Source organism: Methylobacterium brachiatum, from assembly GCF_900113845.1.
In the GTDB taxonomy this organism is placed as follows: Bacteria; Pseudomonadota; Alphaproteobacteria; order Rhizobiales; family Beijerinckiaceae; genus Methylobacterium; species Methylobacterium brachiatum.
In genome coordinates, this window is the sequence record NZ_FOQW01000003.1 from 1 (window position 1) to 54,961 (window position 54,961).

The 54,961-nt window shown below is 70.1% G+C and carries 53 protein-coding genes and 1 pseudogene; 25 read left to right on the top strand and 29 right to left on the bottom strand.

Translation table 11 applies throughout. The features are described from left to right. The 4 genes from BMZ47_RS02190 to BMZ47_RS02205 all read left to right on the top strand — a co-directional run. On the top strand, positions 1-663 hold a 663-nt coding region (locus BMZ47_RS02190), incomplete at its 5' end, for a DNA translocase FtsK (RefSeq protein WP_139220903.1). A 132-nt stretch (positions 664-795) separates the two neighbouring features. Further along, positions 796-1,713, top strand: coding sequence for a LolA family protein (locus tag BMZ47_RS02195; RefSeq protein WP_091858141.1), 918 nt, complete (start codon positions 796-798; stop codon positions 1,711-1,713). A 68-nt stretch (positions 1,714-1,781) separates the two neighbouring features. Beyond that, a complete protein-coding gene (xth, locus tag BMZ47_RS02200; protein ID WP_091858144.1) occupies positions 1,782-2,591 on the top strand; it encodes an exodeoxyribonuclease III in 810 nt (269 codons plus the stop codon). 260 nt (positions 2,592-2,851) lie between these two features. After that, complete coding sequence (locus BMZ47_RS02205; RefSeq protein WP_091858147.1) at positions 2,852-3,730, top strand: SDR family oxidoreductase; 879 nt, start codon at positions 2,852-2,854, stop codon at positions 3,728-3,730. 10 nt (positions 3,731-3,740) lie between these two features. Here BMZ47_RS02205 and BMZ47_RS02210 read toward each other — a convergent pair whose 3' ends face one another. From BMZ47_RS02210 to BMZ47_RS02230, 4 genes are all read right to left on the bottom strand, one after another. After that, the gene (locus BMZ47_RS02210; RefSeq protein ID WP_091858151.1) at positions 3,741-4,232 is read right to left on the bottom strand and encodes a cache domain-containing protein; all 492 of its coding nucleotides are present in this window, start codon (positions 4,230-4,232) and stop codon (positions 3,741-3,743) included. Positions 4,233-4,287: 55 nt separating this feature from the next. Continuing rightward, positions 4,288-4,854 (bottom strand): hypothetical protein, encoded by a 567-nt coding sequence (locus tag BMZ47_RS27725; RefSeq protein WP_139220904.1) that lies wholly within the window; start codon positions 4,852-4,854, stop codon positions 4,288-4,290. Positions 4,855-5,558: 704 nt separating this feature from the next. Then, complete coding sequence (gene ssb / locus BMZ47_RS02225; protein WP_091858160.1) at positions 5,559-6,128, bottom strand: single-stranded DNA-binding protein; 570 nt, start codon at positions 6,126-6,128, stop codon at positions 5,559-5,561. Between the two features lie 167 nt (positions 6,129-6,295). Further along, positions 6,296-7,312 (bottom strand): NADPH-dependent curcumin/dihydrocurcumin reductase, encoded by a 1,017-nt coding sequence (locus tag BMZ47_RS02230; protein ID WP_091858164.1) that lies wholly within the window; start codon positions 7,310-7,312, stop codon positions 6,296-6,298. A gap of 109 nt (positions 7,313-7,421) precedes the next feature. Between BMZ47_RS02230 and BMZ47_RS02235 the strand changes: the two genes are divergently transcribed. Together BMZ47_RS02235 and BMZ47_RS28370 are read left to right on the top strand one after the other, a co-directional pair. Continuing rightward, positions 7,422-7,820: a DUF4174 domain-containing protein gene (locus BMZ47_RS02235; RefSeq protein ID WP_091858167.1), complete on the top strand. Its 399-nt coding sequence runs from the start codon at positions 7,422-7,424 to the stop codon at positions 7,818-7,820. Positions 7,821-7,967: 147 nt separating this feature from the next. Then, positions 7,968-8,144, top strand: a complete 177-nt coding sequence (locus BMZ47_RS28370) for a hypothetical protein (RefSeq protein WP_007569379.1) — start codon at positions 7,968-7,970, stop codon at positions 8,142-8,144. A gap of 11 nt (positions 8,145-8,155) precedes the next feature. Here the strand turns inward: BMZ47_RS28370 and BMZ47_RS02240 are convergent, their stop codons facing one another. The 3 genes from BMZ47_RS02240 to BMZ47_RS02250 all read right to left on the bottom strand — a co-directional run bounded on the left by BMZ47_RS02240 (position 8,156) and on the right by BMZ47_RS02250 (position 10,041). Beyond that, positions 8,156-8,533 (bottom strand): hypothetical protein, encoded by a 378-nt coding sequence (locus tag BMZ47_RS02240; protein ID WP_091858171.1) that lies wholly within the window; start codon positions 8,531-8,533, stop codon positions 8,156-8,158. Positions 8,534-8,674: 141 nt separating this feature from the next. After that, complete coding sequence (locus BMZ47_RS02245) at positions 8,675-9,049, bottom strand: hypothetical protein (protein WP_208601005.1); 375 nt, start codon at positions 9,047-9,049, stop codon at positions 8,675-8,677. Positions 9,050-9,102: 53 nt separating this feature from the next. After that, complete coding sequence (locus BMZ47_RS02250) at positions 9,103-10,041, bottom strand: protein-methionine-sulfoxide reductase heme-binding subunit MsrQ (RefSeq protein WP_091858175.1); 939 nt, start codon at positions 10,039-10,041, stop codon at positions 9,103-9,105. Positions 10,042-10,248: 207 nt separating this feature from the next. Here BMZ47_RS02250 and BMZ47_RS02255 point away from each other — a divergent pair, with 207 nt between their 5' ends. From BMZ47_RS02255 to BMZ47_RS02265, 3 genes and pseudogenes are all read left to right on the top strand, one after another. Next, positions 10,249-11,259 carry an aldo/keto reductase gene (locus BMZ47_RS02255; RefSeq protein ID WP_091858178.1) on the top strand — a complete coding sequence of 337 codons (1,011 nt, stop codon included), beginning with the start codon at positions 10,249-10,251 and terminating at the stop codon, positions 11,257-11,259. Positions 11,260-11,343: 84 nt separating this feature from the next. Next, positions 11,344-11,637 (top strand): type II toxin-antitoxin system RelB/DinJ family antitoxin, encoded by a 294-nt coding sequence (locus tag BMZ47_RS02260; RefSeq protein ID WP_007559710.1) that lies wholly within the window; start codon positions 11,344-11,346, stop codon positions 11,635-11,637. A gap of 67 nt (positions 11,638-11,704) precedes the next feature. Beyond that, a pseudogene (locus tag BMZ47_RS02265) lies at positions 11,705-12,004 on the top strand (type II toxin-antitoxin system YafQ family toxin). 65 nt (positions 12,005-12,069) lie between these two features. Here the strand turns inward: BMZ47_RS02265 and BMZ47_RS02270 are convergent. Then, complete coding sequence (locus tag BMZ47_RS02270) at positions 12,070-13,491, bottom strand: DUF2254 family protein (RefSeq protein ID WP_091858184.1); 1,422 nt, start codon at positions 13,489-13,491, stop codon at positions 12,070-12,072. Between the two features lie 930 nt (positions 13,492-14,421). Here BMZ47_RS02270 and rimP point away from each other — a divergent pair. From rimP to BMZ47_RS02315, 8 genes are all read left to right on the top strand, one after another. Further along, positions 14,422-15,201: a ribosome maturation factor RimP gene (gene rimP, locus BMZ47_RS02280; RefSeq protein WP_007559697.1), complete on the top strand. Its 780-nt coding sequence runs from the start codon at positions 14,422-14,424 to the stop codon at positions 15,199-15,201. A 71-nt stretch (positions 15,202-15,272) separates the two neighbouring features. Continuing rightward, entirely contained in the window at positions 15,273-16,910 is a 1,638-nt protein-coding gene (gene nusA, locus BMZ47_RS02285; protein ID WP_091858187.1) for a transcription termination factor NusA, read from the top strand. Positions 16,911-16,935: 25 nt separating this feature from the next. Continuing rightward, complete coding sequence (locus BMZ47_RS02290) at positions 16,936-17,670, top strand: RNA-binding protein (protein WP_007559693.1); 735 nt, start codon at positions 16,936-16,938, stop codon at positions 17,668-17,670. Positions 17,671-17,749: 79 nt separating this feature from the next. Further along, positions 17,750-20,695, top strand: a complete 2,946-nt coding sequence (infB, locus tag BMZ47_RS02295) for a translation initiation factor IF-2 (RefSeq protein WP_091858190.1) — start codon at positions 17,750-17,752, stop codon at positions 20,693-20,695. A 121-nt stretch (positions 20,696-20,816) separates the two neighbouring features. Next, positions 20,817-21,260 (top strand): 30S ribosome-binding factor RbfA, encoded by a 444-nt coding sequence (gene rbfA / locus BMZ47_RS02300; protein ID WP_007559690.1) that lies wholly within the window; start codon positions 20,817-20,819, stop codon positions 21,258-21,260. A gap of 54 nt (positions 21,261-21,314) precedes the next feature. Further along, positions 21,315-22,343, top strand: a complete 1,029-nt coding sequence (truB, locus tag BMZ47_RS02305; RefSeq protein WP_091858193.1) for a tRNA pseudouridine(55) synthase TruB — start codon at positions 21,315-21,317, stop codon at positions 22,341-22,343. Positions 22,344-22,822: 479 nt separating this feature from the next. Next, positions 22,823-24,217 carry a dihydrolipoyl dehydrogenase gene (locus BMZ47_RS02310; RefSeq protein ID WP_091858196.1) on the top strand — a complete coding sequence of 465 codons (1,395 nt, stop codon included), beginning with the start codon at positions 22,823-22,825 and terminating at the stop codon, positions 24,215-24,217. Between the two features lie 109 nt (positions 24,218-24,326). Further along, positions 24,327-26,942 carry a histidine kinase dimerization/phosphoacceptor domain -containing protein gene (locus BMZ47_RS02315; RefSeq protein ID WP_091858198.1) on the top strand — a complete coding sequence of 872 codons (2,616 nt, stop codon included), beginning with the start codon at positions 24,327-24,329 and terminating at the stop codon, positions 26,940-26,942. A 117-nt stretch (positions 26,943-27,059) separates the two neighbouring features. On the opposite strand, the gene gmk is transcribed toward BMZ47_RS02315, so the two are convergent. From gmk to BMZ47_RS02360, 9 genes are all read right to left on the bottom strand, one after another. Further along, complete coding sequence (gene gmk, locus BMZ47_RS02320) at positions 27,060-27,725, bottom strand: guanylate kinase (protein WP_007559675.1); 666 nt, start codon at positions 27,723-27,725, stop codon at positions 27,060-27,062. 43 nt (positions 27,726-27,768) lie between these two features. Then, on the bottom strand, positions 27,769-28,647 hold the full coding sequence (locus BMZ47_RS02325) for a YicC/YloC family endoribonuclease (protein ID WP_007559674.1): 879 nt from the start codon (positions 28,645-28,647) through the stop codon (positions 27,769-27,771). A gap of 317 nt (positions 28,648-28,964) precedes the next feature. Next, positions 28,965-29,528 (bottom strand): type II toxin-antitoxin system VapC family toxin, encoded by a 564-nt coding sequence (locus BMZ47_RS02330; protein ID WP_244536718.1) that lies wholly within the window; start codon positions 29,526-29,528, stop codon positions 28,965-28,967. Between the two features lie 3 nt (positions 29,529-29,531). Further along, on the bottom strand, positions 29,532-29,930 hold the full coding sequence (locus BMZ47_RS02335) for a hypothetical protein (protein ID WP_244536719.1): 399 nt from the start codon (positions 29,928-29,930) through the stop codon (positions 29,532-29,534). Positions 29,931-30,056: 126 nt separating this feature from the next. Further along, positions 30,057-31,472: an endolytic transglycosylase MltG gene (gene mltG, locus BMZ47_RS02340; RefSeq protein ID WP_091858201.1), complete on the bottom strand. Its 1,416-nt coding sequence runs from the start codon at positions 31,470-31,472 to the stop codon at positions 30,057-30,059. 245 nt (positions 31,473-31,717) lie between these two features. Then, positions 31,718-32,608, bottom strand: coding sequence for a bifunctional DNA-formamidopyrimidine glycosylase/DNA-(apurinic or apyrimidinic site) lyase (gene mutM / locus BMZ47_RS02345; protein WP_091858204.1), 891 nt, complete (start codon positions 32,606-32,608; stop codon positions 31,718-31,720). 117 nt (positions 32,609-32,725) lie between these two features. Beyond that, positions 32,726-33,367: a Smr/MutS family protein gene (locus BMZ47_RS02350; protein WP_091858207.1), complete on the bottom strand. Its 642-nt coding sequence runs from the start codon at positions 33,365-33,367 to the stop codon at positions 32,726-32,728. Then, on the bottom strand, positions 33,364-34,545 hold the full coding sequence (gene mltA, locus BMZ47_RS02355) for a murein transglycosylase A (protein ID WP_208601006.1): 1,182 nt from the start codon (positions 34,543-34,545) through the stop codon (positions 33,364-33,366). The genes BMZ47_RS02350 and mltA overlap by 4 nt, the downstream gene beginning before the upstream one ends. A gap of 18 nt (positions 34,546-34,563) precedes the next feature. Continuing rightward, positions 34,564-35,280, bottom strand: a complete 717-nt coding sequence (locus BMZ47_RS02360) for a Tim44/TimA family putative adaptor protein (protein WP_091858210.1) — start codon at positions 35,278-35,280, stop codon at positions 34,564-34,566. Between the two features lie 339 nt (positions 35,281-35,619). On the opposite strand from BMZ47_RS02360, the gene secB reads away from it, so the two are divergent. After that, positions 35,620-36,120 carry a protein-export chaperone SecB gene (secB, locus tag BMZ47_RS02365; protein ID WP_007559667.1) on the top strand — a complete coding sequence of 167 codons (501 nt, stop codon included), beginning with the start codon at positions 35,620-35,622 and terminating at the stop codon, positions 36,118-36,120. Between the two features lie 28 nt (positions 36,121-36,148). Here the strand turns inward: secB and BMZ47_RS02370 are convergent, their stop codons facing one another. Then, on the bottom strand, positions 36,149-37,024 hold the full coding sequence (locus tag BMZ47_RS02370) for a LysR family transcriptional regulator (protein ID WP_091858213.1): 876 nt from the start codon (positions 37,022-37,024) through the stop codon (positions 36,149-36,151). A gap of 91 nt (positions 37,025-37,115) precedes the next feature. Between BMZ47_RS02370 and BMZ47_RS02375 the strand changes: the two genes are divergently transcribed. The 4 genes from BMZ47_RS02375 (at position 37,116) to BMZ47_RS02390 (ending at position 39,960) form a co-directional block, all read left to right on the top strand. Then, on the top strand, positions 37,116-37,676 hold the full coding sequence (locus tag BMZ47_RS02375; RefSeq protein ID WP_091858216.1) for a DUF4865 family protein: 561 nt from the start codon (positions 37,116-37,118) through the stop codon (positions 37,674-37,676). Between the two features lie 15 nt (positions 37,677-37,691). Continuing rightward, on the top strand, positions 37,692-38,084 hold the full coding sequence (locus BMZ47_RS02380; protein ID WP_091858219.1) for a tautomerase family protein: 393 nt from the start codon (positions 37,692-37,694) through the stop codon (positions 38,082-38,084). Between the two features lie 85 nt (positions 38,085-38,169). After that, on the top strand, positions 38,170-39,402 hold the full coding sequence (locus tag BMZ47_RS02385) for an MFS transporter (RefSeq protein WP_007559663.1): 1,233 nt from the start codon (positions 38,170-38,172) through the stop codon (positions 39,400-39,402). 51 nt (positions 39,403-39,453) lie between these two features. After that, a complete protein-coding gene (locus tag BMZ47_RS02390; protein WP_091858222.1) occupies positions 39,454-39,960 on the top strand; it encodes a GNAT family N-acetyltransferase in 507 nt (168 codons plus the stop codon). A 64-nt stretch (positions 39,961-40,024) separates the two neighbouring features. On the opposite strand, the gene BMZ47_RS02395 is transcribed toward BMZ47_RS02390, so the two are convergent. From BMZ47_RS02395 to BMZ47_RS02425, 7 genes are all read right to left on the bottom strand, one after another. Next, entirely contained in the window at positions 40,025-40,900 is an 876-nt protein-coding gene (locus BMZ47_RS02395) for an RNA polymerase factor sigma-32 (protein ID WP_007559662.1), read from the bottom strand. 338 nt (positions 40,901-41,238) lie between these two features. Next, on the bottom strand, positions 41,239-41,838 hold the full coding sequence (locus tag BMZ47_RS02400) for a CarD family transcriptional regulator (RefSeq protein ID WP_007559661.1): 600 nt from the start codon (positions 41,836-41,838) through the stop codon (positions 41,239-41,241). A 559-nt stretch (positions 41,839-42,397) separates the two neighbouring features. Then, positions 42,398-42,736 carry a ferredoxin FdxA gene (gene fdxA, locus BMZ47_RS02405; protein ID WP_007559660.1) on the bottom strand — a complete coding sequence of 113 codons (339 nt, stop codon included), beginning with the start codon at positions 42,734-42,736 and terminating at the stop codon, positions 42,398-42,400. Between the two features lie 217 nt (positions 42,737-42,953). After that, a complete protein-coding gene (locus BMZ47_RS02410) occupies positions 42,954-43,247 on the bottom strand; it encodes an RNA-binding S4 domain-containing protein (protein ID WP_007559659.1) in 294 nt (97 codons plus the stop codon). Positions 43,248-43,256: 9 nt separating this feature from the next. Then, the gene (locus BMZ47_RS02415; protein ID WP_167368982.1) at positions 43,257-46,574 is read right to left on the bottom strand and encodes a helicase-related protein; all 3,318 of its coding nucleotides are present in this window, start codon (positions 46,572-46,574) and stop codon (positions 43,257-43,259) included. A gap of 140 nt (positions 46,575-46,714) precedes the next feature. After that, entirely contained in the window at positions 46,715-47,044 is a 330-nt protein-coding gene (locus BMZ47_RS02420; RefSeq protein ID WP_091858224.1) for a hypothetical protein, read from the bottom strand. 128 nt (positions 47,045-47,172) lie between these two features. Then, the gene (locus BMZ47_RS02425) at positions 47,173-48,264 is read right to left on the bottom strand and encodes an acyltransferase family protein (protein WP_091858226.1); all 1,092 of its coding nucleotides are present in this window, start codon (positions 48,262-48,264) and stop codon (positions 47,173-47,175) included. A gap of 120 nt (positions 48,265-48,384) precedes the next feature. Here BMZ47_RS02425 and BMZ47_RS02430 point away from each other — a divergent pair, with 120 nt between their 5' ends. Next, complete coding sequence (locus BMZ47_RS02430; RefSeq protein WP_091858228.1) at positions 48,385-49,398, top strand: glycosyltransferase; 1,014 nt, start codon at positions 48,385-48,387, stop codon at positions 49,396-49,398. A gap of 10 nt (positions 49,399-49,408) precedes the next feature. Here BMZ47_RS02430 and BMZ47_RS02435 read toward each other — a convergent pair whose 3' ends face one another. After that, positions 49,409-50,035 carry a TetR/AcrR family transcriptional regulator gene (locus BMZ47_RS02435; RefSeq protein WP_167368983.1) on the bottom strand — a complete coding sequence of 209 codons (627 nt, stop codon included), beginning with the start codon at positions 50,033-50,035 and terminating at the stop codon, positions 49,409-49,411. 75 nt (positions 50,036-50,110) lie between these two features. Between BMZ47_RS02435 and BMZ47_RS02440 the strand changes: the two genes are divergently transcribed. After that, complete coding sequence (locus BMZ47_RS02440) at positions 50,111-50,467, top strand: darcynin family protein (protein ID WP_007559653.1); 357 nt, start codon at positions 50,111-50,113, stop codon at positions 50,465-50,467. 10 nt (positions 50,468-50,477) lie between these two features. On the opposite strand, the gene BMZ47_RS02445 is transcribed toward BMZ47_RS02440, so the two are convergent. Together BMZ47_RS02445 and BMZ47_RS02450 are read right to left on the bottom strand one after the other, a co-directional pair. Then, positions 50,478-50,768, bottom strand: a complete 291-nt coding sequence (locus BMZ47_RS02445; protein WP_091858233.1) for a DUF1330 domain-containing protein — start codon at positions 50,766-50,768, stop codon at positions 50,478-50,480. 88 nt (positions 50,769-50,856) lie between these two features. Beyond that, on the bottom strand, positions 50,857-51,759 hold the full coding sequence (locus BMZ47_RS02450) for a DUF3108 domain-containing protein (protein WP_091858235.1): 903 nt from the start codon (positions 51,757-51,759) through the stop codon (positions 50,857-50,859). A 348-nt stretch (positions 51,760-52,107) separates the two neighbouring features. On the opposite strand from BMZ47_RS02450, the gene rpmB reads away from it, so the two are divergent. After that, positions 52,108-52,410 (top strand): 50S ribosomal protein L28, encoded by a 303-nt coding sequence (rpmB, locus tag BMZ47_RS02455; protein WP_007559647.1) that lies wholly within the window; start codon positions 52,108-52,110, stop codon positions 52,408-52,410. Positions 52,411-52,597: 187 nt separating this feature from the next. On the opposite strand, the gene BMZ47_RS02460 is transcribed toward rpmB, so the two are convergent. Next, positions 52,598-54,784 carry a TonB-dependent receptor gene (locus BMZ47_RS02460; RefSeq protein ID WP_244536720.1) on the bottom strand — a complete coding sequence of 729 codons (2,187 nt, stop codon included), beginning with the start codon at positions 54,782-54,784 and terminating at the stop codon, positions 52,598-52,600. Positions 54,785-54,961: the final 177 nt, after the last annotated feature.

Genomic DNA, 54,961 nt, shown 5'->3' on the forward strand with positions numbered 1-54,961 from the left:
GGCATCCACCTGATCATGGCCACCCAACGCCCGTCGGTGGACGTGATCACCGGCACGATCAAGGCGAACTTCCCGACCCGGATCTCCTTCCAGGTCACCAGCAAGATCGACTCGCGCACGATCCTGGGCGAGATGGGCGCCGAGCAGCTGCTCGGTCAGGGCGACATGCTGTTCATGGCCGGCGGCGGGCGCACGACGCGCGTGCACGGGCCGTTCTGCTCGGACAGCGAGGTCGAGAGCGTGGTCGCCCACCTCAAGCGCCAGGGCCGTCCCTCCTACCTCGACGCCGTCACCGCCGACGATTCGCCGGAGGAGCCGGTCAAGGAGGGCAAGTCCGGGCGCGGCGCCAAGGCCGAGAAGGTCGAGCGCTCCGAGGAGCCCGACGAGGAGGCCCCGGTCTTCGATATCGGCGCCTTCGCGGCGGCGACCGGGGGCGAGTCCGACGACCTGTACAAGCAGGCGATCGAGGTGGTGCTGCGGGACCAGAAGGCGTCGACCAGCTACATCCAGCGCCGACTGCAGATCGGCTACAACCGCGCCGCCTCGATCATGGAGCGGATGGAGATCGAGGGCATCGTCGGCCCGGCCAACCACGCCGGCAAGCGCGACATCCTGGTCGCCGGGGCGCCGCACGCCTCGAGCGGGATGTACGACGACGAGTGAGGCCGCTGCCGGGCAGCGACCCGAGGGGTCGCGGCCCGGCGCGTCGCATCTTCGCCACAGGGCGGGGCTTTAAGCCCCGTCCGTTCCCATGTCTGCCGGATCGCCCGCCCGGGCGCCCAGGAGGTTCTGCCGATGATCGGCCGCCGCACCCGCACAGCCGGCTCCCTGATCGCCGCCGGGCTGTGGCTCGCCCCCGCCGCCCCGGCGCAGGCGCAGGTCGGCGCGTTCATCGACAGCCTGTTCGGCCGCAAGGAGGAGGCGGCCCCGGAGCCGGATTCCGCCCCGGCCGCGCCCGCGCCGGCCGCCAAGAAGCCGTCGCCCAAGCCCGCCGCGAAGGATTCGGCCGCGAAGGACGCGCCGAAGACCGGCAGCCCCAAGCCGGGCACCAAGACGTCCGACAAGGCCGACCACAAGGCGACCGAGCCCAAGGTCGCCGCCGTGGGCGGCCCTGCGGCGCTGGCCGCGTCCGAGCCCGCGGACGCCGCCACGGTGCTCGCGCAGGCGAATGCGTATTTCAACGGCATGAACACCCTGACGGGCAACTTCATGCAGATCGGCGCGGACGGGCGGCGGATCGGCGGCAAGCTGACGCTCGCCAAGCCCGGCCGCCTGCGCTTCGACTACGACCAGCCCTCGCCGCTGGAGGTGGTGGCCGACGGCACCTCCGTGGCGGTGCGCGACCGCAAGCTCGCCACCCAGGACCTCTACTTCATCGCCCAGACGCCGCTGAAATTCCTTCTGCGCGAGAAGATCGACCTCGCCCGCGACCTGACGGTCACCGACGTGACCAACGACCCGGGCGGCGTGCGCATCAGCCTGGAGGATCGGGCCACGCTCGGCGGCACCTCGAAGATCCAGCTGTTCTTCGATGCCGAGATGAAGACCCTGTCGCAATGGCGGATCACCGACCCGCAGGGCTACATCACCACGGTGCAGCTCTCGAACCTGCAGAAGCCCAAGAGCGTCGATGCGGGCCTGTTCTTCATCAATTACGGGCGCGCCGAGGACAAGGCGATGCAGCAGCAGATCCAGCAATCGCAGCCCAACTGAGCGATCGGCGGGGCGGCTTAGCCGGCTGCCGTAACGCCTGATCGAACTCCCAACCCGAGACCCGACCCGTGCGCCTGTCCGTCACCTCCTGGAACATCAACTCGGTGCGGCTGCGCATCGACCTGGTCCTGCGCTTCCTGGCCGAGCACAAGCCGGACGTGCTCTGCCTCCAGGAGACCAAGTGCCCGGACGACGCCTTCCCGCTCAAGGCCCTGCGCGGCTCGGGCTACGAGCACGTGATGTTCGCCGGCCAGAAGGGCTATAACGGCGTCGCGATCCTGTCGCGGTTCCCCCTGCACACCCGCGGCGTGATGGGCTTCTGCGAGAAGCCGGACGCCCGGCACATCTCGGCGGTGCTCGGGCCGGAGGCGGGGGCCGCCGCCGGCATCGTGCTGCACGATTTCTACGTCCCGGCCGGCGGCGACGTGCCCGACCGCGACCTCAATCCGAAATTCGCCCACAAGCTCGATTTCCTGGCGGAGCTGCGCGCCTGGGGCGGCAAGCGCGTCTCCGGCCCGGCGATCCTGGTGGGGGACCTCAACGTCGCGCCGCTCGAGCACGACGTCTGGTCGCACAAGCAACTCCTCGACGTGGTGAGCCACACCCCCGTGGAGACCGAGGCCCTGGAGCTGCTGCGCGGTGAGGCCGGCTGGATCGACACGGCCCGCCACCTCACCCCGGAGCCCGAGAAGATCTACACCTGGTGGAGCTACCGCTCGCCGGATTGGTCGGCCGCCAACAAGGGCCGGCGCCTGGACCATGCCTGGGTCTCGCCCGACCTCGCCGGCACGGTCCGCTCTGTGGACGTCCTGCGCGACGCCCGCGGCTGGGAGCGGCCCTCGGACCATGCCCCGGTGACGCTCACCCTCGAGCTGTGAGAGCGGCGCGGAACTGCCGTGACCCTTACGCATTGCTGGTTCACGAACCCGCGATGCGAGCCGGCCCGATGCGCAAGATCCTGATCGCCCTCCTTCTCCCCAAGGTCGTCTCCTTCCTGCGCCGCCGCTACGGCGGCCCGCACGCCGCCCGCGACCGGGCCTTCTGAGGCACGCTTCAGCATCGGCGGCGTGTTTGTGACGGCCGGGCCCGGCACGCGGCCCCAACGCCCTTGGCCCGGTCCTGCAGGAAGCCGCCCCCGATGACCGACGATCCCCGCGAGGCCGGTCCCCGGCCTCCGTTTCCCGGCGACCAACAGCAGGAGCGGCCGGGTCTCACCTCCAAGATGACGCCGCGGCCCGACCACGGCGAGGAGAGCTATGTCGGCAAGGGCCTGCTCGCCGGCCAAGCCGCGCTGATCACCGGCGGTGATTCCGGCATCGGCCGAGCGGTGGCGATCGCTTATGCCCGCGAGGGCGCCGACGTGGCGATTTCCTATCTCGACGTCGAGCAGGGGGATGCCGAGGACACCAAGGCCTGGGTCGAGAAGGCCGGCCGCCGCTGCCTGCTCCTGCCCGGCGACATCCGCGACGAGGCCCAGTGCCGGACGCTGGTGGACCGGACCATGGCCGCGTTCGGGCGGCTCGACATCCTGGTCAACAACGCCGCCGCCCAGGTGGTGAACGAGGGCCTCGACGACCTTAAGGCCGCCGATATCGAGGGCTCGTTCCGGGCCAACGTCTTCGCGATGTACTACCTCGCCCAGGCCGCCGTGCCGCACATGAAGCCGGGCGGGGCGATCGTGAACTCGACCAGCGTCCAGGCCAAGGTCGCGGGCCCGAACATGCTGATCTACGCCGCCACCAAGGGCGCCATCGCGAGCCTGACCATCGGCCTGTCGAACCTGCTCGCCCCCAAGGGCATCCGGGTGAATTGCGTGGCGCCCGGCCCGGTCTGGACCCCGATCCAGCCGATCGTGAAGAGCCCCGAGGAGCTGGAAGAGCTCGGCGCCCAGACGCCCCTCGGTCGCGCCGGCCAGCCCGCCGAGCTCGCCCCGGCCTACGTTCTGCTCGCCTCGCGCGAGGGCAGCTTCATGTCGGGCGCCCTGGTGCCGGTCACCGGCGGCATGCCGATGCTGTGAGGCGCACACCTCACTCGACGTAGACCCCCGCGCCCACCAGCGCGGGGGTGCCGTCCACGCTCGTCCCGCAGACGTAGCTCCACTTGACCTCCGGCGTGCTGCGCCGGGGCCGCGGGAACATGTAATCGACCCAGCCGGAGCCGGATTCCCGCACCACGGCGATGAAGTCCTTGTGGAACTGCTTGCCGGCCGCGTCGTGCTCTTGGAGCAGGTCTCGGCCCTCGCGGCTCGGATGGGCGGCGTTGAACAGGACGACCCCGTGCAGGTCGACCACGAACAGATAGACGTCGCCGTAGCGCCAGGGCGAGTTCTTCCGCCGGAACGCCGCGAAAGCTGTCCTGCCCTCGCTCTCGATCAGCTCGGCGGCCTTGTTGACCAGGGTCTCGATCTCGTCCGCCTGATGGACCGGAGCGCGCTGATCCCGCCCGGCCACCCGCCTCGTCGGCAGGAGCATGATCAGGACCAGGATCGGCAGGCACCAGATCACGATGCGCTTGGGCATGGTCGCGCCCCTGATCGTCCATTCCTCTCGGGCCGCCGGCCCGATCACCGGTGAATCAGCCGGCGTGGCGCCGGAAGACGCGGCCCTCGCTCGCCGGTCTCGGGGCGAGCCACCAGAACAGCCGCGGCTGGCCGGGCATGACCGGCGCCGGCAGCGCGTCCGGTTCGGCCTCCTCGCCGGTCCGGTGGGTCTCGATGATGCGCTTCAACCGCTTCATCGCGGCGATGTACATGCAGGCGCGCAATCGCCGGGCCTCGCTCGACCGGACCTCTTCGAGGTCGTTCAGGATCGCTTCCGCGTTCCGGATATGTTGCTCGGCTTCGATGATGTAATCGGCGATCGCACAAGGATCTGACATCTTCCGGCTCCCGGATTCGATCGAGACATCGACGCTGTCACGCTCCGAAATCTGGCGCACGCGAGCCGCCCCGCAGGGTGGGCGCGCCGCAGACACGTTCCCGAGATCAAGGACCCGTCCGACCCCCGGGTTGGTCCCGGTGTTGTCAGTCTCGTGATCGAACGGCTCGGCCGTTGATCCATGCTCAAGCGATCCGGGTCTCGTCGCCGCCGGAAAGCCACATCCGCCAGGGTGGATGTACGATGCGATGTACAGTAAATCCATATCGCTTGCGGAGGTCAATCAAAAATTATCAATATTCGGCGGTGTCGTTGAGCTGTCTATCGCGCCGGACCGCGTTGCTGCACGGTTTTAGCGGGCGCTTGCCTGATCCTGGCCGGCGCTGCTCCGGGCCATCCCCGTCATCCTGAGGCGGGAGCACAGCAGGCCTCGAAGGAGCCCTCCCCGGAGCGCGCGGCGGCCTCTGGTCGTTGCGGGGCCAGCAAGCCGCGCATCCCCATCAAGCGGATCGGCGTGCCGCTGTCGCGGCATCTTCCGTGATGGCGGTGGCCGGGCATGGGCAGGCGGGCCGGTGCCCTGAGCGGCGCAGATCGCGCCCATGACGCCGTCACCGTCCTTGCGCGCGCAGCGAAGCAACCCAGGACGGCGCGCGATCTCCGGACGTGGCGTGTCCCGGGCTTGCTTCGCTGCGCTCGCAAGGAGGATGGGGCTGCGTTCAGCGCTCGAAGCCTCGCTGGGCCAGGAGCGTTGCGCCCCTCGATGTCTGCAGGGTCGCGTCGATCTGCTCGCGCTCGCGGGCGAACTCGGCCAGCAGACGGCCGCCCAGGTCGCGGCCGGCGGCGAACGCTCGGCCGCACGCCGGAGAGCGCTGAAACAGAAAGGACCAAGGCCGAGGCCTTGGTCCTGAACACGCATCATCGAGTCGCGATGCTTGTGCCGCCCCGCAATCCGGGCGCGGCCCTGCGGGACTAGAACGGGATATCGTCGTCCAGGTCGTACCCACCGCGGGCGCCGCCACCGCCGCCGCCGGAGGCCGGGGCCGGGCGTCCGCCACCGCCGCCGCCCTGGGCGCGGCCGCCGCCGAAATCACCGCCGCGGTCGCCGCCCCGGCCACCGCCCGAGTCGCCGCCGCGGCTGATCTGGCCGCCGCCCTCATCCTCGCCGGCGAAGTCGCCGCCACCACCGCCGCGGCCGTCGAGGATCGTCATCTCGCCGCGGAAGCGCTGGAGCACCACCTCGGTGGTGTACTTCTCGACGCCGGAATTGTCGGTCCACTTCCGGGTCTGGAGCTGGCCCTCAATATATACCTTCGAGCCCTTGCGCAGATACTGCTCGGCCACCCGGGCAAGGTTGTCGTTGTAGATCACGACCGAGTGCCACTCGGTCTTCTCCTTGCGCTCGCCGGTCGCCTTGTCCTTCCAGGACTCGGAGGTCGCCAGCCGCAGGTTGCAGACCGGGTCGCCCGAGCCGAGGCGGCGCATCTCCGGGTCGCGCCCGAGATTGCCCACCAGGATCACCTTGTTGACGCTGCCCGCCATCGCTCTCTCCTCACCGTACGGATCTCACTGGGCCGTGGCCCGGCGGCCGGCGACTCATGCGCCCGGGCCGTCGGGGCGGCAACCTGCGGTGCGGGTTTGTGCCCGCTATCCGCAACCTGCCAAACGTGAATGTTCTATCTCTGTTCTGATTTGGCGGCAAGCCGCGCTCAGGCGATATGCACAACCAGCTTGCCGAAATTCCGGCCCTTGAGCAGGCCGATGAACGCCTCCGGGGCTTTCTCCAGGCCCTCGACCACGTCCTCCCGGTAGCGAACCTTGCCGGCTCGGATCCAGTCGCCGACCTCGCGCCGGAAGGTCTCGGCCTGGTCGGCGAAATCCCAGACGATGAAGCCCTGGATGTGCAGGCGGTTCGTCAGCACCGAGCGCATCAGGGCGGGCAGCCGGTCGGGGCCGGGGGGCGCCTCGGTGGCATTGTAGGCCGAGACCAGGCCGCAGACCGGGATCCGGGCGAAGGGGTTCAGCAGCGGCATCACGGCGGCGAAAACCGCGCCGCCGACATTCTCGAAGTAGACGTCGATGCCCTTGGGGCAGGCTGCGGCCAGCGCCCCCGGCAGGTCGGGCCCGCGATGGTCGACCGCCGCGTCGAAGCCGAGCTCCTCCGTCAGGTAGCGGCACTTGTCCGGCCCGCCAGCGATCCCGACCGCCCGGGCGCCCTTCAGCTTGGCGATCTGCCCGACCAGCGACCCCACCGGCCCGGCGGCGGCGGCCACCACCACGGTCTCGCCGGGCTTGGGCTGGCCGATATTGAGCAGCCCGGTATAGGCGGTCATGCCCGGCATCCCGAGCACGCCGAGCGCGGTCGAGGGCGGGGCGGCCTCCGGATCGACCCGGCGGGTGCCCTTGCCGTCGGTGGCGAAATATTCCTGCCAGCCCGCGAAGGCCGTCCGCAATTCCCCGACCGGGATGTCCGGATTCTTCGACGCGACGACCTCGCCGACCACCTCGGCGGTGATCGGGTCGCCGATCTGGACCGGGGTCGCGTAGGATTTCGCGTCGCTCATCCGGCCGCGCATATACGGGTCGAGGGACAGCCAGCGCGTGCGCAGCAGGATCTGGCCGGGCCCGATCTCCGGCACCGGCACCTCCTCCAGGCGGAAATTCTCCGGCTTCGGCTCCCCGTGCGGGCGCGATGCCAGGACGATGCGGCGGTTCACGGCATTCATGAAAGGCTCCCGGATGCTCTGCCTGCGACCCCCGATCTGGGGCGCGAGGCGGCGGCGGCCAATGGGGCGCCCCGCGCGTTGACCGGGATCGGCTTCAGACGGAGGCGACATGCGCACCACCCTGATCTGCCTCGGATTGGCCGCCCTGACCTTCGGCGCCGCGATGGCCGGACCGCTCGATACCTATCGCTGGCGGTCCCGGGTGCTGGTGCTGTCGGCCCCCGATCCGGCGGACGCCGACCTGCGGGCGCAGCGTGCGGCCCTGGGCCCGATGCGCGGCGGCGTGGCCGAGCGCGACCTCGTGGTGGTGGAGGCGATCGGGGATACGCCCGAGGCCCGGGCCCTGCGCGCGCAACTGTCTCTGCCGGCGGGCGAATTCCGGGCGGTGCTGGTCGGCAAGGATGGCGGCGCCAAGCTCACCGCCGCGGCGCCGATCCCGCCCCAGAAGCTGTTCGCCACGATCGATGCGATGCCGATGCGGCGCGGCGAGATCGAGGGCGCGCGATAGGGGGCGGAGCGCCCGGTTTTGCGGGGATGGCGGGGCCTGCGGACACCAACGGTTAAGCCTACCGGCCTATCACCGAGCGGTGTCGGCGGCCGTGTTTCGGCCGTCCGTTGAGGCCCGCCAGGACGCTCGAACGAGACGCTCGCATCGATGACCCGAGAACAAGTCGCCACCGCCATCCGCCGCGTCGTCAGCCTCCAGGTCGAGGATATCGAGCGCGCGGTCCGCGATGGCCACAAGACCATCGCGCTGAACGAGCTGGCGGATCTGAACCGCCAGCTCAAGGCCTTCGCGGCCGCGCTCAAGAAGGCCCCGGCCCGGATCTGATCCGGGTCGTCCTACCAGCGGGGCCCGCCCCAGCGGCGGGGCGGATCATCCTCGGGGGGCGGGGGCGGCGGGGGCGGCCCGCGCTCGAAGGCCGGCTCGTCGCAGATCCGCACCCGCCGCAGAACCGGGGCGCCGTCCGGATCGAATCGGCGCCGGACGAAGTCGCGGCACGCCTCGGGCGGGGCCGCCGAGAAATGCGGGCGCCGGAATTCCGGTTCGGGGGGCGGAGGCGGTGGGGGCGGTGGCTGCCGCTCGCGCTCGTAGCCCTCGGCCGGGCCGCCATAGCCGTGTGGCGCGTAGGGGCCGTCGAAATCGGCGGCGTGCGCCGGGGCGGCGGCGAGCAGCAGGGCGCAGAATCCCGCGCGTCCGATGACATCACGGAGGGGCACTGGTGGGCCTCGGCAGGGACAGGCGGCGGGGATCGCGGCCATCGATGCCGGAGATTGCGCCGCGCCGGCTGAACCCCTGCCGCGTCCCCGGTTGCCCGCCGTTCAGCCGGCTTCCCGGTTATCGCTCTCGCGAAGCGGGCCTCAGTTCTGCATCGCGTTGATCTCGCACTGGGCGTAGTCCCCGCTCGCCTTCACGTAGGCGTTGAGCTTCTGGACATAGGCCTCGGCGATCGGCCGGAATGCCTGCGCCTGCAGATTGTAGGCCTTGACCGCGTCGTTGAAGCTGTAGGCCTCCCAGCCGGGGCAGCCGCCCTTGGCGTCGAGGCAGGCCGGCTTCTCGGGCAGGGCGGGCTTGACCGGCCGCGCCGAGGCCGGCGGCGGCTCGGGCGGCTTGCAGGCCGTGGCCGCCGGGGCTGTGGCCGGCGGCGGCGCGCCCTTGTCCGGGGCCGCCTTGGGCGCCGCCAGCGCGAGGGTCGGCGCGAGCATGCCCGCGATGAGGAGAAGCCTGCCGCGCATAGCCCGTGTCACTCCGCTGCGGCCCGAGACCGCCGGTGGCGGGTTCTGCGGCATCACGCGGACGGCGACAAGGGTTCCGACACCGCGGCTCTGGTGGGGGCGGTACGCGGCGCGGCCACGCGGTCCCGGCCCGATCCGCCCGGCTTGGCGGTCCGCCCCGTGGCGACCGCGCCGCGCAGGAGCGCGAGGGCGGGCATCAGCAGCCCGGTCGCCAGGACCCACCAGGCCGGGCGGATCGGGCCGGAGAAGTCGAGATTGGCCGCCAGAACGAGGCTGGCCGGAACGCCGCTGGCGAGCCCGTACCAGGCCGCCTCGAGCCCGGCCGTGACGAGGCCGCCGAGGATCGCGAGGAGCAGCAGCGACCACGGCCGCTCCGGCAGCTTGAACCGCCGCATCGCGCGCCAGCCCATCAGCAGCAGGAACAGCCCAGCGGAGAAGACCGGGTCGCTGACATCGATCTTCGACTGCAGGAAGTAATGGACCAGAGCCAGCACCGCGATCGTGTAGACGAGCCGGTGCAGCCGGTGCCAGTTCGGCCCCAGGTTGCGGATCGCCGCATCCGTCGAGGTCAGACCCAGCGCGATCAGCCCGATCAGCGCCACGAAGCCGATGGTCAGGTAGAGCCGCAGGGCGATCTCGCTGGCGACCTTGGTCAGGACCAGGTTCTGATCGACCGCGTAGAGCGCGAGATGCGCCACCGCGTAGGCCATCACGGTGATGCCGAGCATGCGCCGGACCACCAGCACCTTCCCCCAATCGGCGATGCGGCGCAGGGGTGAGATCGCGAGCGAGAACAGCAGGAAGCGCACAGCCCATTCGCCGGTGGCGTGGATCAGCGCGGTGATCGGCTTGGCGCCGAGCGCGTCGAGCCGGAACGCGGCCGCGAGGTACAGAGCCGGCGCGATGCAGGCCAGGAACACCGCGAGCTTCAGCCAGGAAAGGCGTCCGGCCCGGTCGAGCCAGGGGAGGGGAACGGCCAGGCGGTCGATCATCGTTTTCGGACTCGGCCTTCTGACATCGGGAGCGACGTGGGGAGCGACGTGCCGCTCGGGCCAGGATATGGAGAGCGAAACCGGCGCTTCTGCGGATGGCTCCGCGAACGGGTCGGTTCGCCGCGGTTCGCTCCGGGTTACGCCGGACCGGTTGACCTCGCCGCCCCGGTGCCGAGATAGCCGATGGACGGACACCGGATGGATCCCATGCAGTACCGCAATCTCGGCCGCTCCGGCCTCAAGGTCTCGCCGATCTGCCTCGGCACGATGATGTTCGGCGGGCCCACCGACGAGGCCACGGCCGGGCGCATCGTCGGGAGTGCCCGGGAGGCGGGCATCAACTTCATCGACACGGCCAATGTCTACACCGAGGGCCGCTCGGAGGAGATCACCGGCCGGGCGATCAAGGGCGACCGCGCCGCCTGGATCCTCGCCACCAAGGTCGCCAACCCGACCGGCTCGGGCGTCAACGACCGCGGCCTGTCGCGCGTCCACGTCATGAAGGCCGCCGAGGACAGCCTGCGCCGGCTCGGCACGGATGTCATCGACATCTACTACCTCCACAGGGAGGACCACGACACGCCGCTGGCCGAGACCGTGCGGGCGATGGCCGACCTCGTGCGGGCGGGCAAGATCCGCCATTTCGGCGTCTCGAACCACCGGTCCTGGCGGGTCGCCGAGATCTGCCGGCTCTGCGACGAGATCGGCATCGACCGGCCGGTGGTGAGCCAGCCCTATTACAACGCCTTCAACCGCATGCCCGAGACCGAGCACCTGCCGGCCTGCGCCCATTACGGGCTCGGCGTCGTCCCGTACTCGCCCCTCGCCCGCGGGGTGCTGACCGGCAAGTACGACCCGGACGCCCCGCCGCCGGCCGAATCCCGCGCCGGCCGTCAGGACACCCGGATGATGCAGACCGAGTGGCGCCCGGAATCCCTGCGCATCGCCCGGACCCTGAAGGAGCATGCCGAGGCGCGCGGCATCACGGCCGGGCAATTCGCCACCGCCTGGGTGCTGAACAACCGCCTGATCACCGGCGTCATCGCCGGGCCGCGCACCGAGGCGCAGTGGCAGGAATATCTCGGCGCCCTCGACTACGCCTTCACCCCCGAGGACGAGGCCCTGGTGGACGGCTTCGTGGCCGCCGGGCACCCGACCACCCCGGGCTACAACGATCCGGCCTATCCGCTGGAGGGGCGGATCCCGCGGAACGTCTGATTGCGGCCCGATCCTGCGCCCGTCCAACCATTGTGGGCGGTTTGCACCGTGCTACAATCCGGGCTGGCAAGAGAACGGGCGACGATGGCCGCTCACGCGAAAGAGAAGGCGAGACCTGTGCCGAGGACCAAGTCGGTCCGGGCGCAGGTTGATCCGGGCGTCAAACTGGAGGCCGAAGCTGTCCTCGGCGCGGTCGGCCTCTCGTTGTCCGACGCGTTCCGCTTGATGCTCGAACGGGTCGTCGCCGAGGGGCGGCTGCCCTTCGATCCGCTCGACCCGAACGACGAGACCATCGCGGCTTTGCGCGCGGACCTCGCTGGCGACGTGATCCATGTCGGCGATCCGTCGAACCTCCTCGCCGTCCTTGACGCCGACTGACGATAAGCCGCCGACAGCGACTTTACCCGTGCCGGCACCTGCCCAGGCTACGCGACGGGACGTCGTCATCACGGGTCAATTCAAAAAGGATATGAAGCGCGAGCAGAAGGGGCGTTATCGCGCGACGGTGCAGGCGGATCTGCTGAAGGCCGTCGACCTGCTCGCCGCCGATCGTCCCCTTCCCGCCAAAATGGTCGACCACCCGCTCGGAGGCAATTGGAAGGACTATCGCGACTGCCATATCAAACCTGATCTGGTTTTGATCTATCGGAAATCCGAGCCATCAGCCGTAAAGCCGCACTAGGAGGCGGAGCGGCCTAAACTGCACCTGGTCCGCATCGGTTCGCACAGTGAACTTGGCCTTTGATGGGCTCCGCTTGGCCGCACCGTCTCAGGATGGGGCCGAGCCTGGGAAACCGGCCCGACAGGCTCTCACGATGTCGTTCCCGGCACGCGGGTCGAGCGTGAGTTCAGCTTGCCCAGGCTGACGGCCAGCTCGGCCGACGCCTCGGAGACGGCCTGCGCGACGGTGACGAAGCCGCGCGCGTTCAGCGCCTGCGCCAAGTCCGCGAGTTCGGCCTCGAGCTGGCGGGTGAGCACGTGCTCGCCGAGGCTCGACAGGGTGCGGTTGGCGACATCGGCGAGCCGGTCCGCCGTCGGCTGCCCGACATGCCGGAGCAGGATCGCCAGGGTCTTCACCGCTTCCGTGAGGGTCTGGGACTGGATCGACTCGGAGGCCACCACGATCACAGCTTCGAGGGCGTCGGTCGCGATGATCGGCGCAGCATCCGCGTAGACGATGCAGGATGTCGGATCTTCGAGCGGCCGGGTCTCGTCCTCGCTCCAGTGCGCGATGATGTCCCGCAGGGCCTGGATGACCGAGAGGCCGGGGCTGGGGTTGGATTTCGATGTCGAGACCGAGGTCCAGGCGATGGTCGAGAGCTGGTGCAGGCCGTACCCGGCATCGTGCTGCAGGTCGCGTCCGTCGTCGTAGCTGAGCGCGGCCAGCGTCTCGCCGACGAGGCGCTCCCGCGCTGCCGGGTCGAGCGTCGTGCCGGGCCTGCATCGCAGCCGGAACAGGGGATCGTTGACGGCGCGATACGTCCCGACCGGGATGACGCATTCGATCTCGGCCGCCTCGCGGCCATGCCGCTTCACGGCCTCTTCGATGCGCGGGAGGTCGAGGCGGACGACGTAGCCGCTCTCCCGGGAGCAGATCAGCGCGGCCACGGGCCAATCCTGCCGCGCCGTCCTCCGGGTCGCTGCGAGCATCCGGAGATCGTCGTCGCGGGCTTCCAGAACCCGGTCGTGGATGAACTGGATGATCTGCGCTGGCCGCATCTGATCGATCGTGTTGTAGATCATCACGATGATGAGGCAGAGGGCCGAGGTGGTCAGCAGCAGGGCGAGCGTGGTCCCGAAGACGGGCCGGTGAAAGCCCGTATTCGTCACCAGCGTCATCAGGACGAAGACCGACAGGCCGACGAAATACCCGAAATAGAACTGGTTCGTGCGCCGGGCCATGAACTGGTCGGTGACCTGCGCGGTCAGGGCGGCCGCCCCCTGTTGGACGGCGAGGAGCAGGAGCGAGAAGGTGATCGAGGTGACGGTGATGATGCTCGATGCCACCGTGGTCAGGAGGCTTCCCAGGGCCGCCCTGTCGCCGAGCAATTCCCCGAGCCAGCGGAATCCCGCCGGCGCATCGCCGCCAGACCAGGACCGATCCGCCAGATAGACCAGGGCGTTCAGGCCCACGAAGCCGACCACGGTCGCGAGCGGCAGGGCGAGGAACTGCCGGAAGGACCGCCTGACGGCGCTGACGAAGCGGCCCGGGACCGACTTGATCGTCTTCATGCTGCGCCATCACCCGGGATCGATTGCTATCCGGGTGATGTATAGCAAACTTGACCGAGCCAACGCGCCGGCATCGACCCCGGACGGACCCGAACCTAGCGCATGGACTCCGGTAGGTGCTGGATCGGGTTCGTGCGCGCGGGCGCACCCTGGCCCTGCACCGTTCCGTCCGATTGCATCACGTCGGTCGAGGATTGGATCGCGCTCGGTGGGGAGACCTGGCCGCTCCCGCGGGCGGCGCCGTCACGCTCCGATGCCGGCGGCAGGGTTGCCGGTGTCGGTTGGTCGATCCGGCTGGCAGCCGACTGAGACAGGGCCGGAGCGGTCAAGCCGAAGCTCCCGGACACGGCACCCAGGACGAGGGCTCGCCCGATCCAACGAGAGTACCGTCCGGGAGAGGGGGTTCGGGTCGTCATCGCTCGATCCATCCGTTCGAAGCAGCGCGCCGGCGCCTTCACGTTCGGTCGGCAATGCACCCGCGCCACGGGCGTTCCCCCGCCTCGCCACAACTCCGAGAGAGCACCGGAGCCTGAAGCGGCGAAGCGGGTCGCGCGAGCGTCTGCGCTCCGCGTTACGGTCGAGATCTGCGCGTTTGGGACCTCGCCCCAACTGACCCGCTGAGGGCAATGCGGAAGGGTCGCGCGTGCCGGCTCGTCAAGCACAGGCGGGCGAGAGCCGGCATTCCGCGATGGCCGCCGAATGCAGCCACGTTCACGCGCGGACCCGACAGATCGCTGATCTACCTTGCGCTCGGGACTGACCGCGGCTATCTATCCCCCCAACAGTTCTGATGGCAGTCGAGAGGCTGCGGTTCGGGAGTGGGCCCCACCGGGTCCGCTCTTTTTTTTCGCCGCGTCAGGTTTGATCGCGCGAGGACCGCAGGCCGGCACGTGCCGCCCAGGACGCCGCAAGGGTTGCGCGCTGATATCCATGTCGTCCGAGATCGAAGCGGATCTGTCCGAGAAGCGCCTCGTCCGCGAGAGCGGTGTCGCCGCTCGCGTGGTGCAGGTGATCGAGGGGCCGGTCCAGGGCCTCGGCTTCCGGCTGGTCCGGGTGAAGGTGACCAACACCAACGGCTGCACCGTCCAGATTATGGCGGAGCGGCCGGACGGCACCTTCTCGATCGACGATTGCGAGGCGGTGAGCCGGGCGATCTCGCCGGTGCTCGACGTCGACGATCCGGTGGGCACCGCCTACAACCTGGAGATCTCCTCCCCGGGGATCGACCGGCCGCTGGTGCGGGTCTCGGACTTCGCCCGCTGGGCCGGCTACGAGGCCAAGGTCGAGCTGAGTCCGCCGCTCGACGGCCGCAAGCGGTTTCGCGGCATCCTGGGCGCGCCCGACGTCGAGAAGCTGACCGTCCCGATCGACCTGCCCGACGTGAAGGAAGGGCTGCCGAGCCGGGTCGACCTGCCGCTGCGGGATCTCGCCGAGGCGCATCTCGTCCTCACCGACGAGTTGATCCGCGAGTCCCTGCGTCGCGGCGGCCCGCCGGCCGACGGTGCGGACGAACTGGACGAGGATGACGAGGCCGAGGACGACGCGCCGGCGGCCCCCGCCCGGCCCGCGCCGAAGCCGCAGGGTCCGAAGGGCAAGGCCGCCAAGGCCGACCCGAAGGCCCCGAAAGAGAAGAAGCCGCCGCGCACCGGCCCCAAGAAGCCGGTCGTGTCCAAGGCGTCCCGGCTCAAGAGCCGCGACGACCTGCATTGAATTGAGATTTGGGCTCGGTCGCCCGCGGGCGACCGGCACGAAGACTTGACGGAAGAGAAGGACCGACACCGATGGCCGTCGTCAGCGCCAACAGGCTCGAACTCCTCCAGATCGCCGACGCGGTCGCCCGCGAGAAGGTGATCGACCGCTCCATCGTCATCGACGCGATGGAGGAGGCGATCGCCAAGGCGGCGCGCTCCCGCTACGGCGCGGAGACCGACGTTCACGCCGAGATCGACAACAAGACCGGGGCCCTGCGCCTGTCGCGGCACCTTCTGGTGGTCGATCAGGTGGAGAACGACGCCCGCGAGATCACCCTGGAGCAGGCCCGCCGCTACAACCCGGGCGCGCTGGTCGGCGACGTGATCTCCGACACCCTGCCGCCCTTCGATTTCGGCCGCGTCGCCGCCCAGTCGGCCAAGCAGGTCATCGTCCAGAAGGTGCGCGACGCCGAGCGCGCCCGCCAGTTCGACGAGTACAAGGACCGGATCGGCGAGATCCTCAACGGCATCGTCAAGCGGGTCGAGTACGGCAACGTCATCGTCGATCTGGGCCGGGGCGAGGGCATCGTCCGCCGGGACGAGATGATCCCGCGCGAGACCTTCCGGCCGGGCGACCGGATTCGCTCCTACCTGTTCGACGTGCGCTCGGAAGTGCGCGGGCCGCAGATCTTCCTGTCGCGCTCGCACCCGCAATTCATGGCCAAGCTGTTCGGCCAGGAAGTGCCCGAGATTTACGACGGCATCGTCGAGGTGAAGGCTGTGGCCCGCGATCCGGGCTCCCGCGCCAAGATCGCCGTGATCTCCCGCGACGGCAGCATCGACCCGGTCGGCGCCTGCGTCGGCATGCGCGGCTCGCGCGTCCAGGCGGTGGTCGGCGAGCTCCAGGGCGAGAAGATCGACATCATCCCGTGGTCCGAGGACGAGGCGACCTTCATCGTCAACGCCCTCCAGCCCGCCGAGGTGGTGAAGGTCGTGCTCGACGAGGAGGCCGACCGCATCGAGGTGGTGGTGCCGGACGACCAGCTCTCGCTGGCCATCGGCCGCCGGGGCCAGAACGTGCGCTTGGCCTCGCAGCTCACCGGCTGGGACATCGACATCCTCACCGAGGCCGAGGAATCCGAGCGGCGCCAGAAGGAATTCGCCGAGCGGACCCAGGTGTTCATGGAGGCGCTCGACGTCGACGAGACCGTCGGCCAGCTGCTGGCGGCCGAAGGCTTCCGCAACGTCGAGGAGATCGCCTACGTCGACATCCAGGAGCTGTCCGGCATCCAGGGTCTCGACGAGGAGACCGGCGCCGAGATCCAGGCCCGCGCCCAGGATCACCTCGCCCGGATCGAGCAGGAGCACGATGCCCGCCGCACCGAGCTCGGCGTCGCCGACGAGCTGCGCGAGATCGAGGGCATCACCACGCCCATGATGGTCGCGCTCGGCGAGAACGACGTGAAGACCGTCGAGGACCTGGCGGGCTGCGCCACCGACGACCTCGTCGGCTACACCGAGGGCCGCGGCCCGGACGCCGTGCGCCACGCCGGCTATCTCGACGGGTTCGAGCTGTCGCGGGCCGAGGCCGAGGGCCTGATCATGGCCGCCCGCCTCAAGGCCGGCTGGATCGAGGCGCTGCCCGAGCCGGAGGCCGAGGAGGGTGCCGAGACCGACGAGAGCGAGGAGACCCCCGAGGCGACGGCCGCCACCCCGGCCGAGGCCTGAGCGGGAGGCTGCGGCGGACGCGCTCATGGCCGAGGTCGACACGACCCCGCCCGATGAGGGGCAGGATCCGGGACTCGATCCCGGGGGGCTCGACAGCGGCCCCGGCCGGCGCGTGCCGCAACGGACCTGCATCGTCACGCGCGTGGTCCAGCCGCCCGAGGCGATGATCCGGTTCGTGCGCGGCCCGGACGGCAGCGTCGTGCCAGACCTGCGCGCGAAGCTGCCCGGCCGCGGCGCCTGGATCAGCGCCCGGCGCGACGCGGTCGCCACCGCGGTGCGCAAGAATCTGTTTCCGCGGGCGTTCAAGGGACCGGCCCAGGCCGGCCCCGACCTGCCCGACCGGATCGTCGTCGGCCTGCGCGAGGATCTGCGGCAGGCGATCGCCATGGCCAACAAGGCGGGATGCGTGGTCGCAGGCTTCTCCAAGGTCGAGGCCGCGATCGGCGGCCAGCCCGGCGCGGTGGCCCTGATCCATGCGGCGGAAGCCAGTCCAGACGGCCGTCGCAAGATCGCCGCGGCCTTGTACCGGCGGCACGGTGAGGCCATGTCAAGGATACCGATCATCGACGACCTGTCCGAAGATGAATTGGACATGGCCTTAGGTCGGGATCATGTGATACACGCTGCGCTCGTCGCAGGAGCCGGAGCTGCCGGCTGCCTGTCGCGTTGGCGTCGGCTACGCTCCTTCGAGGGCGCCGCCGCGGCGACCGAGGAGCCCGATCCAGCCCGAATCGGCGGGGTCGACGAAGCCTCACGTTGACGACGCACCAGGACGAATTTGGCCGGCGCCACCGGGCGTCGGTTCACGGGACGATGGAAACCCTCAGGGTTCAGGCTGAATGAGCGACACGAACAACCCGGGCGACAAGACTCTGAACAGGACTTCTCCGAAGCCGCTCTCCCTCAAGCGGCCGATCGAGGCAGGCACCGTGCGTCAGAGCTTCTCCCATGGCCGCTCCAAGCAGGTCGTGGTCGAGACGGTCAAGCGCCGCGGCGTCGGCGCGGCCCCGGCCGCCCCTGCCCGTGAGCCTGCGCCCGCCCCGCGCCCGGCTCCGACCGCCGCTGCGGCCCCGCCGCGCCCGGCCCAGCGCTCGGCGTCGGGTGTCGTGCTGCGCACGTTGAGCGAGCAGGAAAGCGCCGCCCGCGCCGCCGCCCTCGCCGACGCGAAGCGCCGCGAGGCCGAGGCCCGTCAGAAGGCTGAGGCCGAGGCCGAGGCCCGCCGCAAGGAGGCCGAGGAGCAGGCCCGCCGCGAGCGCGAAGCCGCCGAGGAGCGCCGTCGCGAGGAGGAGTCCCGCAAGGCCGCCGCCGCCGAGGCTGCTCGCGCTGCCGAGGAGGCCGCCAAGGCCGCCGCTGCCGCGAACGCGGCCGCCGCTGCCGAGGCCGCTGCGCCTGCACCGGCCGCCCCCACGGCTGCTGCCCCCGCCGCGCCGGCGACCCCGGCCGCCGCGCCCGCTCGCCCGTCGGCGACCCGTCCGATGCCGGCGCGTCCGAGCACCGTCGCTCCGGCCCGCCAGCCCGAGGCTGCCCGTCCGGCCGCCCCCGCGGCTGCGCGTCCGGCCGCTTCAGCGCCGGCCGCCCCGGCGGCGCGTCCGCCGCTGACCGCCCGTCCCGCCACCGGCGAGCCGCGCAAGACCATCACGGCCGATTCGCGCAAGCCCCGCGACCTGAACTTCATGGCGCGGCCCGCCCCGGCGCCCGAGCCCGAGAAGAGCGCCACGCCGACGACCGCCGCGCGTCCCGCCGGTGCCGCCGCAGCGGCGCGTCCCGCCGGCCGCGGTGCGCAGACCAACGAGGACGAGTCCGAGACCAAGCGGGTGATCCGCCGTCCCGGCATGCCGCTCAAGATCATCGCGCCGCCCAAGACGCCGAAGTCGCCGGGCGGGGACCGCAACCGCGGCCGCCTGACCATCGCGACGGCGACGTCCGGTGAGGACGAGCGCACCCGCTCGGTCGCCTCGTTCCGCCGCCGCCAGCAGCGCATGAGCGGCCGTGGCCAGGTCGAGCAGAAGGAGAAGCTGTCCCGCGAGGTGACGATCCCCGAGACGATCACCATCCAGGAACTCGCCAACCGCATGTCGGAGCGGGCCGTGGACGTGATCCGTCTGCTGATGAAGCAGGGCGAGATCCACAAGATCACCGACGTGATCGACTCGGACACCGCCCAGCTCATCGCCGAGGAGCTCGGCCACACCGTCCGCCGCGTCGCCGAGTCCGACGTCGAGGAAGGCCTGTCGTCCGACGAGCCGGATCTGGAGGAGGATCTCGATCCCCGTCCGCCGGTGGTCACCATCATGGGCCACGTCGATCACGGCAAGACCTCGCTGCTCGACGCGATCCGTAAGGCGAACGTGGTGGAGGGCGAGGCCGGTGGCATCACCCAGCATATCGGCGCCTACCAGGTCGCGGCGCCGTCCGGCGACATGATTACCTTCATCGACACCCCGGGCCACGCGGCGTTCACGTCGATGCGCGCCCGCGGCGCCAAGGTCACCGACATCGTGGTGGTCGTGGTGGCGGCCGATGACGGCGTCATGCCGCAGACGATCGAGGCGATCCAGCACGCCAAGGCGGCGGGCGTACCGATGATCATCGCGATCAACAAGATCGACAAGCCGGATGCGAACCCCCAGCGGGTCCGCACGGAGCTGCTGCAGCACGACATCCAGGTCGAGTCGATGGGCGGCGAGACCCTGGAATTCGAGGTTTCGGCCAAGACCGGCGACGGTCTGCCGGAGCTGCTGGAGGGCATCCAGATCCAGGCCGAGATCATGAACCTGCGTGCCAACGAGAAGCGCGACGGCGAGGGCACGGTCATCGAGGCCCAGCTCGACCGCGGTCGCGGTCCGGTGGCGACCGTGCTGGTCCAGCGCGGCACTCTGTTCACCGGCGACATCGTCGTGGCCGGTGCCGAGTGGGGCCGCGTGCGCGCCCTGATCGACGATGTCGGCGAGAACGTGCAGTATGCCGGCCCGTCGGTGCCCGTGGAGGTCCTCGGCTTCAACGGCACGCCCGATGCCGGCGACCGCGTGACCGTGGTGTCGAGCGAGGCCCGGGCCCGCGAGGTCACCGAGTACCGCGCCCGCCAGAAGCGCGAGCGGCAGAATGCCCGGACCGGCGGTGCCAACCGCTCGCTGGTCGACATGATGCGCGACCTCAAGGAAGGCGCCGGCCGCAAGGAGCTGCCGGTCGTCATCAAGGGCGACGTGCAGGGTTCGGTCGAGGCGATCGCGGGTGCCCTGGAGAAGCTCGGCAACGGCGAGGTCGCGGCCCGCATCCTCCTGTCGGGTGTCGGCGGCATCACCGAGTCGGACATCACCCTGGCTCAGGCGTCGAAGGCGGTCGTGATCGGCTTCAACGTGCGCGCCCTCAAGGAGGCCCGCGAGGCCGCCGAGCGGGCGGGTATCGATATCCGCTACTACAATATCATCTACGACCTCGTGGACGACATCAAAGCCACGCTGTCGGGGATGCTGCCGCCGACCCTGCGCGAGGAGCGCCTGGGCGAGGCGTCGATCCAGGAGGTCTTCGAGGTCTCCAAGGTCGGCAAGGTCGCGGGTTGCCGCGTCACCGACGGTATCGTGGAGCGCGGCGCGCATGTCCGCCTCATCCGCGACAGCGTCGTGATCCACGAGGGCAAGCTCAAGACCCTCAAGCGCTTCAAGGACGACGCGAAGGAAGTCACCTCCGGCCAGGAGTGCGGCATGGCCTTCGAGAACTTCGAGAACATGCGCGCGGGCGATGTTATCGAGTGCTACCGGGTCGAAGAGATCCGTCGCACCCTCTGAGATCCCGGACCTCGTCCGGACAGGGCGGTCGCGGCCTCAGCCGCGGCCGTCTTTTCTTTTTCGCGCATCTCTCTTTTGTTGGACGTGAACCGGCCGCCCCGCGGCGTCGGCCCGAGACAGAATGGCCCAGAAACCCACATCCACCGGCCCCTCGCAGCGCCAGCAGCGCGTGGCCGAACTCGTGCGTCACGCGCTTGCGGAGGTGCTTCAGCGCGGCGACATCCAGGATCCGGTGCTCAACACGCATGTCGTGACCGTGCCGGAGGTGCGGATGTCGCCGGACCTGAAGCTCGCCACCGCCTACGTGATGCCGCTCGGCGGCGTCGACGAGGCGCCGGTGATCGCCGCGCTGGACCGCCACCGCAAGGTGCTGCGCCAGGAGGTGGCCCGGCGGGTGAACCTGAAATTCGCGCCCGAGCTGCGCTTCCTGCGCGACGAAACCTTCGACGAGGCGGCCCGGATCGACAAGCTGCTGCGCGACGAGCGCGTGAAGCGCGACCTCGTCCCCGAGCGGGACGGCGACGGGCCTGAGGACGACGAACCGGAGACCGGTCGGGGGCATTGATCCCCGACGGCACACGGACAGGAACGGGGCAACGACCCCGGGGGACACGAGGACATGACGGTTTCCATCGAAGATCATCCGCCGGCCGAGCGCGCGGCTTCCGGTCCGGGCGCCGAGCGCCGGGGCCCGGAGGAGCGCCGCCCGCAGCGCGGACCGCGGCCCGATCGGCCCAAGCGCCGGGACGTGTCGGGCTGGGTCATCCTCGACAAGCCTGTCGGCATGACCTCGACCCACGCGGTCGCGGTGGTGAAGCGCGCCTTCAACGCCAAGAAGGCCGGCCATGCCGGCACCCTCGACCCGCTGGCCTCGGGCATCCTGCCGATCGCGCTGGGTGAGGCGACCAAGACCGTCCCGTTCGTCATGGACGGCCGCAAGGCCTACCGGTTCACCGTGCAATGGGGTGTCGAAACCGACACCGACGATGCCGAGGGCCGGGCGGTCGCCACCAGCGACGCGCGTCCGGAGCGGCCGGCCGTCGAGGCGGCTCTGCCGGCCTTCGTCGGCGCGATCGAGCAGGTGCCGCCGCGCTATTCCGCGATCAAGATCCAGGGCGAGCGCGCCTACGACCTGGCCCGCGAGGGCGAGACCGTGGAGCTGGTCGCCCGGCCGGTGCAGATCGACCGCCTCGCCGTGGTCGAGCATGACGGCGAGCGCACCGTGATCGAGGCCGAGTGCGGCAAGGGCACCTATGTCCGCGCCCTGGCGCGCGACCTCGGCCGGATGCTCGGCTGCTACGGCCACGTCTCGGCCCTGCGCCGGACCCGGGTCGGCCCGTTCTCGGAAGCCGAATCCTGTGCCGCCGCCGGCCTGACCGAGGGCGGCCCCGAAGCCGCGCTCGCGCATCTGCGGCCGGTGGAGACCGCGCTCGACGCGATCCCCGAGGTGGCGGTCTCCCGCGACCTCGGCCTGCGCCTGATGCGCGGCCAGTCGGTGATCCTGCGCGGCCGGGACGCGCCCGTGGAGGGCAAGGCCTTCGCGACCTGCGGCGGCATCCTGGTCGCGGTGGGCGATGTCGAGCGCGGCGAGCTGGTCCCGCACCGGGTGTTCCATCTCGGCGGCACCGCGCCGGTGCGCAACGTCTGACCGGCGGGTTCCCCCTGAAGCGGGGGACACGCTCACGCCGCGGCTTATCCGGGCCGCGGCGTGACCCCCTCCCGTGGGGGCGACGGGTCAGACCGGTCGATTCCCAACCTGCCCTGACGCGGGAAGCTCAGTCTTGCTCTCCGGTCGAAGGCTCGACCGCTGCCGCCCCACGGCGGAACCCGGGATCCGGAGCCGCCGACGTGCCGAGCGGTCGAGCCGGCCGCGGTTCTGGATTGACGCCATGGGCGTCCGCTCCGGGTCCGGGCTCGCCTGCGGCGCCCGGGAATGACGGTGCGGGTTATCGGGTCTGCGGTATCAACCCTCGGAAGAGCGTTCTTCCAATGGGCCCGCCGCATCCGAACCGCATTGCCCGACCAGCCCGTCTGAGCCCGTTGGTGGCTCAACCTGAGGCGCGTCGGCGCAGGCGGAACGAACCTCAGCGATGAAGCTTTGGCCCCGGCGACCGGCCCGGGGATACGATGAACGAACGCAGCTGTGATGTGGCGGTGATCGGGGCCGGGACCGCCGGGCTCGCCGCCTACCGGGCCGCCACCGAGGCCGGAGCGAGCGCCGTCCTGATCGAGCGCGGCCCGGGCGGCACGACCTGCGCCCGGGTCGGCTGCATGCCCTCCAAGCTCCTGATCGCGGCGGCCAAGGCGGCCCATGCGGCGCGCAACACCGACCTGTTCGGCATCCACGTCGCCAGCGTCGCGGTGGATGGTCGTGCGGTGCTCGAGCGGGTCCGCGCTGAGCGGGACCGGTTCGTCGGTGGCGTCCTCGACGGCGTGGACGCCCTGCCGGAGGCGGCGCGCATCGCCGGCAGCGCCCGGTTCGCCGATCGCGACAGCCTGACCGTCGACGATCACACCCGGATCACCTTCCGCGCCGCCGTGATCGCCACCGGTTCGAGCCCCACCGTCCCGGCGCCCCTGCGCGGGCTCGGCGACCGCGTCCTCACCACCGACACCCTGTTCGAGATCCCCGACCTCCCGGATTCGCTGGCCGTTCTGGGTGCGGGCGCGGTCGGCATCGAGATCGCCCAGGCGATGAGCCGCCTCGGAATCCGCGTCACGGTGATCGATGCCGGCGATACCGTCGCCGGCCTGTCCGAGCCGGATCTCGCCCGCCAAGCTGCCGAGATTTTCCGTGCCGAGCTCACGCTGCATCTCGGGGCGAAGCTCGACTCCGCCACGCCCGACGGGGACGGTGTGCGCCTCGCCTGGACCGACCGGGATGGGCGGGTCCGAGAGACCCGGGCCGACCGGGTTCTCGCGGCGACCGGCCGCGCGCCCAACCTGGGCGGGCTCGGGCTCGACGTGACGGGCCTGCGCCTCGGCGAGGGCGGCATGCCGGAATTCGACCGGCGCAGCCTGGTCTGCGCCGGCGCGCCGATCCTGATCGCGGGCGATGCCGATGCCTGGCGGCCGGTGCTGCACGAGGCGAGCCGTCAGGGCAGCATCGCCGGAGCGAACGCGGCGGCGCTGGCCGCCGGGCGCGCTGTTACGTCGCCGGAGCCCTGGACACGTCTAACGATGGTCTTCACCGACCCGCAGGTCGCCGCGATCGGCGCGCCCTACGCGGCCGATGCCCCCGGACGTGTCACCGGAACGGTCGATTTCTCGACCCAGGGTCGTGCCCGGGTCGACTGCGCGAATCACGGCGGGCTTCGGATCTGGGCCGACCGGGAGGGCCGGCTGCTGGGTTCGGAGATGCTTGGGCCCGCGGTCGAGCATCTGGCGCATCTGCTGGCCCACGCGATCGGCGACGGGAAGAGCGCCGCGGCCGTGCAGGACCAACCCATATACCATCCTACAGTTGAAGAAGGATTTTCCACCGCATTGTCTGAAATCACACAGTCAATTTGTCAGTCTTAATCTGGCTCCGACGCCATCGTGATATCGAGCTGATCTTGCCGCGCGCGGAAGCATTGCACTTCGCCCCTGCCCCAGTCATATCAACCGAGATGAGCGGGGTTCTTTCCTGATGCCGCCGAAGCAGGCCCCCGAACGCGGCGTCGACCTCGACGTGCTCGCGCCCGACGCGTTGGATCGCCTCGACAAAGGCGTGATCGGACTCGATTCGGACGGTACCGTCGTGGTGTTCAGCGAGGGCGCCTGCGCGCTCTCGGGCCTCTCACGCGAGGCGGTGCTCGGCCGCAACTATTTCCGCGAGGTGATGCCGGGCACCAACGTGCCGAATTTCCGCGGGCGCTTCCTGTCGGGGAGCCGCCGCGGCGCCCTGGACGAGAGCTTCGACTACGTGTTCGGCCGGCTGCCTCAGCCCCTGCGGGCGCGGGTCCACATGCGCCACGGCACCGCCGCCGAGACCGGCCCGGTCACCTGGCTGACCATCGACCCGATCGAGAGCCTCGGCGCCGGCCTGCCCCGCGAGGCCGTGATGGCCGCGATCGGCCGGCGCGTGCGCGCTGAGCCGGTGGATGCCAGCCATTGCGAGCGCGAGCCGATCCACATTCCGGGCTCGATCCAGCCCAACGCCGTGATGCTCGCGGCCGATGCCGAGACCCTGCACGTCCTGGCCTACTCGGCCAATATCGAGGAGATCGTCGATCCCCAGGATCCGCCGCTCGCCGGCCGTCCCCTGGACGACGTGCTGCCCCGTGCCTTCGTCGAGGCCATCCGGGCGCGCCTGACCGCCGGCACCCTGGAGAATGGCCAATCCGCCCGCCGCCGGCTCACCCTGGCCGGCCGCGCGGCGCCCTATTACGCCGTGGCCCACGCCCATGCCGGGCGGGTGATCGTCGAGCTGGAGCTCGAGCCCGAATCGGCCGACGACTTCCCGACCGCCAGCCAGGTCGATACCGAGCTCGCCGTCGGGCGCCTGCGCGCGGCCGAGACCCTGGTCGAGGCCGCCCGGATCGCCGCCCTCGAGATCCGCGCGCTCACCGGCTTCGAGGCCGTGCTGGTCTACCGGTTCGACGCCGACTGGAACGGCGAGGCGGTGGCCGAGGACAAGGTGCCCGCCTGGTCGCGCAGCCTGCTCGGCCTGCGCTTTCCCGCCTCCGACATCCCGGCCCAGGCCCGCGCCCTCTACACCCGGGCCAAGAACCGCTTCGTGATCGACCGCGACAGCGTCCCGGTCGGCCTGGTGGCGGCGCCCGGCGCGGGCAATGGCCCGATCGATCTCACCTTCGCCCAGCACCGCACGCTGTCGCCGATCCACCTCGAGTACCAGCGCAACCTGGGCGTGAACGGCTCGATGTCGATCTCGATCATGGTCGAGGGCCGGCTCTGGGGCCTGATGATCGGCCATCATCGCCGCCCGCATTACGTCACGCCCGAGACCCGCTCGGCCGCCACCGTGCTCACCGACGCCTTCGCGATGCGGGTGCAGGAGATCGAGTCGCGCCGGCTCTGGGAGGAGCGGCAGGCCCATCTGGCGGTCGAGAGCCGCCTGGTGCGCGAGCTGACCCGCTCCGACGATTTCGTGGCCGCCCTGACCGCCGGCAACGCGACCCTGCTCGACCTGTTCAGCGCCACCGGCGCCGGCATCGCGGCGGGCGAGCGGGTGACGCTGATCGGCCGGTCGCCCCCCGCCGACATGGTCGGCCGGATCGCCGCCTGGCTGCGGGACCGGCTGCCGGCCGGCGAGACCCAATACAGCAGCAGCAGCTTCACCGCCGAGTATCCGGAGGCGGCCCCCTACCGGGAGATCGCCAGCGGCCTGCTCGCCGCCTTCGTGGACGAGTCCCGCGAGAATCTGCTGCTCTGGTTCCGGCCGGAGGTGCCCAGCACGGTGACCTGGGGCGGCGACCCGCGCAAACCGGTTCTCGCCGGCAGCGGCCCGGTGGCCCTGCTGCCGCGCCGCTCGTTCGAGCGCTGGGTCGAGGAGCGCACCGGCTTCGCCGCCGACTGGGCCGAATGGCAGGTCCATCTCGCCGGCTCGCTGGCCGAGGCGGTCGAGGGCGTAGTGCTGCGCCAGCGCCGCAAGATCGATGAGCTGACCAGCCTGCTCGCCGAAAAGGAGCGCCTGCTCGAGCAGAAGGACCTGCTGACCCGGGAGATCGACCACCGGGTCAAGAACTCCCTGCAGATCGTCTCGGCCTTCCTGCAGATGCAGCGCCGCCAGATCTCCGACGGCGAGGCCCGGCAGGCCTTCGCCGACACCTCGGCCCGGGTAATGAGCGTCGCGCGGGTGCACGACAGCCTCTACCAGGCCGAGCGCTTCGATGAGGTCGATCTCGGCCAGACCATCGAGAACCTGTGCAACGACCTCGCGGGCCTGGCCGGCGAGGGCCACGCCGTCGATCTGTCGGCCGAGCCCGGCCTGATGGTGCCCTACCGCAAGGCGGTGGCGCTCTCGCTGATCGCCACGGAGCTCGTGACCAACGCGTTCAAATACGCGGCCAACCCCACCGGCGGCGGCCGCGTCGAGGTCAGCGTCTCGGCCTCCGGCCCGGGCGAGGTTCAGCTTCGGGTCTGCGACGACGGTTCCGGCCTGCCCGACGACTGGGCCGAGGCCAAGGTGCGCGGCAAGGGCACGGGCCTCGGGATGAAGCTGATCCGGGCGATGCTCGACCAGATCAACGCCCGTCTCGACGTGGCCAACAACCCGGGCGCGTGCTTCACCATCACGGCGTGATCGAAGCCGCAGCCGTCATGGCGCGCGCAGCGAGGCAACCCAGGGCGGCGCGCGATCTCGGATCGTAGAGCGTGTCCCTTGGTTGCTTCGCCCCGCGCGCAAGGACGGGGTGGGAGCTTAGGCGTCCGCCTCCGCCAGCAGCCCGTCGACGAACTGCGCCAGGCCGGTGCGGCGCGCGCGCTTCAGCCGCTCGGCTGAGAGAATGCCCTGGAGCGCCTGGAAGGCCGCCTGCAGGTCCTCGTTGACGATCACGTAATCGTACTCGCTCCAGCGCTGGATCTCGGTCCGGGCATTGGCCAGCCGCTTCTCGATCGTCTCGGCCGAGTCCTCGGCGCGGCGCTCGAGGCGCTGGCGCAGCTCGGCCATGCTGGGCGGCAGGATGAACACGGTCACCACGTCCTGGGCGAGCTTGGCCCGCACCTGGCGGGTGCCCTGGTAGTCGATGTCGAAGATCATGTCCCGGCCCGAGCCCAGGACCTTCTCCACCGGGCGGCGGGGCGTGCCGTAATAATTGCCGTGGACCTCCGCCCATTCGAGCAGGTCGTCGCGGCTGCGCAGGTCCTCGAACGCCTCGCGGTCGATGAAGTGGTAGTGACGCCCGTCGATCTCGGAGGGCCGGCGCGCCCGGGTCGTGACGGAGATGGACACGTCGAGCGCCCAGGTCGGATCCTGCGCGATCGCCCGGGTCAGCGTGGTCTTGCCCGCCCCCGAGGGCGAGGACAGGATCAGGATCAATCCGCGCCGCGCGATGGTGTCGGAGACGTTCTTCGCCGGTCCGCTCATCCGCGTGGCTCCGTCGCGTGTCGCATGTGGGGGTCCCAAGGCTTCATTCGATGTTCTGGACCTGCTCGCGGAACTGCTCGACCACGGCCTTGAGGTCGAGCCCGATCCGCGACAGGCTGATGTCGTTGGCCTTGGCGCACAGGGTGTTGGCCTCGCGGCCGAATTCCTGGGCCAGGAAATCCAGGCGCCGGCCGATCGCGCCACCGGCGGCGAGCAGCTCGCGGGCGCTGGCGACATGGGCGTGCAGCCGGTCCAGCTCCTCGCGCACATCGGCCTTGCCGGCGAGCAGCATCGCCTCCTGGTGCAGGCGGTCCGGGTCCAGATTGGTCCCGCCCAACGCCTCGATGGCGGCGGCCAGCCGGGCACGCACCGCCTCGGGCTTGCGCGCCGGGTTGTCCTCGGCCGCCTGGGTCAGCGCGGCGATCCGGTCGACCTGCGCGGTGACGACCTCGGCGAGCTGACGCCCCTCGGCCCGGCGGGCCTCGACCAGGTCGGCCACCACCCGGACCACGCCCTCGGCGAGATCCCGCGCGAAGGTCTCGGTCTCGGCCCCCGCCTCGTCCTCGACCTCGATCACCCCGCGCACGCCGAGCAGCCCGTCCATCGTGGCCGGTGCGACGCCCTCGGGCACCGGCACCCGGGCGACCGCCTGGGCGAGGCTCGCCAGCAGGCCCTCGTTGATCCGCACCCGGGCGGCCTGCTCCGGCTTGGTCAGCGTCAGGGTCAGCTGGCACTGGCCCCGGGACAGGGTCTTCTGCAGGGCGGTGCGGGCGGTCTCGCCGAGCCCGTCATAGCCCGCCGGCACGCGGATGCGCACGTCGAGGCCGCGCCCGTTGACGCTCCGGACCTCCCAGGCCCATTGCACCGCCCCGGTGGTGCCCGCCGCCCGGGCGAAGCCGGTCATGCTTGCGATCTGGGCCATGTCGACCCCCGTCCTCGTGAAGATCCGGGCCTGTAGCACGGATCGCCCCGGGGGGAAGGGGTGGTGCGCTGGAGTCCGATCACCACGCGGTCATCGCAAGCGGAGCAATCCGGTGATGCTAGCCGTTTTGCGATCGCGCGCTGCCCTGGGTTGCTTCGCTGCGCTCGCACTGACGGCGAGCGCTGTGGGTTGCCCTATGGCGCGTATCCCACCCTCTCACCTCAGGATGAGGGTATGGAAGGGAGATCGCTTCCTCCAATCTCGCTTCCCTGCACCGTCCATCGCCGGCCGCGCGGCACAGTCAGCGCCGTGCGCTCTTAGGCAGCCTCGTAAAAGATGACGCGGCTTTCAGGCTTCAGCTGCTGAAGCAGGTCGAAGTCGGAGACATTGGCCGTGAGAAGCGTGCAGCCCGTTCTGGCGGCGTGCAACAAGAGCGTGCAGTCGTGCAGAGCCTTCGTGCGTCGATCACGCGCGTAGCCGCGCAGACGGCACAGGATGCCCGCGACGATCGCGGCGTCGATCAGGACGTCCCGGTCGGGCGTGTAGAGGCGGTGCAGCGGGATACCGTCGAGCAATGCTCGGATCGCCGCGACGTTCTTCGCGGTTCCGGGATGCGCGGGATCGAGAACGCCGATCGCATGCAGGATCTCCTGCATGGCGACGACGCTGTGATGGACCGTGCGCAGTCTCAAGAGCGACCGCAGGGCGGTTGGCGTCTGCCCTTTGAGGCCGTGGATGTAGACGCCGGTATCGAGCATCAGCGGCCCGCCCGGCGCTGCCGTCACCCCGATGAAAGGAAGATCGCGCCGGGCGCGCGGACGAATCCCTTTCAGGTCACGACGAAGGCTGAGCTTCTCCGTCGACCGCGAGATCGGGAACACGGTTCAAAAACCGATATCGAGCTCGGGGTCCAGTTGGCCGTGCGCCGCCTCGAACGCATCCGCGAAGGCGTCCTCGAGGGCCAGGTTTGCGAGGGCGACAATCAGCAGATCCGTGTTGGAGCTGAGGCCCGTCCGCCTCTTCGCTTGCCGGACCAGGCTCGCTGGCAAGCGGGCACCGACCTGCTGCATCTCGCCCTGATCGAGACCCGCCTTCGGGAGATGCGCGCGTAAACTATCGACCATCTGGGCGAGAGCCGCATCGTCGCCCGACATCGGGGCGGCGGGGATATTGTGCGCCTGACGCCGCACGGCGCGGCGGCCGTCTGGCCTACTCTTTCGAGGCAGATCCCCGGTCGTCCGACCAGCCTTCCCGATCGGGGGATCTGCGGTGATCCGGGCCATCGCCTCGCCGCCCCAATTAACAGGCTTCTGATTCTGCTAACATAACTCCGTATCCCCTGCCGAACAACGCGTTGGGGTCGCTGAAGGCGCCGCCGCCAAGCGCGCGACGACGTCTGCAACGCGCGCCTATCGCCGCCCGCGCGGGGCCGGCGTCGGGTCGGCCAGCGCCGGGACGGTCTTGGGCGAGCCGAGATCGTAGCTGCGGTTCTTCAGCGGATCGAGGCGCGTGCCCTCGGAGGCGTCGAAGGCGCGGGTGCCCGGCGTGCCGCTGTCGAGGGCGAAGGCCGCGTTGGTATTGGGCGTATTGCTTCCCGGGGCGCCGCCCGGGGCGAAGGCCGAGGCGCGGCCGGGGACGCTCGGATCGGGACCGGGCTCGACCTTGTCGACCGCGTCCGGCGGTGCCTGGCGGCTCTTCTCGACCGCGCGCCAGCGGGCGACGTTGCGCTGGTGGCCTTCGAGCGAGTCGGCGAAGGCGTGGCCGCCGCTGCCGTCGGCGACGAAGTACAGGTCCTTGGTCCGGGACGGGTTGGCCACCGCCTCCAGGGCGGCCCGGCCGGGATTGGCGATCGGCCCCGGGGGCAGGCCCTCGATCGCGTAGGTGTTGTACGGGGTCGGCCGCTCGATCTCGGAGCGCAGGATGCCGCGCCCGAGGGTGCCGCGCCCGCCCACCAGCCCGTACACGATGGTCGGGTCGGATTGCAGCTTCATCCGCTTGTTCAGGCGGTTGATGAACACGCCCGCCACCCGGGGCCGCTCGTCGGCCCGGCCGGTCTCCTTCTCGACGATCGACGCCAGGGTGACCATCTCGGCCGGGGTCCGCACCGGCACGTCGGCGCTGCGCCGGAGCCAGATCTGGTTCAGCACCTCGCGCTGCTTGGCCCGCATCAGGTTGACGATCTGCTGGCGGGTGGCGCCGCGCTCGAACTTGTAGGTGTCGGGCAGGAGCGAGCCCTCCGGGGGGATCTCGTTGATCTCGCCGGTGAGGATGTCGTTGTCGTTGAGCCGCGTGACGATCTGCTCGGAGGTCAGGCCCTCCGGGAAGGTGATCGCGTGCTGCACCTGCCGGCCGGTGGTGACCGTGTCGAGGGCGTCGGCGATGCTCGCATGCGCCTTGAACATGTACTCGCCGGCCCGGAGCGCCGGCCGGCCGCCGAAGCGGGCGGCGAACTCGAACAGGCCGGTATGGTCGATCACGCCCTCGCGCTTCAGGGTCTCGGCGATCTCGCCGGTGCCGCTATGGGGCGGGATCACCACGACCTTGTCGGTGGCGAGCGGTCCCGGCTCGCGCACCTGGCGCTGGAACAGCGTGATCCCGATCATCGCCGCGATGGCGATCACCACCGCGAAGGTGAGGGCGCCGCTGATGATGCCGACGAGGCCGCTGCGCTCGCGCACCGGCTTCTCCGGCGGGGGCGGCGCGGCGGTCGGCTTGATCGCCTCGCCCGGGGAGCGCGGCGACAGGCGCTGCGGCAGGGCGGGGCCGTCCGTCGGATCCTGCGCGATGGTCTCGGGCGCGGGCGTCTTTGAGCGGCGGAAGAACATCGCGTTCCTGTCACGAGCATCATCCCGAGCGCCGGGCGCCGGCTCTCGGGAAGACAATGATGCAAAACCAGCGACCTGACGCGTCGTCCCGGATCCGAGACCCGGGACGACGCGTCAGGCCCGCGCGACCCGTCTCGCGCCGCGGGCCGGGACCGGCTGCCCGCAACCGGATGCGCGCGTCGAGATCCGCGACCCTAGCCGGGTTTGTGGCGAAATTGCCGTTCTGCGGTGCGAGAGCGGCCCGATCAGACCGGCGGCTGGCAGGTCGCGCAGAAGAAGGTCGAGCGGTTCGCCTGCACGATCCGGGTCACCGAGCCGCGGCAACCCGGGTGGCGGCAGGGCTCGCCGACCCGGTCGTAGACCCGGAACGCGTGCTGGAACGCCCCGGCGGTGCCGTCGGTGTGGGCGTAGTCGCGCAGGGTCGAGCCGCCGGCCGTCACGGCCTCCTCCAGCACCTGCACGATCGCCTTGGCCAGGGCGTTGGCCTTGGGCGTCGGCCGCCCGTCGGGCTTGACCAGGAGGCCGGCGGGGGTCTCCGGGTGGAGGCGGGCCCGGTGCAGGGCCTCGCAGACATAGATGTTGCCCAATCCCGCGATCAGGCGCTGGTCGAGGAGCGCGGCCTTGAGCGGCGCGATCTTGTGGCGGAACAGGCCGGCGATCACTGCCCCGGTCAGCCCGTCGAGGGGCTCGACCCCCATCCGGGCGAAGTGGCGGCTGCTCGCCAGGGTCTCGCTCGGGACGAGGTCCATGAATCCGAAGCGGCGGGCGTCGTTGTAGGTGATGGTCGCGCCGGTGCTCATCGCCATCACGACGTGGTCGTGCTTGGGCGTGCCCTGCGCCCCCTCCAGATAGAAATCCCCGGGCGACAGGTTGCGGCCGTCGGGCAGGGCGACGTCGAACCGGCCGCTCATGCCAAGATGCATGATCAGCGTCTCGCCCGAATCGAGCCCGGCGGTGAGATACTTCGCCCGGCGGGCGAGATCGGTGACGGTGCGCCCCTCCAGCCGCGCCGCGAATCGCTCCGGGAACGGGAAGCGCAGATTCGGCCGGCGCAGGGTGACCCGGCTGAACCGGGCGCCGACCATCGCGGGCACCAGGCCGCGCCGCACCGTCTCGACCTCGGGAAGCTCCGGCATTTTTCTTCGGGACTTTTTCGTGGGACCATGCGTGGGGTCTGGATATCGACACCTTCGACCAGAACCGCAACGGCGAGCACCCGCCGCGGTTTGACGCCCCGCCCCGAAGGCCGGCGGTCAACGTCTGCGAAGTCTGACGTAGAGCGCGCCGCCGCCGCCGTGATGCCGGGCCGCCTCCTCGAAGCCGAGCACGATGCCGCGCAGCTCGGCACCGCGCAGCCAATGCGGCACGCTGCGCCGGAGCACCCCCCGCTCGGCGAAGGCGTCGGGATAGGCCGAGCCGCCCTTGTCCGCCCCGCCCTTGCCGGTGACCACCAGCACATAGGCGTGCCCTGCCGCCCGGCACCTCAGGAGGAATCCGGTCAGCGCAGCATGGGCTTCGGCCTGGACCATGCCGTGCAGGTCGATCCGCGCCTCGACTGCGAGCCGCCCCCGGCGCAACCCGACCTTGGCCTGCCGCTCCAGTCCCGATGGCGGCGCATGGCTCTGCGGCGGCGCCTGATAGGGCGCAGCGGTGACCTTGAGGGCAGGGGAAGGCGACGGCTTGGGCGGCGGCTTCGGGCGGGGCTTCTTCGCGGTCGGGCTCGCCGACGGTTTCAGGATCGGCGCCGCCAGCGGCGGCATGGTCGCGGTGGGTGCCGGCGGCGCCTCGGGCGGCAGCGTCGCCCGGCCGGCCAGCGGCGTCACCAGCTTGGCGATCTCGCTCCAGAGTCTCGCCTCCCCGGCGCTCAGCCGGCGCGTGCGGCGCGGCGGCCTCACGGCGCGACCCCCGGAGCGGGCTTGGGCAGCAGCACCACGAAGCCGACGGCGTCGCGCAGGTTCCCGGCCGCGATCCCGGCCTGCGCCCCGGTCCCGACGAACAGGTCGCCCCGGGCCGGCCCGACGATCGCCGAACCCGTATCGGCGGCGATCACCAGGCGGCCGGCCTCGCCCGGCGCGGCACCGGGGAGTTGCCCGACGAGCCAGAACGGCAGGCCGTAGCGCCACAGGCCGCCATCCACCGCGAGGCTGCGCCCGGGCGTCAGCGGTGCGTTGGCGGCGCCCGGCGGGCCGAGCGCCGGATCCTCCACCGGGGCGAGACGGAAGAAGATGTAGGAGGCATTGGCGCGGATCAGGCGCCGGGCGGTCTCCGGATGCGCGCGCAGCCATGTCGTCCAGCGGGCGAGCGTCAGACCCTCCAGCGGCAGGTGGCCTTCCTGCACGATCAGCTTGGCCACCGCCGTGTAGGGCTGGCCGTTGCGCCCGTCGTAGAGCACGCGGACAGCCCGCCCGTCGGGCAGGCGGACGCGGCCCGAGCCCTGGACCTGCAGCACCAAGAGATCGACGGCGTCGCGCAGCCACAGGATCGGCCGCGCCTGCGCACCCAAAGCTCCATCCTCGATGGCTGCCCTGTCGGGGTAGGGCGCAAACCCCTCCGCGGTGGCGCGCGCCGCCCGCAAGGCGGGGTCGAGGCCGGGTCGGGTCTCGCCGGGTGCGAGCGAGACGAGATCGGAGGGCCTGGCGAGCACCGGGGTCGGGAAAACCGGCCCCTGGCTGAGCACGCCTTCGAGTTCCGGCTCGAAATAACCCGTCAGGAAGCCAGGCCGCTCGGCCCCCGGCCGGACCACCCGGAAGGCGTCGAAGCGCTGCCGGAAGAACGCCTCTGCCGCTTCCGGCGCGATATCCGCTGCCGCAGCGCAGGCCGCCGACAGGGCTGCCGGATCGCCGGCCACGCCAGCGGGCTGCGGTGTGGGCGGCGTCGGCGCCGCGCAGACCCGCCGGAACGCTTCGAGCGCCGCGGCAGGATCGGGGCCGGGAAAACCCGGCAGGGCCTCGAACGGAACGGGAGTCAGGACCGCGCCGCCGATCTCGGCGGGGGCGGCCGGTGTCGAACCGGCTAGGAGCGTCGCGAAGAGGGCGGTCGGGAGCCGTCCGGACCAGGCACGCAGGTTGGGCACGGCAACGGAATCACGAAATCAGGCGCCGGCCTCGGTGGCCACGAGTTGCCAGTTCGGATCGCGCGAGCCGAGGGTGCGCGCGAAGGTCCAGACATCCGGCACCTCGACCACGGTCTCGGCGCTGCCGTCGATGACCTTGCCCTCGGCGTTCCGGGTGGCGGTGATGAGGTTCGAGAGGAAGCGCACGGTGATCTGCGCCACGCGGTTGCGCACCTCGATGGCGACGATCTCGGCCTTGTCGATCGACACGAAGGTGGTCTCCAGCGTCTGCCGGTTGCGCTCACGCTCGGTGATCGCCCGCTCGAACGCCTCGCCGACCTCCTTGGAGAGGAGCCCCCGCAGGGTCTTCCGGTCGCCCTTGGCGAAGGCGATCATGATCGTCTCGTAGGCCGCCTTGGCCCCCTCGATGAAGGCGCGCGGGTCGAAGCCGGGCTCCGCCTGCACCGCCGCCTCGAGGCCGCGGGCGATCTCGGAGCCGGGCTCCGCGATGCCCCGCCAGTCGCGCGCCGTCGCGGCGGCCGGGGACGGCGCGGCCTGGACCCGGTCGGCGCCGGGCAGGCGCACGACGTTGTCGCCCTCGGAGCGGGCCTGCGGCTCGGTGCGGCTTCGATCCACCGGCTTGAACGGCGAGCGCTCCGCGCCGGTCTTCTGGCCGAGAACCGAGCGCAGGCGCCAGATCACGAAGACTGCGAGCGCGAGGAAGATGATCGTCGTAACGTCGAAGCTGTCCTGCATCACCGATCCGATGGTGGCCGCGGCGGGACCTCGTGCCCCTTGCCGAGGTCGTGCGCGGTGCGGCGCCGGCAAAGCGCTCGCGGGTCTAGGCGACTCATAACTGACCAACGCGCAAGGAGCGAGCCGGTTATACCGGTGCGGAACGCCGCGATCCCCATGCGTCAACCGATATGGGGGGCGGACGCCGCCGCCGCCAGCGCCACGCCAGCCTGCTGCTTGTCCGTGCTCGGCGCGCGTGTTAGCGGCGCTGCCTTCCGGGCCGCTCCGCGGCGCCGTTCAGCGGCTCCCGCCGCGACAACCCGGGCCGGCCGTGCCGGCCGATCGAGAAGGATGATCCGCATGGCCGACTCCCCGGCAGCCAACGGCAACGGCGGCGGCATGCCGCAGGGCGACGCGCCGACGATCAACGCGCTGGCGCAGTACACGAAGGATCTGTCCTTCGAGAATCCGAACGCGCCGCGCTCGCTCCAGCCCAAGGAAGGCCAGGGCCCGCAGATCAGCATCCAGGTCAACGTCACCGCCCAGCAGCTCTCGGATACCGATTTCGAGGTCGAGCTGACGCTGGAAGGCGATGCCAAGATCCAGAACGAAGTGCTGTTCGCGTTCGACGTGAAGTATGCGGGCGTCTTCCGGATGGTCAACATCCCGGCCGACCAGCTGCATCCCGCCGTCATGATCGAGTGCCCGCGCCTGCTGTTCCCGTTCGCCCGCCAGATCGTGGCCGAGGCGGTGCGCAACGGCGGCTTCCCGCCGCTCTACATCGACCCGATCGATTTCGTCGCGCTCTATCGCCAGAAGGCCATGGAAGCGCAGGGCGCCAGCGGCCCGCTCGCCTCCTGAGGCTTGAGAGACCGTCCCGGCGCGCCCGTCAGCGGCCGCCGGGACCCCGATAGGCCGCCGCCAGCGTGCGCAGCGCCTCCGCGGGCCGCCCGGTCAGATGCCGGGACCGCAGCACGATCCAGGTGAGCGGCAATTCGGGCAGGCCCAGCCGCGCCCCGACCTCCACGGCGCCCGGTGGCACGGTACTCGGTGCCAGGGCGGCGATGGCGAGGCCCGCCGTGACCGCGGCGCCGACCGCGAGCACGCCGCCGCCGACGAACACCTCCGTCCAGGGCAGCCCGGCCGCGTCGAGGGTACGGGCCGCCGCCGCCCGGACGTTGCACGGCCCCGACAGGCCCGCGAGCCGCAGGGGCTCGCCCGGCGGAGGGGCCGGGAAGTCCGGTGCCGCGAACCAGCCCAGGCGCTCCTGCGCCAGGACGGTTCCGCCACGCTCGGGCATCTCCTCGGTCCGCAGCAGCACCGCATCGTAACCGCCCTCGCCCGGGGACTCGAAGGCGGAAGCGAGGTCCCGTGAGGGGACGATCCGCACCTCGGTGATCAGACCCGCCGTGTCGAGGCCGAGACGCCGGAGCAGGGCCGGCAGGTTCGGACCGGCGATATGATCGCTGATCCCGAGGCAGAGCCGCGCCGGGACATCGCCCGCGATCTCCGACAGGGCGCTCTCATGCGCCTCCAGCAGCCGCCGGGCCGCCGACAGGAACAGCTCACCCTTCCGGGTCGTGGCCACGTGCCGGGGCGTCCGGTCGAGCAGCCGCGCCCCGAGCCGATCTTCCAACCGCTTGAGCCGGAGGCTGATCGCCGCCTGTGAGGTGTCGAGGGCTTCGGCCGCCCGGGTGAAGCTGCCCAGATCGACCACCCGCACGAAGGCCAGCACGCCGTCGAGATCGAGGGGGCGGGGCACCATCACAAGCATCCGTTATGAGAGATATAGCCCGCGATATCTGGCTCATATGGCTGGCCCCTGCAATCGTCCCGCTGCAACCCAGGAGGGGACGATGCTCGTGGCCCGTTACCGGCACCGCTTGCCGGTCGATTATCCGATGGACCGAATTCGTGCGCGGGTGGCCGAACGGGCGCCCGCCTGGGACGCGATACCGGGCCTCATCTTCAAGGCCGTCACCGTCGAGGAGCGTGCGCGCGGAGCGGCGGCGAACGCCTACAGTTCCTTCTATCTCTGGCGCGACGCCGGTGCCGCCGCCGACTTCCTCTACGGGCCGGGCTTCCGGGCCGTGATCGACGGTTTCGGCCGGCCGCAGGTTGAGACCTGGCTTCCGTTCACCGTGACGCTCGGTGCCGCCGCGACCACGCTCGCCCTGTCCGAAGAGACGCGGCAGATCGGCCCCGACGAGGATCTCGCCCGCTTGCGAGAGACCGAGCAGGTCCGGGGACGGGACATCGCCGGGCACCCGGGTGTCCTGGCCACTCTGGTCGGCCTCGACCCCGCCACGTGGCGGCTGACGCGCTTCACGCTGGAGGCCGACCGCGTCGATGCAGGGTCCGGCACCGAGGTCGCGCATCTCGCCGCCCCCGGCCTCGCGGCCCTGCGCAGTCTCTGAGCGCGGTAGACGTCGATGCCCATCATCCGCATTTCCCTGCGTGCCGGCACGCCTCCGGCAGACCGCAACACCCTCGTGGAGGGCGTCTACGCAGCCCTGCGCGAGACCTTCGCCGTAGCGGAGGGCGACTTGTTCGCCTTCGTGCATGAGCACGAGGCGGCGAACTTCCACTACGGGCCGGACTATCTCGGCATTCATCGCAGCGACGACCTTGTCGCCATCCAGATCACCGCCAACGCCACGCGGACCACTGCCCAGAAGCGCGCGCTCTACGCCGCCATCGCCCGCAACCTCGCACGCGAGCCGGGCGTGAAGCCGGCCAACGTGCTGGTCAACTTGGTCGAGGTGGCTCCCGAGAACTGGTCGTTCGGCGATGGGCTGATGTCGTACGGGCCGGCGGATCCGTGACGGCGGGTGGCGGCCGAGCCGAGCCGGGCTTGACCGTACGCGGGACGACGTTCAGGTGCGGGGCCCGCCGCCAGACCTGGATCGCATGAGTCCCACCGCACATCTCGCTTTGATCAACCTGTTCACCGGGGACATCCAGGGAGGGCTCGGCCCGTTCCTGGGCACCTGGCTGGCGCAGGCGGCCTCTTGGAGTCCGGCGCGGGTCGGCTTCGTCATCACCCTGGTGGGAATCGGGACGCTGTTTCTGAGCGGCCCGTTCGGGGCCCTGGTCGATCGCTTCCCGCGTCCGCGCCTGCTGGTGGCGCTGGCCTGCGCGGCGATCCTGGCGGGCACGCTCCTGCTCCTGCCGGCGCGCAGCTTCCCCGCGGTGCTCGTGGCGCAGCTGCTGGCCGCCGCCGGCGGCACGCTGCTGCTGCCGGCCGTCGCGGCGCTGACCCTGGGGATCGTCGGCAAGGACGGGTTTCCCAAGCAGCAGGGCCGCAACCAGGCGTTCAACCATGTCGGCATCCTGGTTGCCGCCGGTGGCATCAGCCTCGGCACCGGGACGTTCGGCCCGGCCATCGCCTTCTGGGTGCTGGGCGGCATGGCGGTCGCCGCGATCGTCGCGACGCTGACGACGCCGGCCGGCGCCTGGAACCGGCGCCGCGCCGTGGGCTGGAAGGAGGACGAGGACGAGGAGCCGCAGCGCAGCGGCATCCGTCAGGTTCTCGGCAACCGGCGCCTGCTGGTCCTCACCGTGGCGCTGACGCTGTTCAATCTCGGCAACGGCGGCATGCTGTCCCTGCTCGGTCAGAAGCTCGTCGCCACCGCCGCCGATGCCACGACCTGGACCGCCCGCTACGTCATGGTGGCGCAACTCGTGATGGTGCCGGTGGCCCTGTTCGCCGGCTCCCTGGCGGATCGGCGCGGACGGCGCCAGCTCCTGATGGTGGCGTTCGCGGTGTTGCCGGTGCGGGCTCTGCTGTCGGGCCTGATCGACGATCCGGTCTGGCTCATCAGCGCGGAAATCCTGGACGGCGTCGCCTCGGGCATCGTCGGGGTGGCGGTGCCGGTGGTCGTCGCCGACCTGACCTGGGGGTCCGGACGCACCCAGACGGCGCTCGGCAGCGTCAACGCGGTGCAGGGCGTCGGCGGCGCCCTGTCGGGCTGGTACGGCGGCCTCTCCTACGGGCTGTTCGGCTGGACCGGCGCGTTCCTCGCCCTCGGCGTGCCGGCGCTCATTGCCCTGGCGCTGGTGATCTGGCTCGACGCCACCCCCGAGCCCGGCCGCCGCAGGCGCCGGCGGGAGCGGCAGGGGGCTGCGATCCAGGGGGCGTAGGGCCGTGGGCGTGCATGTCGGTGCGCAAGCTCATGGCGTGGAGGAAAGGCGATGGCGTATCGGTCGCCCCTGTCGCTCATGGCCATCACCTCAAACGACCTGGGTGAGGTGAACGCCGTCTTCGACGACCTGACGACCTATTCCATGCAGGTGGATGGCGTGCCGAAGCGCGAGGACGCTGCCTTCGCGTTCGTGACGGCGCGGCCGTCGGGATGCGAGCTTCGCAATAAGCACGCGTTCCTGGCAAAATGCAGCGGTGCGGTGATCGGGCTTCTCGATCTCATCGATGGCTATCCGGCTCCGGGGACGGCCTTCATTGGACTTCTGGCAATCCGGCAGAGCGCGCAGGGAGCCGGCTTCGGCCGGGCGTTATACCAAGCGGCGGAGCACTTCGCTCGCGAGGACCTCCGGGCCCGAACCCTGCGCTTGGCCGTCGTCGAAACCAATCCGGTGCTGGGCTTCTGGGCGCGGATGGGTTTCGAGCCGACAGGCGAGACCAGACCGTTCAACGGTGAGCGCCTGACATCCCAGGCCGTTCTGATGGAAAAGCAGCTTTGAACACACGGAAGCCCGGCCTCTGAGGCCGGGCTCGATGTAGAAATCCGGAAGGAGCCTGAAACGCCTAGCCGATATGCGGGCTGCCGGTGGCGGCGGGGAAGCGGTCGGCCAGGGCGCGGCGAAGCTTTTCCAGGGCGCGGTTCTCGATCTGGCGGACGCGCTCCTTCGAGATGCCGAGGCGCTGGCCCAGGGCCTCCAGGGTCGCCTGATCCTCGGCGAGGCGGCGCTCACGCAGGATCCGCAACTCGCGCTCGGACAGCACCGTGAGCGCCTGCTGCAGCCAGCTGAGGCGTCGCTCGCCGTCGACCGTGGCGCTCACGGTCTCGTCCGGCAGCGCGGCGCCGTCGACCAAAAAGTCCATCCGCTCGGAGGAGGCGTCGTTGTCCTCACCGACCGGCGCGTTCAGCGACATGTCGGGGCCGGAGAGGCGGGCATCCATCAGCGCCACGTCGTCGCGCGAGACGCCGATGGCGGTCGCGATGCGGCGGTGGATCTCGTCGCCGACATGTTCCTCGGTGGATTGCATGAGCCGGGCGCGCAGCCGGCGCAGATTGAAGAACAGGGCCTTCTGGGCCGAGGACGTGCCCCCGCGCACGATCGACCAGTTGCGCAGGATGTAATCCTGGATCGAGGCGCGGATCCACCACGTCGCGTAGGTCGAGAACCGGACATCCCGCTCCGGCTCGAAACGCGCGGCGGCTTCCATCAAGCCGACATGCCCCTCTTGCACGAGGTCGGCCATCGGCAGGCCGTAGTGACGAAAACGCCCCGCCAGGGCGATGACGAGGCGCATATGGGCTGAAATCAGGCGGTGCAGCGCCCGCTCGTCGCGGTTGTCCTTCCAGCGGACGGCGAGGCCGCGCTCTTCTTCCCGTGCCAGGAAGGGCGCCTCCATGGCAGTCCGAATGAACTGCCGACGAATTCCAGCGATATCAGCCATCCCGCCTGCCTCTTGTTGCCGAGTGCTGTTGCGGCGCCGAACGGAGCGTCCAACCCGCAGGGCGTCACCGAACGGCGGCGCCAGGCAACCGACAACGGAAGGCAAAACGCGAAAGTTCCGCCGCATCCCTTCGCAGTGCGACAGCCGGACGGCCACGTTTTCGTGTTCCGTCCGGATGACATGGGTTTCGGCGCCCCGCCGTCCAGTCCCCGACCCTCCGAAGCGGTGTGGAAAAGGCGCCGGCTGGTTCGGCCACGATCGATCGCGCCCGGCGCGAGGGCATAAAAAAACCCGGCCACCGGGGCCGGGCTTTGCAACGTCTCGAAGGGATGGACGCCTCAGGCGGCCACTTCCTGGATGTCGTCGCCTTCACCCTCGGCTTCCGCCTCCGGCTCGGCCTCGCTCTTGGCGCGGCGCGGCGACTTCGCCAGGCTCTGCTCGATGAGCTTCAGCGCCTCGGTCTCGGTGATGCGGTTGACCGAGGAGATCTCGCGCACGATCCGGTCGAGGGCAGCCTCGTAGAGCTGACGCTCCGAGTAGGACTGCTCGGGCTGAGCCTCCGAGCGGAACAGGTCGCGCACCACCTCGGTGACCGCGAGCAGATCGCCCGAGTTGATCTTCGCCTCGTATTCCTGGGCCCGGCGCGACCACATGGTCCGCTTGATCCGGGCGCGGCCGGTCAGCACGTCCAGGGCCTTCTTCACCAGATCCGGCTCGGCGAGCTTGCGCATGCCGACGGAGTTGGCCTTCGCGGTCGGAACGCGCAGGACCATCTTGTCCTTCTCGAACGAGACGACGAACAGCTCAAGCTTGTAACCCGCGATCTCTTGCTCCTCGATCGCGGTGATGCGACCGACGCCGTGGGCCGGATATACGACGGCCTCACCGGTCTTGAAGCCTTGCCGGCCTGCGGTCGTCGTCTTCTTGGCTGTGGTCATGCGAGAAGGGCCTCCACTGGCGCGCGACGCTCCGCGCCGCGCAAAACCGTGTTCTTCCGGGCGGGATACCCGGTTTGCCTCGCCGTTCCCGGGATGACCCGCCCCGGAGGACGAGCACCCGGGCGTTCCCCGGCGCGACCGTGCAAACACCGGAACATCCGCCGAAGTCACCCTCGGCGGTCGTTCGCGTGCCACCACTCCTAATTCACGAAAGCGAAAGGCGTTTCGGCCGGAGGGAGCACGTCTGGCGCGAGCGACGGCAGGCGGATTGTGTATCACAATCCGGCGCGCAGATCAAAGCATCCCTGAAGAAGCGCGCGCGGTCCGGGCGTCGCCTCGAAAGAGTTTTACACCGGCTCGGCCGGAGAGGAATGACATGCTTGCGGCCCAGGGCTTCGCAGGACGCACGTCGTAAACGGTTTGGATCGCGATCGACAGGGACCCGGTAACCCGACGACAGATCGCAACATCGTGAGGCGATCCGTTATCCAGTTTGTGCAGCGTCACGGCGGCATTTAAAGCCCCGGCGCCGCATCGACGACCAAACCTGCAGCCGGTTCTAGTCGCCGGAGCCGGGGTTGGCCGAGAAATGCGCCTCGAGCTTGCCGGCGACGCCGTCCCACTCCTTGGCGTCGGCCGGAGCGTCCTTCTTCTGGGTGATGTTGGGCCAGCTCTTCGCGTAGTCGGCGTTGAGCTTGAGCCACGTCTCCAGATTCGATTCCGTGTCGGGCTTGATCGCCTCGGCGGGGCATTCCGGCTCGCAGACGCCGCAATCGATGCACTCATCCGGATGGATGACGAGCATGTTCTCGCCCTCGTAGAAGCAGTCCACCGGACACACCTCGACGCAGTCCATGTACTTGCACTTGATGCAGTTGTCGGTGACGACGTAGGTCATCGGCTGTCTTCGTCCTAAAAATTCTGGTCTGCCCGGGCGGAGCCTCGAAGGCCCGCACGCCCCGGTGGCGCTGCGATCGTGCGCCGCAAAACCCGGCGTCGAACCGGGTCTTTCGGAAGCCGATGGCTCTAGACCCTGCCTTCCGGGCTGACAAGCGCGCCGGTGTCCCAGGGCACCCGAGATCGGGTCCTCGACCGGCCGCTGTGGCGCCGGCTCATCACTCGGGCGGGTCGACCGCGATCGGGATGCCGGCGAGGTCCTCGTAGAGAAGCCGCGCCTCCGGAGCCGGCCCCCGTCGCTCGCCGAGGCCGCGCACGCGCACCGCCAGGGTCGCGTGCGGGGCGGCCACCGTCACGACATCCCCGATCACGATGCCCTTGGCCGGGTTCTCGGCCCGGGTTCCGTTCACCCGCACGAAACCGTCCTCGGACAGGCGCGCGGCCAGGGATCGGGTCCGCGCGAAGCGCGCGAACCACAGCCATTTGTCGAGCCGCTGCCGACCCTCCCGCATGCGGGCGCGTCAGCGCTTCCCGCCGTCGCCGGCTTCGAGCTGCGCCTTCAGCGCGGCCAGCTTGGCAAACGGCGAATCGGGGTCGGGAGCCCGCTCGCGCCGGGGCGGACGCTGGTCGGGCCGCGGCGCCGCATGACGCTGCTCGGCGTTGCGCTGGTCGTCCCGGCGCTCCGGACGGCCGCCCTCGAAACGGTCCCGACGGGGACCCCGATCGCGTCCGGTACGCGGACCGCCCTCGTTGCCGGGGCGTTCGCCGCCCTCGGCGCGCCGCTGCTCGGGTCGCGCGCCTTCCGGGCGACCCGGACCCTGGTGCTGACCCGGCTGGCCACCGTCGCGCCCACGACCCGCCCCACGCGGACGGTTCTGCGGCCGGGGATTGGCCGGTCGCTGGTGGCGCTGCAGGCGCCAGACCTCGATCAGGACCTGCTCCGCCGGGGCCTCGCCCTCGGCACCGGCGGGCGCAGCCTCGGCCGCTTCCGACGCGTTCGCGGCAGCCGTTTCGGCGGACGGAGGCGCATCTGCGTCGGATGCTCCCTCGGCTGCTTCGGCAGCCTGCGCAGCCTCGGCCGGAGCCTCCTCCGGCACGGGCTCGGCTTCGGCAGCCGCCGCGACGGGCTCGGCCTCCGCCGGGGCCTCGGAGGTGGAGGCACCTTCGGCCTCCGGGCTGGATTCGGCCGAGACGGCCGGCTCGGCACTGTCAGCGGCGTCCGTGCTGTCGGGAGCCGAAGCCGCATCGCCGGAGGCGTCCGCGGCCTGAGCGACGGCATCCGCCTCGTCGGCGCCGGCCTCGCCCGCTGATTCGTGGCCCGTCGTCTCCGCCTCGCCCTCCGCGGCGGCGCCCGACGGCGCGGTGACCACGGCCGGGGCGGTCGCGGCGGCGGGCACCAGCGGCACCGTGATGGCCGGGCCGGGACGAGCCTCCAGCGTGTAGCCCAGGGACTTCAGGATCGAGGCGAAATCCTCGCCCGAGCAGCCGACCAGCGAGGTCATGCCGACCGTGGCGACGAACGCGTCGCCGTCGGCCGTGCCGTCCGGCGGGGCGCCCGGCGTCGTGCCGGGACGATAGGCGATCGCCGGGCGAATCAGGTCGGCCAACCGCTCCAGGATGTCGACCCGCACCGCCCGCTCGCCGCTGACGCGGAAGCCGGCCGCCCGGTAGAGCCCCTTGGCGATCTCGCGATCGACCTTGATCGAGGTCCGGCCGGAACCGGCCAGATGGGCGATCTCGTCGAGGCCGCGCTGGTCGAGCCCGCCGTTGCGCAGGGCCCAGAGCTGGGCCGCCAGCGTCCGCGGCGCCGGCTTCAGCAGGGCCGGCAGGAAGATGTGGTAGGCGCCGAAGCGCACCCCGTGCCGGCGGAGCGCCCCGCGCCCCTCCTGGTCGAGGCTGCGCATCTCCTGAGCGACCTTGGAGCGCTCCAGCACGCCCAAGGCCTCGACCACCTGGTAGCCGATGCCCTTGGCGAGGCCGGTGAGGTCGCCCGCGGTCTCGAGCTCCATCAGCGGGCCGAGCAGGCGCACGATCATGGCCTTCAGCCAGGCGTCGAGGCGCGCTTCGACCTTCTCGCGATGCGCGCCGGTCAGGCTGTCATCGGCGAGGAGGCGAATCTGCGGCGCGAACAGCTTCTCGCCGGGGGTCAACTTCGCCACCGGGGCGCCGGTCCAGCGAATCATCCCGTCATGCGCGAGCACGAGCGTGGAATCGGCCGTCGCCGCGAAGCGGTCGGCCCGGGCCTCGATCTCCCCGGAGAGCGCCTTCTCGGCGGCGCTCCTCAGAGTCTTGGCCTCGTGCCCCTCCGCGCTCGCATCCGGGACGAATAAGAATCCATGCAGGTGACCGACATGCTGACCCTCGACGGTGACGTCACCGTCGGCGGAAATTTGGGCTTCGAGCATCGTGTTCTCTCTCAGGCGCCGCATCAGGACGCTTGTGCGCCGGTCGACGAAGCGGCTCGCGAGGCGTTCGTGCAGGGCGTCTGACAGCCTGTCCTCTACCCGACGTGTCTCGCCCTGCCAATGTTCAGGGTCGCGCAGCCAATCGGGGCGGTTGGCCACGAAGGTCCAGGTGCGTCCCTGGGCGATCCGCCGGGACAGCGTATCGATGTCGCCGTCGGTGCGGTCGATCATCGCCATCTGCTCGGCGAACCACGTGTCGGGGATGCGTCCGGCCATGCCCTTCATGAGGAAGCGGTAGAGCTGCGCCACGAGGTCGGCATGCACCTGCGGGTGGACCTTGCGGTAATCCGGCACCCCGCAGACGTCCCAGAGCCGCCGCACCGTGGACTGGCTCCGCGCCATGTCGCGGATGTCGTCCTCGCGCATCAGGATCTCGAGGGCCTGCTGGTCCTGCCCCATCGGCGCGCGCGTGAGGCCGGATTCGCGCGGGTGCTCGTCGAGGCTCGCCTGAAGCGCCTCCAGGGTCCCAAAGCTGAGATCCGGGTTGCGCCATTGCAGGATGCGCAGCGGATCGAAGTCGTGATTCTCCAGCCGCTCGACCATCTCGGGCTCGAAGGGCGGGCAGCGGCCCGTGGAGCCGAAGGTCCCGTCGGCGAGGTGGCGCCCGGCGCGCCCGGCGATCTGGCCCATCTCGGCGGGGGTCAGCTTGCGGAACCGGGTGCCGTCGTACTTCCAGTTCGCCGCGAAGGCGACGTGGTCGACGTCGAGATTGAGTCCCATGCCGACCGCATCGGTGGCCACGAGGTAATCCACGTCGCCCGCCTGGTACATCTCGACCTGGGCGTTGCGGGTGCGGGGCGAGAGGGCGCCCAGCACGACCGCCGCGCCCCCGCGCTGGCGCCGGATCAGCTCGGCGATCGCGTAGACCTCCTCGGCCGAGAAGGCCACGATCGCGGTGCGCCGGGGCAGGCGCGACAGCCGCTTCTCGCCCGCGAAGCTCAGCTTCGACAGCCGGGGCCGCGTCGTGGTGTGGACGTTCGGGATCAGCCCCTGGACCAGCGGCAGCATGGTCGAGGAGCCGATCAGCAGCGTCTCCTCCCGGCCCCGCACGTAGAGCAGGCGATCGGTGAAGACGTGCCCTCGGTCCATGTCGGCGGCGAGCTGGATCTCGTCGATGGCGACGTAGGCGACGTCGAGGTCGCGCGGCATCGCCTCGATCGTGCAGATCCAGTAGCGCGGCCGATCCGGCTTGATTTTTTCTTCCCCGGTCACGAGGGCGACCTTTTCGGGCCCGACCTTGGCGACCACGCGTAGGTAGACCTCCCGGGCGAGCAGCCGCAGGGGCAGCCCGATCATGCCGGTCGGGTGCGCGAGCATCCGCTCGATCGCGAGATGCGTCTTGCCGGTGTTGGTCGGTCCGAGGACCGCCGTCACGCCGCGGGCGCGGACGTCGCGCGGCAGGGACCGGCGGGGGAGGGGGCGGAGCGGCGCGTCGATGGTCGGCGGTTCCTTCGGACGGGAAGGCCGGCGCGGCGCCGTCTGGCGCGGGCAGGGGGTTCGGGCGGCCGGTCGCGTCAGGGACGATAGGGCCGCGTTGATCCTCCCCCATATGGGATATCACCCGGGCCGCTGCCAACCTGCGGCATAATCAGCGGATAGACCTCGATCTGCGTCGCCGGGGATCCGGGCTGGGGCGCGAGATCCGCGCAGAGGGTGTCGGGGACCGAGACCAGCGGACCGTGCCGCGGCGGCCGGTGCTCGATCACCTGCGCCGACGAGAAGGCGTCGCCGCCGCAACCGGGATCGGCCGATCCCGCGGTGAGGGGCTGGGCCGCAGCCGGCCCGGCGAATGTGAGCGCCGCGAGGGCGAGGGCGAGGGCGATTCGGGGGCGGTGCGGGCGCATGTACGGATCATCGCAGGGAAGGTGAAAGATGTGATCGCCGCCGCGCCTCACCCCGAGCGCGGGGACCCCGGGTGGACGGCGCTAGACGGATGCGACGCCGGCAATCGGGCCGAAAGCGCCTCAGATCCTCAGCGACCGTATTCGGCTCGGCCGGAGCGCGAGGCTTTGATCGATGCGAAGACGTCCGACAGGTAGCGCCGCGCCGGTTCGTCGTAATAGCGCAGGACCAGATAGCTCACCGCGATCGTCGCGACGAGGAACGTCGCGCATTCGAGGACGATGCCCCTGCTGCCGGTCACCTTCTGATAGATCCCGTTGATCCAGCAGAAGATCGGGTAATGCAGGGCGTAGACCGGATAGGAGAGGTCGCCCAGCGCGCGCGAAGCCCGCTTCGGCAGACCCTGGAGGGTGACGACCGATCCGCTCAGCACCAGCAGGGGAGCCAGGACGAGTTTCCAGGCGAGCCGTTCCTGAAGGGTGAGTTCGAACGACGAGAACAGGATCGCGATCATCACACCGGACAGCGCCACGAACAGAAACGCATTCGCGCGACTCGGCCGCATGGCGCGGCCGACCTGATAGACCAGCACGCCGACAAAGAACGATGACCCGACGTGAGCGAAGCCGAGCAGGAAATTATCCGCCGTGTCGCCGCCGATGCCGAATCGGATGACCGCCGCGCTCGACAGGACATACAGCCCCAGGGCCAGATAGGTCTGGTCGACGAATCGCAGCAGCCACCAGACATAGTTCGCCGCGAGCTCGAAGAAGAGCGAGAATTGCGGCCCGTTGAGCGGAAATATCTGTGGGCCGCCGATCTGGGGCGGGGCGTTGAAATAAGGGATGTTCAGGATTCCCAGCATGATCGCCAGGACGATCGTGGCCGATTGGGTCTCGGTGCTCAGCAGATAGTTTCTGGCGAGGACGTAGGGGGCGCTGATGACGATCGACAGCAGGATGATCGGCAGCAGCCTGATGACGCGGAGGGCCATGAATTCGGTCACGGATATATTCCGTGTCCGGCGGGCATAGGCGCGGGCGAGGACATAACCGCTGAGCGTGAAGAAGGTATCGACCGAAAGCCCCCCGTTCACTGCCAGGAACGGGATGTCTAGCCATCGACCCAAATGGAACAAGAGTACTGATAGCGCGGCGATCCCTCGAATGCCATCGAGGGCTACGCAATGCGTGGTCGGCTTCGACGGGGCCGGTGTTCCCAACTTTATCCAGCCATGTTATAGTAATCGCAGACTTTAATCCTGCCGATAGAGTTGGCATACTGCGCTTGATGTCGATTCGAGTTTTTGATTTTAGAATGTGGGATGTCAAGGCCAGTGCGCATGGATGCTGCAGACAAAACGGTTTCGGTGGTTATCGCTACGTATAATGGCTCAGTATTCATCCGCGAGCAGCTCGAAAGCGTCATTAACCAGAATTTCAAGCCGGTGGAGATTATCGTCTCTGATGACGGATCAACGGATGCAACTCTGGATATAGCAAGGTCGATTGCCGAAAAATCGAAGATACCGTTCAAGATAAACATCAACCAAACCAATCTCGGATTTCGTGACAACTTCCTGAATGCGGCTTTGTCCGCCAAGGGCGACTTCGTCGCGTTCTGCGATCAGGACGATATCTGGGATCGCGAAAAGCTCGAACGTGTGGCCACTTATTTCGGCAATCCGAATATTTCCATGATCGTGCACGCGGCTGCGAGTTTGGACCAATCAACCGGTAAGCTGGTAAAATTCACTCAGGGCATTCAACGCACCGGCATCAAGCCGCCGCTCAGTTACGATCCCTGGTTGACGTTCTTCGGATTTTCGATCGTTTTCCGCCGGGAACTTCTGCATCTGGCCGATATTGAGGGGCGGTTCCGGGACTTCATCGTGCCCAAGGAGAAGATCGCCCACGACCGGTGGATCGTGTTTCTCGGCCAGGTGGTGGGCGAGACGGCGGAACTGAACCTGCCGCTGGTCACCTACCGGCAGCACGCGACAAACCTGTTCGGGGACGGCCGCCGCAGCCACAAGGCGCAGGCCCACGATCCGATCAAGGAACTCGACGACTACATCGCCGCCACCGCCGACATGATCGCGGTGATCCGCGATCTCCCCGACGCGACGGTGGCGGCTTTTCCGCTCTTCGATCGCGGAAAAGCGATCCACTTTTTCCAGCGGGCCCTGCATCAGCTGCAGCAGAGGAAGCGGGTCTACGTCTCGCGCAGCCGGCCCCGGGGCGTGTGGGCGGTGATCCGGAACATCCGTGGCGGAGTCTATCGGTCCGTCCACCACGACGCCATTCGGTGGCGCTCGATCGCGCGCGATCTGAAATACTGCGCGATCCGCTCGTAGCTCCTGCCGATTACGGCCCCGCCGGGGGCAGCCCGAGATAACCGAACACCGCGCGCAGGACACGCTGCTCCAGCGCGTCGCCCGCCCGCTCGCCGCGCTCGCCCGCAGCATCCACCATGCCCCGCAGCAGCGCGAACAGGTCGCCCGCCGCAACCTGCGCCTCGACCGGCGGCGCGGGTTCGAGGCGCCCCAGCAGGGCCAGCAAGGCGCCCGAGATCGCCCGGGTGACCGCATCCAGGCTGTCGGCGAGCTGGAGCCGGCTCTCCTCCCGGTCGAGCAGCAGGGCGAGGCGCGGCCGGGACATCTGGTGTGCGACGGCCGCCCGCACGATCCGACGCAGGCCGAGCTCCGGCGTCGCCGCCCCGGCCGCGTCCCGCACCGCCGCGATCAGCAACCCGGTCTCCCGCGCCACCAGGGCCGCGGTCAGCGCCTCCTTGCCCGGAAAGTACTGGTAGACCGAGCCGACCGAGACGCCGGCCCGCTCGGCCACGGCATTGGTCGTGTAGCCGGCCAGGCCGCGCTCCTCCAGAACGCGAGCCGCACCTTCGAGAATCGTCCGCACCGTCTCGGCGGAGCGGGATTGTTCCGGGTTTTTCCGGGGCTTGAGCGCCGGCCCCCGCGCCGTCCGGCCGGTCATGAACGCGAGTTCGCCCCCGGGCCGCCCGGGGGCATCATCGCCGGGTCCCAACAGACCCACGGAGCGGTCACATCCATGTCCGACCAGACTTTCAATCCCAAGCTCACCGTCTTCATGCTGGTGAAGACGTCACCCGAATGGCTCGCCCTCTCGATCGACGAGCGCTTCGCCCGGTTGCGCGCGGTGTTCGAGCCGATCCTGCGTCGCCACGCGGATTCCGTGAAGCTGCGCTTCTACGACGCCGAATTCTACACGGCCCGCGTCACCGATCTCTGGGTGTGGGAGGCCAGCGACCACCACGCCTACGAATGCGTCGTCGAGGCCTTGCGCGAGACGGCGTTCTGGGACCGGTGGTTCGCGATCGTCGAGATCATCCCGGCCGTGGAGAACGCGTACGCGACCCATTACGGCCGGGCGCCGCTCGCCGCCTGAACCGGCCGGTTCAGGCGGCGCCTTCGACCAGCACGACCTCGCCGATCCCGGCCGGCAGGCGCTTGGCCTTGGCGGCCTGGTATTCCGGCGAGACGTAATAGGCCCGCGCGGCGTCGTAGGATTCGAATTCCAGCACGACGTTGCGCGGCCGGGCCTCGCCCTCGAGCGCCTCGTAGCGCCCGCCCCGCACCAGGGGTTTGGCGCCGTAGAGCCGCATCGCCGCGGAAGCCATCTCGGCATAGGCCGCGTATGTCTCCGGATCGGTGACCGTCATCCGGACGATGATGTAGCCCTTCGGCATGGTCCTGCACCTCCCTGGCTGCCGCGCTTGCCCCGCACGGGTGCCCGGAAAGAGGCCGGCGGTCAAAGCCGGATCGCGCGCCGGGTGCTCACTGCCCGGGGAGGCTCGCCTGGGCGACGCTGGCGCCGGCGGTCTCGGCGGCGCCCTGGGTCCAGCGCGTCGCCTCGATGATGTTGGTGCCGATGGTGGTGAGCACCGAGATGCGCAGCGGAATCAGGGCCCGCGTCCCCTCGACGGGGGCGAGCCAGACCGACATCTCGCGGTTATCCTCCATGAACTTCACCCCGGGGCGGTCCGGCCGGTGCCCGGCCACCGCCTGGTAGCGGGCGGTGCAGACCAGGACCGGTCCGACATAGCCGGGCTTCTGCACCGGGCGGGTCTCGGCGTAGCTCAGCACGACGTTGAACCGGGTCGCGCCGTCGAACACCGGCAGGGTCCGGTTGCAATTGGCCGGATCGAGCAGCTCGCCCCGCCCCTGGGCCGGCATCAGCAGTGCGCTCACCGGATCCATGATGCCCCGCTTGTGGGCGGCCGTGACCGGCACCCGGTCCTGCATGTCCACCAGCGGCGGCGTGATCTCGGCCTGCACGACGTTGCCGTGCGCGAGCGCCATGCGCACCGCGATCCCCGAACTCGCCGTATGGGTGGCGATCGAGAAGGCGGCGGGCTGCGGCGCTGCCGAGAAATTGCCGGAGGCCCGGGCCGAGCCCTTGCCACCGGTGATCGCCCCCACGAGGCCGGTCAGCGTCGCCGAGACGTCCATCAGGTAGCGATCGCGCTCGAAGCTGCCCGCGAGCCGCGCGGTCCCGATCGGCAGGCCGGCGAGGTTGATGCTGTAATCCACCGTTACGGTGGCGGGCGCCGCGGCGGCGGCCCGCCGGGCGCGGGCGGCCGCATCGGCCGGGGCACCGAGCGCCGCGATAGCGAGCACGGTCCCGAGAAGGCGCGTCGTCAGCGGCTTGATCGTCCGACGGACAGGCGTGGCGCTCATGATCCGGATCGCATCCCAGGAAACGCGGGCGAAAAATATCTTGTGCGAGACGATCTCGCGAGACGAGGTCTCGACGTGCGGTGCCGGCGCGGCGCCGGCCTTCGTCGAGCCGATGACGGTTATATCCCGGCATCGTGGTTAACAGACCGTTGGGTGCCCGACCCCCGCTCGGGGCACCTTCGACCCGGCGGAGCTTGACGCATCGGGGGCAGGTCGCCTATAGGCTCGCGCCTTCAACAGGACTCCGCTGGACCTGGAATACGTATCGGGCGCCGCCCGCTGCGACGATGATCGCGCCGCTTGCGATCGGGTCTTCTCGGGCGGAACGAGACGGGAATTTTAGTCATCATGGCGCGCCGCTGCGAACTCACCGGCAAGGCCGTTCAGGTCGGCCACCTCGTGAGCCACTCGAACCACAAGACCAAGTGCCGGTTCCTGCCGAACCTGTGCAACGTCACGCTCCAGTCGGACGCGCTGGGCAAGCGGGTGCGCCTGCGCATCACCGCGCACGCCCTGCGCTCGGTCGAGCACCGCGGCGGCCTCGACGCCTTCCTGGTGAAGGCCGGCGAGGGCGACCTGTCGCAGACCGCCCGGCTGCTGAAGCGCGAGATCCACAAGAAGCTCGCCGAGACCCCGGCCGTCGCGGCCTGATCTCGGGCGCTCTGCGCCTTCTACGCCTCAGACGACGCAAACCGCCGCGGCAGGGCATGCCGCGGCGGTTTGCGCTTGCCTGCGCGGACCGCATTGTTCCGGTCGGCTCCGAGCGTGCGATTCGCGTCGACCCTTGGCCGATGGCGCGAGGTCAGGCTTCGGGCATGCCGTCAGCCTGACCTGATGATCAGAAATCCACGCTGGCCGAGATGAGAACGGTCCGCGGTGCCCCAGGCGCGAGGAGCCCGCGACCGGTCGTGGCCCAGTAATTGTTGCCGGTCACGTTCAGGATGTTCGCCTGCCAGGTCACCGGCCGGTCCTGGAGGATCGTCTTGTAGCGCAGGCCGAGATCGAGGGTGGCCCAGTCCGGAATCGTCTGGCTGTTGGCCTGGTCGTAATACTGCGCCGCCGTGTAGATCACCCGGCCGGTGATGGTGAGCCCAGGGGCGAGCCAGGGCAGATCGTACTCGCCGTAGAGGTTCAGCTGGACCGCCGGGACACCGATCGCGACGTTGCCGTTGAACTGGCCGCCCTGCGTCTTCAGGAGCCGGCCGTCGATCAGGCTCACCCCGCCGACCACCCGAATGCCGGCCACCGGCTCGCCGAAGGCCGTGAATTCGAGGCCGCGATTGCGTTGTGTCCCGTCGATCCTGAACCGACTGCTCGAATCCAGGAATCCGAATGGCTGCTGCAGGTCGTAGGCCGCGAAGCCGAGACCAAGGTTGCCGAAATCGTATTTGACGCCGGCCTCGATCTGGTCCGAGCGGACCGCCCCGAAGGGCTGATTGGCGTTGACCGCCGCCACCGGCACGGAAGGGGCCGTCAGGCCCTCGCTGTAATTGGCGTAGAGCGACAGCGCCTCCCAGGGCTTCACCACCAGACCGGCACCGGGCGAGAAGGCGCCGCTATCCGCGAGGCCGGTGGTGGATCCGGTGCGTGGATCGAGGCTCTTGACGGTGATACTCTGCCAGCGCCCGCCCAAAGTGAGCTGCACATGGCCATCCAGGATGGACAGCGTGTCGGCTACGGCGACGCTCTGATTGCTGCGGGCCGTCGTCGGCGGCATGGCCCGCGTCTGGCCGATGGCGCTGCGCGGCGGGACCGTGATCGGCGCGTAGATGTTGGAGACGATGGTCGATCCGACCGGGTAGCTAATCTGGCTCTGGTCGTACCACAGGCCGGTCGCCGCGATGCCGAATTCATGGCGCACCGGTCCCGTATCGAGCCGCCCGCGCAGGCCCGCCTCCGCGGTGTCGGCGTTGGAAATGTAGGGCAGGTAGTTGATCGGCTCGCGGAAATCGCCGCGCGCGTTGAAGATGGTCAGGACCGCGCCGAAATACTCCTGGTAGAATTGGCTGTGTCCGTAAGCGGCGTAGAGCGTGACTGCGTCGTTCAGATCGTACTCGGCGCGTAGCGCCACCGACTTGTTGTCGCTGTCGCGGTATTCCCAGCTCTGCTGCGGGTTGATTCGCAGGTCCGGCGCCCGCGGGATGGGAAAGCCCGAACTGACCGACCGGGTGCGGAAGGCCGCATTGAGATCGGTCTTCTGGTAGCCGAGATCCGCCGAGACACGCAGGTTCTCGCCACGATAATCGAGGGCGAGAGCCGCGACGCCGAATTCCAACTGCTGCAGGTCGATCGGCGTCCTGCCGAACTGGTAGGCGCCGTTGAACCGGAGCCCCCATTCGTTCGACGGGCCGTAGCGCCGGCTGAGATCGAGGGCGGTGTAGCTCTGGGCGGTGGAGATGTAGCCTTGGGTCACCCGGGTCAGTGGCGCATCCAGGGCGCGCTTCGGGATCAGGTTGATGACGCCGCCGATATTGCCGAACAGCGGGGTGCCGGTGAGCAAGGTTCCCGGGCCATGGAGCACCTCGACCCGTTCGATCGGCTCGATCGCCGGGTTGAAGGCGTCGGACACGCCGTAGAGACCGTTGAACGCGATATCCTGAGCGAAATACGGGAAGCCCCGGATCAGGAAGCCCTGGATGCCGCTGGACGGCGGCACGTTGGTGCGGACGGCCGGATCATTGTTGATCACGTCCTGAAGCGTGTGGGCCTGCTGGTCGCGGATCAGCTGATCGGTGAAGCTCGTCTGGCTGTAGGGCTGGTCGAAGCTGCTCCGGTTGCCCAGCAACCCCAGCCGCGAGCCGGACCCGACCTGGCCGCCCGCATAGGCTGGCGGCGGGGGGTCAACCACGCCGACGGAGGCGCCGTAGCTCTTCGGGGCGCCCCGACCCTGGGTCTCGACGCTGAGCTCGTCGAGCTGGACTGCGTCTTCTGCCCGAGCCGTACCGGCGGCACAGAGAAGGGCTCCGTTCACCACCGCCCACACGATCGCTTCGAGCGCCGGGGCTTTCCGCATCCAGAACCGCATGACTCACCATCGGATGCCGGCCGAGGCAGCCGGTTCGCTTGTGCGCGAGAAGTGAGTTGCTGATGGAGGGGAGGCAATCGCGGGCCGGAAATTACCGCCGCTATCGTTCTGTGACGTGTCGCGAGTTGTGTCCGCGCAACGGATTAGATTTATTCTTGATCCGGTATAACTATTTGA

Excerpts from the sequence above, each read along its gene's own strand:
- BMZ47_RS02195 (WP_091858141.1), top strand. The coding sequence starts at position 796 with ATGATCGGCCGCCGCACCCGCACAGCCGGCTCCCTGATCGCCGCCGGG.
- BMZ47_RS02205 (WP_091858147.1), top strand. The coding sequence starts at position 2,852 with ATGACCGACGATCCCCGCGAGGCCGGTCCCCGGCCTCCGTTTCCCGGC.
- BMZ47_RS02210 (WP_091858151.1), bottom strand. The coding sequence starts at position 4,232 with ATGCCCAAGCGCATCGTGATCTGGTGCCTGCCGATCCTGGTCCTGATC.
- BMZ47_RS27725 (WP_139220904.1), bottom strand. The coding sequence starts at position 4,854 with ATGGATTTACTGTACATCGCATCGTACATCCACCCTGGCGGATGTGGC.
- ssb (WP_091858160.1), bottom strand. The coding sequence starts at position 6,128 with ATGGCGGGCAGCGTCAACAAGGTGATCCTGGTGGGCAATCTCGGGCGC.
- BMZ47_RS02230 (WP_091858164.1), bottom strand. The coding sequence starts at position 7,312 with ATGAATGCCGTGAACCGCCGCATCGTCCTGGCATCGCGCCCGCACGGG.
- BMZ47_RS02235 (WP_091858167.1), top strand. The coding sequence starts at position 7,422 with ATGCGCACCACCCTGATCTGCCTCGGATTGGCCGCCCTGACCTTCGGC.
- BMZ47_RS28370 (WP_007569379.1), top strand. The coding sequence starts at position 7,968 with ATGACCCGAGAACAAGTCGCCACCGCCATCCGCCGCGTCGTCAGCCTC.
- BMZ47_RS02245 (WP_208601005.1), bottom strand. The coding sequence starts at position 9,049 with ATGCGCGGCAGGCTTCTCCTCATCGCGGGCATGCTCGCGCCGACCCTC.
- BMZ47_RS02250 (WP_091858175.1), bottom strand. The coding sequence starts at position 10,041 with ATGATCGACCGCCTGGCCGTTCCCCTCCCCTGGCTCGACCGGGCCGGA.
- BMZ47_RS02255 (WP_091858178.1), top strand. The coding sequence starts at position 10,249 with ATGCAGTACCGCAATCTCGGCCGCTCCGGCCTCAAGGTCTCGCCGATC.
- BMZ47_RS02260 (WP_007559710.1), top strand. The coding sequence starts at position 11,344 with ATGGCCGCTCACGCGAAAGAGAAGGCGAGACCTGTGCCGAGGACCAAG.
- BMZ47_RS02270 (WP_091858184.1), bottom strand. The coding sequence starts at position 13,491 with ATGAAGACGATCAAGTCGGTCCCGGGCCGCTTCGTCAGCGCCGTCAGG.
- rimP (WP_007559697.1), top strand. The coding sequence starts at position 14,422 with ATGTCGTCCGAGATCGAAGCGGATCTGTCCGAGAAGCGCCTCGTCCGC.
- nusA (WP_091858187.1), top strand. The coding sequence starts at position 15,273 with ATGGCCGTCGTCAGCGCCAACAGGCTCGAACTCCTCCAGATCGCCGAC.
- BMZ47_RS02290 (WP_007559693.1), top strand. The coding sequence starts at position 16,936 with ATGGCCGAGGTCGACACGACCCCGCCCGATGAGGGGCAGGATCCGGGA.
- infB (WP_091858190.1), top strand. The coding sequence starts at position 17,750 with ATGAGCGACACGAACAACCCGGGCGACAAGACTCTGAACAGGACTTCT.
- rbfA (WP_007559690.1), top strand. The coding sequence starts at position 20,817 with ATGGCCCAGAAACCCACATCCACCGGCCCCTCGCAGCGCCAGCAGCGC.
- truB (WP_091858193.1), top strand. The coding sequence starts at position 21,315 with ATGACGGTTTCCATCGAAGATCATCCGCCGGCCGAGCGCGCGGCTTCC.
- BMZ47_RS02310 (WP_091858196.1), top strand. The coding sequence starts at position 22,823 with ATGAACGAACGCAGCTGTGATGTGGCGGTGATCGGGGCCGGGACCGCC.
- BMZ47_RS02315 (WP_091858198.1), top strand. The coding sequence starts at position 24,327 with ATGCCGCCGAAGCAGGCCCCCGAACGCGGCGTCGACCTCGACGTGCTC.
- gmk (WP_007559675.1), bottom strand. The coding sequence starts at position 27,725 with ATGAGCGGACCGGCGAAGAACGTCTCCGACACCATCGCGCGGCGCGGA.
- BMZ47_RS02325 (WP_007559674.1), bottom strand. The coding sequence starts at position 28,647 with ATGGCCCAGATCGCAAGCATGACCGGCTTCGCCCGGGCGGCGGGCACC.
- BMZ47_RS02335 (WP_244536719.1), bottom strand. The coding sequence starts at position 29,930 with ATGGCCCGGATCACCGCAGATCCCCCGATCGGGAAGGCTGGTCGGACG.
- mltG (WP_091858201.1), bottom strand. The coding sequence starts at position 31,472 with ATGTTCTTCCGCCGCTCAAAGACGCCCGCGCCCGAGACCATCGCGCAG.
- mutM (WP_091858204.1), bottom strand. The coding sequence starts at position 32,608 with ATGCCGGAGCTTCCCGAGGTCGAGACGGTGCGGCGCGGCCTGGTGCCC.
- BMZ47_RS02360 (WP_091858210.1), bottom strand. The coding sequence starts at position 35,280 with ATGCAGGACAGCTTCGACGTTACGACGATCATCTTCCTCGCGCTCGCA.
- secB (WP_007559667.1), top strand. The coding sequence starts at position 35,620 with ATGGCCGACTCCCCGGCAGCCAACGGCAACGGCGGCGGCATGCCGCAG.
- BMZ47_RS02370 (WP_091858213.1), bottom strand. The coding sequence starts at position 37,024 with ATGGTGCCCCGCCCCCTCGATCTCGACGGCGTGCTGGCCTTCGTGCGG.
- BMZ47_RS02375 (WP_091858216.1), top strand. The coding sequence starts at position 37,116 with ATGCTCGTGGCCCGTTACCGGCACCGCTTGCCGGTCGATTATCCGATG.
- BMZ47_RS02380 (WP_091858219.1), top strand. The coding sequence starts at position 37,692 with ATGCCCATCATCCGCATTTCCCTGCGTGCCGGCACGCCTCCGGCAGAC.
- BMZ47_RS02385 (WP_007559663.1), top strand. The coding sequence starts at position 38,170 with ATGAGTCCCACCGCACATCTCGCTTTGATCAACCTGTTCACCGGGGAC.
- BMZ47_RS02390 (WP_091858222.1), top strand. The coding sequence starts at position 39,454 with ATGGCGTATCGGTCGCCCCTGTCGCTCATGGCCATCACCTCAAACGAC.
- BMZ47_RS02395 (WP_007559662.1), bottom strand. The coding sequence starts at position 40,900 with ATGGCTGATATCGCTGGAATTCGTCGGCAGTTCATTCGGACTGCCATG.
- BMZ47_RS02400 (WP_007559661.1), bottom strand. The coding sequence starts at position 41,838 with ATGACCACAGCCAAGAAGACGACGACCGCAGGCCGGCAAGGCTTCAAG.
- fdxA (WP_007559660.1), bottom strand. The coding sequence starts at position 42,736 with ATGACCTACGTCGTCACCGACAACTGCATCAAGTGCAAGTACATGGAC.
- BMZ47_RS02410 (WP_007559659.1), bottom strand. The coding sequence starts at position 43,247 with ATGCGGGAGGGTCGGCAGCGGCTCGACAAATGGCTGTGGTTCGCGCGC.
- BMZ47_RS02420 (WP_091858224.1), bottom strand. The coding sequence starts at position 47,044 with ATGCGCCCGCACCGCCCCCGAATCGCCCTCGCCCTCGCCCTCGCGGCG.
- BMZ47_RS02430 (WP_091858228.1), top strand. The coding sequence starts at position 48,385 with ATGGATGCTGCAGACAAAACGGTTTCGGTGGTTATCGCTACGTATAAT.
- BMZ47_RS02435 (WP_167368983.1), bottom strand. The coding sequence starts at position 50,035 with ATGACCGGCCGGACGGCGCGGGGGCCGGCGCTCAAGCCCCGGAAAAAC.
- BMZ47_RS02440 (WP_007559653.1), top strand. The coding sequence starts at position 50,111 with ATGTCCGACCAGACTTTCAATCCCAAGCTCACCGTCTTCATGCTGGTG.
- BMZ47_RS02445 (WP_091858233.1), bottom strand. The coding sequence starts at position 50,768 with ATGCCGAAGGGCTACATCATCGTCCGGATGACGGTCACCGATCCGGAG.
- BMZ47_RS02450 (WP_091858235.1), bottom strand. The coding sequence starts at position 51,759 with ATGAGCGCCACGCCTGTCCGTCGGACGATCAAGCCGCTGACGACGCGC.
- rpmB (WP_007559647.1), top strand. The coding sequence starts at position 52,108 with ATGGCGCGCCGCTGCGAACTCACCGGCAAGGCCGTTCAGGTCGGCCAC.
- BMZ47_RS02460 (WP_244536720.1), bottom strand. The coding sequence starts at position 54,784 with ATGCGGTTCTGGATGCGGAAAGCCCCGGCGCTCGAAGCGATCGTGTGG.